Raw genomic sequence first — 56825 nt, forward strand, 5'->3', positions numbered from 1 at the left:
CGGGAATAGCTCAGTTGGTAGAGCACGACCTTGCCAAGGTCGGGGTCGCGAGTTCGAGTCTCGTTTCCCGCTCCAAATTCTTCTCTCAATAAAATATCCACAGCGACGCGATGCGTTATTGCTGGTTTTTGTTGTCTCTGACAAACTCTTGTAAACAGAGTTATCCACAGCCTCATGTCGTAATCTTAATTTCAAAGAAACTTCGCACGGTGAATAGTATTTTTTTAACTTATTGATATATAGGTTGAAAATTAAGATCTCGTTTTGTCGAGTCGATCACTTGACGATTTTATTCGCCTTGAATTGCAATGCGTTTTTATTTTTATTCACAAGCTGTGGATGAATCAGGCGTCACGCGGTAACCCTTTTTCAATCACCCGAACCAGACGCTGTTTTTTCGGTAGTTGTACCTCTACGACGCACGCATTTCGCCTCTCGATTTGCTGCGCAATCGCCCACGCTATGTGCTCATCAAGAAGTGGGTGCTCACCTTTACGACTTTCCAGCGCTGTCAAAATCGTTTTATCCCAGGGGGCATTGCCTAATGCCACGGCGATATTACGCAGCCAACGCAGGTGACCTATACGGCGAATCGCCGAACCTTCCGTGACTTTTAAAAACTTCTCTTCACTCCAGGCGAATAACTCAATGAGTTCCGGTGCGTGTAGTGGTTTGCGCGGGCTGAAATCGTCTTCTTTAGTGAGTTGCGAATAGCGATTCCACGGGCAGATAAGCTGGCAGTCATCGCAACCGTAAATACGGTTTCCCATCAATGGACGCAGCTCTTCCGGGATCGCCCCTTCCAGTTCAATGGTGAGATAAGAGATACAGCGGCGAGCATCGACGGTATATGGCTCGACGATGGCGCCGGTCGGGCAAATCGTCATACAGGCCACGCATTTACCGCATCCTTCCTCGACCGGTTGATCCACGGGTAGCGGAATATCGACCAGTAATTCACCTAAAAAGAAGAACGAACCGGCCTCGCGATTGAGGATAAGTGAGTGCTTACCTGTCCAGCCAAGACCTGCTTTTTCAGCTAACGGGCGCTCGAGAATAGGCGCAGAATCGACAAACGGTCTAAAATTCAGCGAAACACAATGTTGCTGAATCATCTCGCCCAGCTTTTTGAGTCGGTTGCGCAGAAGTTTGTGATAGTCACGGCCCAACGCATAACGACTTACATAGCCGAGTTTGGGGTTTTTCAGCGTGCTGGCAAATGCAGCGTTAGCAGGAAGGTAATTCATCCGCACGCTGATGACGCGCAGCGTACCGGGCAATAACTCATGGGGGCGGGCGCGCAGCATACCGTGACGCGCCATCCAGTCCATTTCGCCGTGGTATTGTTTGTCCAGCCATGCTTGCAGTTTGGGCTCGGACGCGCTGAGATCGGTATCGGTAATACCTACCTGCTGAAAGCCCAGTTCCAGCCCCCACTGTTTAATTTTTTGCGCTAACTGATTGAGATCGAGGGGCTCTGACATGACGGACCATACAATGAAGAAAAACCCCGTAAGTATACCACACACCGTCTGGCACGCCGACGATATCCGCCGCGGCGAACGCGAGGCGGCAGATGCGCTGGGGCTTACACTCTATGAACTGATGCTTCGCGCTGGTGAAGCCGCATTTCAGGTGTGTCGTTCGGCTTATCCTGATGCCCGCCACTGGCTGGTGCTGTGCGGTCATGGCAATAACGGCGGCGATGGTTATGTGATTGCGCGGCTGGCAAAAGCGGTCGGCATTGAGGTCACGCTGCTGGCCCAGGAAAGTGACAAACCGTTACCGGAAGAGGCCGCGCTGGCACACGATGCATGGTTAAACGCGGGAGGCGAGATCCATGCTTCAAATATTGTCTGGCCCGAGTCAGTAGATCTGATTGTTGATGCGCTGCTCGGTACCGGATTGCAGCACGCGCCCCGCGAATCCATTAGCCAGTTAATCGACCACGCTAATACTCACCCTGCGCCGATTGTGGCGGTTGATATCCCTTCCGGCCTGCTGGCTGAAACTGGCGCTACGCCAGGCGCGGTAATCAACGCCGATCACACCATCACTTTTATTGCGCTGAAACCTGGCTTGCTCACCGGGAAAGCCCGGGATGTTACCGGAAAACTGCATTTTGACTCGCTGGGGCTGGACAGTTGGTTGGCAGGTCAGGAGACGAAAATTCAGCGGTTTTCGGCAGAACAACTTTCTCACTGGCTGAAACCGCGTCGCCCGACTTCGCATAAAGGCGATCACGGGCGGCTGGTGATTATTGGTGGCGATCACGGCACGGCGGGGGCTATTCGTATGACGGGGGAAGCGGCACTGCGTGCTGGTGCTGGTTTAGTCCGAGTACTGACCCGCAGTGAGAACATTGCGCCGCTGCTGACTGCACGACCGGAATTGATGGTGCATGAACTGACTATGGACTCTCTTACCGAAAGCCTGGAATGGGCCGATGTGGTGGTGATTGGTCCCGGTCTGGGCCAGCAAGAGTGGGGGAAAAAAGCCCTGCAAAAAGTTGAGAATTTTCGCAAACCGATGTTGTGGGATGCCGATGCATTGAACCTGCTGGCAATCAATCCCGATAAGCGTCACAATCGCGTGATCACGCCGCATCCTGGTGAGGCCGCACGGTTGTTAGGCTGTTCCGTCGCTGAAATTGAAAGTGACCGCTTACATTGCGCCCAACGTCTGGTACAACGTTATGGCGGCGTAGCGGTGCTGAAAGGTGCCGGAACCGTGGTCGCCGCCCATCCTGACGCTTTAGGCATTATTGATGCCGGAAATGCAGGCATGGCGAGCGGCGGCATGGGCGATGTGCTCTCTGGTATTATTGGCGCATTGCTTGGGCAAAAACTGTCGCCGTATGATGCAGCGTGCGCGGGCTGTGTCGCACACGGTACGGCAGCTGACGTACTGGCGGCGCGTTTTGGAACGCGCGGAATGCTGGCGACCGATCTCTTTTCCACGCTACAGCGTATTGTTAACCCGGAAGTGACTGATAAAAACCATGATGAATCGAGTAATTCCGCTCCCTGATGAGCAGGCAACATTAGACCTGGGCGAGCGGGTAGCGAAAGCCTGCGATGGTGCAACCGTAATCTATCTGTATGGCGATTTAGGCGCAGGTAAAACCACCTTTAGCCGGGGCTTTTTACAGGCTCTGGGTCATCAGGGTAATGTCAAAAGCCCCACTTATACGCTGGTCGAACCCTATACGCTCGACAACTTAATGGTGTATCACTTTGATTTATACCGCCTTGCCGATCCCGAGGAGCTGGAGTTTATGGGGATCCGCGATTATTTTGCCAACGATGCCATCTGCCTGGTGGAGTGGCCACAACAAGGTACAGGTGTTCTTCCTGACCCGGATGTCGAAATACACATTGATTATCAGGCACAAGGCCGTGAGGCGCGCGTGAGTGCGGTTTCCTCTGCGGGTGAATTGTTGCTGGCGCGTTTAGCCGGTTAACCTTTGAAAGGTGGCGGGATGATGTATCGCATCAGAAATTGGTTGGTAGCGACGTTGCTGCTGCTGTGCGCGCAGGCTGGCGCCGCTACGCTCTCTGATATTCAGGTTTCTAACGGTAATCAACAGGCGCGAATAACATTGAGTTTTACTGGCGATCCTGATTACGCGTTTAGCCATCAAAACAAACGCACCGTGGCGCTCGATATCAAACAAACGGGCGTGATTCAGGGGCTACCGTTGTTGTTCAGCGGTAATAATCTGGTGAAGGCGATTCGCTCTGGAACGCCTAAAGATGCACAAACGCTACGGCTAGTGGTCGATCTCACCGAAAACGGTAAAACCGAAGCGGTGAAGCGGCAGAATGGTAGCAATTACACTGTCGTCTTTACGATTAACGCCGATGTGCCGCCACCGCCTCCGCCGCCGCCTGTGGTTGCGAAACGCGTTGAAACGCCTGCGGTTGTCGCACCGCGCGTCAGCGAACCGGCGCGCAATCCGTTTAAAACGGAAAGTAACCGCACTACGGGTGTTATCAGCAGTAATACGGTAACGCGTCCGGCAGCGCGCGCGACGGCTAACACTGGCGATAAAATTATCATCGCTATTGATGCAGGACACGGTGGTCAGGACCCTGGCGCTATCGGCCCCGGTGGTACGCGGGAGAAAAATGTCACCATCGCCATCGCACGTAAATTGCGTACTTTGCTCAATGACGATCCAATGTTTAAAGGCGTTTTAACCCGTGACGGGGATTACTTTATCTCGGTGATGGGGCGCAGCGATGTGGCACGTAAGCAAAACGCTAATTTCCTCGTGTCGATTCACGCTGATGCCGCACCGAACCGCAGTGCGACTGGCGCTTCCGTATGGGTGCTCTCTAACCGTCGCGCCAACAGCGAAATGGCCAGTTGGCTGGAGCAGCACGAGAAACAGTCGGAGCTGCTGGGCGGAGCGGGCGATGTGCTGGCGAACAGTCAGTCTGACCCGTATTTAAGCCAGGCGGTGCTGGATTTACAGTTCGGTCATTCCCAGCGGGTAGGGTATGATGTAGCGACCAGTATGATCAGTCAGTTGCAACGCATTGGCGAAATACATAAACGTCGACCAGAACATGCCAGCCTTGGCGTTCTGCGTTCGCCGGATATCCCATCAGTACTGGTCGAAACCGGTTTTATCAGCAACAACAGCGAAGAACGTTTGCTGGCGAGCGACGATTACCAACAACAGCTGGCAGAAGCCATTTACAAAGGCCTGCGCAATTATTTCCTTGCGCATCCGATGCAATCTGCGCCGCAGGGGGCAACGGCACAAACGGCCAGCACGGTGACGACGCCAGATCGCACGCTGCCAAACTAAGGATGATTGATGCCAATTCAGGTCTTACCGCCACAACTGGCGAACCAGATTGCCGCAGGTGAGGTGGTCGAGCGACCTGCGTCGGTAGTCAAAGAACTGGTAGAAAACAGCCTCGATGCGGGTGCGACGCGTATTGATATTGATATCGAACGCGGTGGGGCGAAACTTATCCGCATTCGTGATAACGGCTGCGGTATCAAAAAAGATGAACTGGCGCTGGCGCTGGCGCGTCATGCTACCAGTAAGATCGCCTCTCTGGACGATCTCGAAGCTATTATCAGCCTGGGGTTCCGCGGTGAGGCGCTGGCGAGTATCAGTTCAGTTTCCCGTCTGACGCTCACTTCGCGCACCGCAGAGCAGCAGGAGGCATGGCAAGCGTATGCCGAAGGGCGCGATATGGACGTGACGGTTAAACCGGCGGCGCATCCGGTGGGAACGACGCTGGAAGTGCTGGATCTGTTCTACAATACCCCGGCGCGGCGCAAATTCCTGCGTACCGAGAAAACCGAATTTAACCATATTGATGAAATCATCCGCCGCATTGCGCTGGCGCGTTTCGACGTCACTATCAATCTGTCGCATAACGGCAAAATAGTTCGCCAGTACCGCGCAGTGCCGGAAGGCGGGCAAAAAGAACGGCGCTTAGGCGCGATTTGCGGCACCGCTTTTCTCGAACAAGCGCTGGCGATTGAATGGCAACACGGCGATCTCACGCTGCGCGGCTGGGTGGCAGATCCGAATCACACCACGCCCGCACTGGCAGAAATTCAGTATTGCTACGTGAATGGTCGCATGATGCGCGATCGCCTGATCAATCATGCGATCCGTCAGGCCTGTGAAGACAAACTGGGGGCCGATCAGCAACCGGCATTTGTGTTGTATCTGGAGATCGACCCACATCAAGTGGACGTCAACGTGCACCCCGCCAAACACGAAGTGCGTTTCCATCAGTCGCGTCTGGTGCACGACTTTATCTATCAGGGCGTGCTGAGTGTGCTACAACAACAGCTGGAAACGCCGCTGCCACTGGACGATGAACCTCAACCTGCACCGCGCACCATTCCGGAGAACCGCGTGGCCGCCGGGCGTAATCATTTTGCTGAACCGGCAGTTCGCGAACCGGTAGCCCCCCGCTACTCTCCTGCGCCCGCCTCTGGTGGTCGTCCAGCAGCTTCCTGGCCGAATGCGCAGCCAGGCTACCAGAAACAGCAAGGTGAAGTGTATCGCCAGCTTTTGCAAACGCCTGCGCCGATGCAAAAACCAAAAGCACCTGAACCGCAGGAGCCAGCGCTTGCGGCGAACAGTCAGAGTTTTGGTCGGGTACTGACTATCATCCATTCCGACTATGCGTTGCTGGAGCGCGACGGCAACATTTCACTTTTAGCCCTGCCAGTGGCAGAACGTTGGCTGCGTCAGGCGCAGTTGACGCCGGGTGAAACGCCAGTTTGCGCTCAGCCGTTGCTTATTCCGTTGCGGCTAAAAGTTTCTGGCGAAGAAAAATCGGCATTAGAAAAAGCGCAGTCTGCCCTGGCGGAATTGGGTATTGATTTCCAGTCCGATGCACAGTATGTGACCATCAGGGCCGTGCCTTTACCCTTACGCCAACAAAATTTACAAATCTTGATTCCTGAACTGATAGGCTACCTGGCGAAGCAGTCCGTATTCGAACCTGGCAATATTGCGCAGTGGATTGCACGAAATCTGATGAGCGAACATGCGCAGTGGTCAATGGCACAGGCCATCACCCTGCTGGCGGACGTGGAACGGTTATGTCCGCAACTTGTGAAAACGCCGCCGGGTGGTCTGTTACAATCTGTTGATTTACATCCGGCGATAAAAGCCCTGAAAGATGAGTGATATCAGTAAGGCGAGCCTGCCTAAGGCGATTTTTTTGATGGGGCCGACGGCCTCCGGTAAAACGGCGTTAGCCATTGAGCTGCGTAAAATTTTACCAGTAGAGTTGATAAGCGTTGATTCTGCCCTTATTTACAAAGGGATGGATATCGGGACGGCGAAGCCGAACGCTGAAGAGTTACTCGCCGCGCCGCACCGATTGCTGGATATTCGCGATCCGTCGCAGGCTTATTCGGCCGCTGATTTTCGCCGCGATGCGCTGGCGGAAATGGCCGATATCACCGCGGCGGGGCGGATCCCACTATTAGTGGGCGGTACGATGTTGTATTTCAAGGCATTGCTGGAAGGGTTGTCGCCACTACCGTCGGCAGACCCCGAAGTGCGGGCCAGAATTGAGCAACAGGCGGCAGAGCAAGGTTGGGAGTCATTGCATCGTCAACTGCAGGAGATCGATCCGGTTGCGGCAGCAAGGATTCATCCAAATGATCCACAAAGGCTTTCCCGGGCACTGGAAGTTTTTTTCATTTCGGGTAAAACTTTAACGGAACTGACGCAAACGTCAGGAGACGCTCTACCGTATCAGGTGCATCAGTTCGCCATCGCCCCGGCGAGCCGTGAACTGCTCCATCAACGAATTGAGCAGCGTTTTCATCAGATGTTGGCTTCAGGTTTTGAAGCAGAAGTCCGGGCGCTTTTTGCCCGAGGAGATTTGCATACGGACTTGCCTTCCATTCGTTGCGTGGGTTATCGCCAGATGTGGTCTTACCTTGAAGGCGAAATCTCATACGATGAAATGGTTTATCGAGGTGTTTGCGCCACGAGACAGTTGGCGAAGCGGCAGATAACCTGGCTGCGTGGTTGGGAAGGGGTTCACTGGCTTGACAGTGAAAAACCAGAACAGGCGCGTGACGAAGTATTACAGGTTGTTGGTGCTATCGCAGGCTGAATGTGTACAATTGAGACGTATCGTGCGCAATTTTTTCAGAATCGAAAGGTTCAAAGTACAAATAAGCATATAAGGAAAAGAGAGAATGGCTAAGGGGCAATCTTTACAAGATCCGTTCCTGAACGCACTGCGTCGGGAACGTGTTCCAGTTTCTATTTATTTGGTGAATGGTATTAAGCTGCAAGGACAAATCGAGTCTTTTGATCAGTTCGTGATCCTGTTGAAAAACACGGTCAGCCAGATGGTTTACAAGCACGCGATTTCTACTGTTGTCCCGTCTCGCCCGGTTTCTCATCACAGTAACAACGCCGGTGGCGGTACCAGCAGTAACTACCATCATGGTAGCAGCGCGCAGAATACTTCCGCGCAACAGGACAGCGAAGAAACCGAATAAGGTTTCATGCTGTTTTTTTTACACGGGGAGCCAGCGATCCTGCGTTCCCCGCTGATCTATTTAGAGGGTTATACGCTTGTTTGACCGTTATGATGCTGGTGAGCAGGCGGTACTGGTACACATCTATTTTACGCAAGACAAAGATATGGAAGACCTCCAGGAGTTTGAATCTCTGGTCTCTTCCGCCGGTGTCGAAGCATTGCAGGTGATTACCGGTAGCCGTAAAGCGCCGCACCCAAAGTATTTTGTAGGTGAAGGTAAAGCAGTTGAAATTGCGGAAGCTGTCAAAGCGACGGGTGCTTCGGTCGTTCTTTTTGACCATGCCCTGAGCCCGGCGCAAGAGCGTAACCTGGAGCGTTTGTGCGAGTGTCGTGTTATCGACCGCACCGGCCTTATTTTAGATATTTTCGCCCAGCGTGCGCGTACCCATGAGGGTAAGTTGCAGGTTGAGCTGGCGCAGTTGCGCCATCTGGCTACGCGCCTGGTGCGTGGCTGGACCCACCTTGAAAGACAGAAAGGCGGGATCGGTTTGCGTGGTCCGGGTGAAACCCAGCTCGAAACCGACCGTCGTTTGTTGCGTAATCGCATCGTGCAGATACAGTCGCGCCTGGAAAGAGTTGAAAAACAGCGTGAGCAGGGGCGGCAATCGCGTATCAAAGCCGACGTTCCTACTGTTTCGCTGGTGGGATATACCAACGCCGGTAAATCTACCCTTTTCAATCGCATCACCGAAGCGCGGGTCTATGCGGCAGACCAGTTGTTTGCCACCCTCGACCCGACGTTGCGGCGTATTGACGTCGCGGATGTCGGTGAAACCGTGTTGGCAGATACCGTAGGGTTTATTCGCCACCTGCCGCACGATCTGGTGGCGGCATTTAAAGCCACGTTACAAGAGACGCGGCAAGCCACATTGCTGCTGCACGTCATTGACGCGGCAGATGTGCGAGTACAAGAAAACATCGAAGCGGTGAATACGGTTCTTGAAGAGATCGATGCTCACGAGATCCCAACCCTGCTGGTGATGAACAAGATCGATATGCTGGAAGATTTTGAACCGCGTATTGATCGGGACGAAGAGAACAAACCGATCCGTGTCTGGCTTTCTGCGCAGACCGGAGCGGGGATACCACAGCTTTTTCAGGCTTTGACGGAGCGGCTTTCCGGCGAGGTGGCGCAGCATACATTGCGTCTGCCGCCGCAGGAAGGGCGTCTGAGAAGTCGTTTTTATCAGCTTCAGGCAATAGAAAAAGAGTGGATGGAGGAGGACGGCAGCGTAAGTCTGCAAGTTCGTATGCCGATCGTTGACTGGCGTCGCCTCTGCAAACAAGAACCGGCGTTGATCGATTACTTGATCTAACGGCGTAGCGTCTGAAGCGTGGAGTCATATCCTCTGGCGTCGAAAGACAACAGGGATCACCGCATAACAAATATGGAGCACAAACATGGCGTGGAATCAGCCCGGTAATAACGGACAAGACCGCGACCCGTGGGGAAGCAGCAAACCTGGCGGCAACTCTGAGGGAAATGGAAACAAAGGCGGTCGCGATCAAGGGCCACCTGATTTAGATGATATCTTCCGCAAACTGAGCAAAAAGCTCGGTGGTCTGGGCGGCGGTAAAGGCACCGGATCTGGCGGTGGTAATTCATCGCAAGGCCCGCGCCCGCAGCTTGGCGGTCGTGTCGTTACCATCGCAGCGGCAGCGATTGTCATTATTTGGGCGGCCAGTGGTTTCTACACCATTAAAGAAGCCGAACGCGGCGTGGTAACACGCTTTGGTAAATTCAGCCATCTGGTTGAGCCGGGTCTGAACTGGAAACCGACGTTTATCGACGAAGTCAAACCGGTGAACGTGGAAGCCGTGCGTGAACTGGCTGCTTCCGGTGTGATGCTGACGTCGGACGAAAACGTGGTGCGCGTTGAGATGAACGTACAGTACCGCGTCACCAATCCGGAAAAATATCTATATAGCGTGACCAGCCCGGATGACAGCCTGCGTCAGGCTACCGACAGCGCCCTGCGTGGGGTTATCGGTAAATACACCATGGACCGCATTCTGACGGAAGGTCGTACCGTGATTCGTAGCGATACTCAGCGCGAACTGGAAGAGACGATTCGTCCGTATGACATGGGTATCACTCTGCTGGACGTCAACTTCCAGGCAGCTCGTCCGCCGGAAGAAGTAAAAGCGGCGTTTGACGATGCGATTGCCGCGCGTGAAAACGAACAGCAATACATTCGTGAAGCAGAAGCGTATACCAACGAAGTTCAGCCGCGTGCGAACGGTCAGGCGCAACGTATCCTCGAAGAGGCGCGTGCGTACAAGGCTCAGACTATCCTGGAAGCCCAGGGTGAAGTGGCACGCTTTGCTAAACTTCTGCCGGAATATAAAGCTGCGCCGGAAATTACCCGCGAGCGTCTGTATATCGAGACGATGGAAAAAGTGTTGGGCAACACCCGCAAAGTGCTGGTTAACGATAAAGGTGGCAACCTGATGGTTCTGCCGTTAGACCAGATGCTGAAAGGTGGCAATGCCCCTGCGGCGAAGAGCGATAACGGTGCCAGCAATTTGCTGCGTCTGCCGCCAGCCTCTTCCTCCACAACCAGTGGAGCAAGCAACACGTCGTCCACCAGTCAGGGCGATATTATGGACCAACGCCGCGCTAACGCGCAGCGTAACGACTACCAGCGTCAGGGGGAATAACGATGCGTAAGTCAGTTATCGCGATTATCATCATCGTGCTGGTAGTGCTTTACATGTCTGTCTTTGTCGTCAAAGAAGGTGAGCGCGGTATTACGCTGCGTTTTGGTAAGGTACTGCGTGACGATGACAACAAACCTCTGGTTTATGAGCCGGGTCTGCATTTCAAGATACCGTTCATTGAAACGGTGAAAATGCTCGACGCACGTATTCAGACCATGGACAACCAGGCCGACCGCTTTGTGACCAAAGAGAAGAAAGACCTGATCGTCGACTCTTACATCAAATGGCGCATCAGTGATTTCAGCCGTTACTACCTGGCAACGGGCGGTGGCGACATTTCGCAAGCGGAAGTGCTGTTGAAACGTAAGTTCTCTGACCGTCTGCGTTCTGAAATTGGTCGCCTGGACGTGAAAGACATCGTCACCGATTCCCGTGGTCGTCTGACCCTCGAAGTACGTGATGCGCTGAACTCCGGTTCTGCGGGTACAGAAGATGAAGTTACTACCCCGGCGGCAGATAACGCCATTGCCGAAGCGGCAGAGCGCGTAACGGCTGAGACGAAGGGTAAAGTACCGGTCATCAACCCGAACAGTATGGCGGCGCTGGGTATTGAAGTTGTCGATGTGCGTATCAAGCAGATCAACCTGCCGACCGAAGTGTCTGAAGCGATCTACAACCGTATGCGCGCCGAGCGTGAAGCGGTAGCACGTCGTCACCGTTCACAAGGTCAGGAAGAAGCGGAAAAACTGCGCGCGACTGCCGACTATGAAGTGACCAGAACGCTGGCAGAAGCTGAGCGTCAGGGCCGCATCATGCGTGGTGAAGGCGATGCAGAAGCAGCTAAACTGTTTGCTGATGCATTCAGTAAAGATCCGGACTTCTACGCATTCATCCGTAGCCTGCGTGCTTATGAGAACAGCTTCTCCGGCAATCAGGACGTGATGGTCATGAGCCCGGACAGCGATTTCTTCCGCTACATGAAGACGCCGACTTCCGCAACGCGTTAATATAACGACTGCGGTACAGGTCTATAAAGCCACCGCATCCTCAGGGATGTCGGTGGTTTTCTTTTTCTATAAGGATAATGAATGAATTCGACAATCTGGCTGGCGCTTGCCCTGGTTTTGGTGCTGGAAGGTTTAGGGCCGATGCTTTACCCGAAGGCATGGAAGAAGATGATCGCTGCGATGACCAATTTGCCCGATAATATTTTACGTCGTTTTGGCGGTGGACTTGTGGTTGCGGGCGTTGTGGTCTACTACATGTTGAGGAAAACGATTGGCTGAACAAAAAACAGACTGATCGAGGTCATTTTTGAGTGCAAAAAGTGCTGTAACTCTGAAAAAGCGATGGTAGAATCCATTTTTAAGCAAACGGTGATTTTGAAAAATGGGTAACAACGTCGTCGTACTGGGCACCCAATGGGGTGACGAAGGTAAAGGTAAGATCGTCGATCTTCTGACTGAACGGGCTAAATATGTTGTACGCTACCAGGGCGGTCACAACGCAGGCCATACTCTCGTAATCAACGGTGAAAAAACCGTTCTCCATCTTATTCCATCAGGTATTCTCCGCGAGAATGTAACCAGCATCATCGGTAACGGTGTTGTGCTGTCTCCGGCCGCGCTGATGAAAGAGATGAAAGAACTGGAAGACCGTGGCATCCCCGTTCGTGAGCGTCTGCTGCTGTCTGAAGCATGTCCGCTGATCCTTGATTATCACGTTGCGCTGGATAACGCGCGTGAGAAAGCGCGCGGCGCGAAAGCGATCGGCACCACGGGTCGTGGTATCGGGCCTGCTTATGAAGATAAAGTGGCACGTCGTGGTCTGCGTGTTGGCGACCTTTTCGACAAAGAAACCTTCGCTGAAAAACTGAAAGAAGTGATGGAATATCACAACTTCCAGTTGGTTAACTACTACAAAGCTGAAGCGGTTGATTACCAGAAAGTTCTGGATGATACGATGGCTGTTGCCGACATCCTGACTTCTATGGTGGTTGACGTTTCTGACCTGCTCGACCAGGCGCGTCAGCGTGGCGATTTCGTCATGTTCGAAGGTGCGCAGGGTACGCTGCTGGATATCGACCACGGTACTTATCCGTACGTAACTTCTTCCAACACCACTGCAGGTGGCGTGGCGACCGGTTCCGGCCTGGGCCCGCGTTATGTTGATTACGTTCTGGGTATCCTCAAAGCTTACTCCACTCGTGTAGGTGCAGGTCCGTTCCCGACCGAACTGTTTGATGAAACTGGTGAGTTCCTCTGCAAGCAGGGTAACGAATTCGGCGCAACTACGGGTCGTCGTCGTCGTACCGGCTGGCTGGACACCGTTGCCGTTCGTCGTGCGGTACAGCTGAACTCCCTGTCTGGCTTCTGCCTGACCAAACTGGACGTTCTGGATGGCCTGAAAGAGGTGAAACTCTGCGTGGCTTACCGTATGCCGGATGGTCGCGAAGTGACTACCACTCCGCTGGCAGCAGACGACTGGAAAGGTGTAGAGCCGATTTACGAAACCATGCCGGGCTGGTCTGAATCCACCTTCGGCGTGAAAGATCGTAGCGGTCTGCCGCAGGCGGCACTGAACTACATCAAGCGTATTGAAGAACTGACCGGTGTGCCGATCGATATCATCTCTACCGGCCCGGATCGTACTGAAACCATGATTCTGCGCGACCCGTTCGACGCGTAATTCTGGTACGCCTGGCAGATATTTTGCCTGCCGGGCTAACAGTGTGATACATTGCTGTGTCGGGTAAGCCATTACGCTATCCGACACAGTGTTAAATCCTCGCTTTTTTCCTTCCCCGAACTGAAATAAATTAGCGACACAGCTTGTGGCTGGTTTATCATCAATATAAATGTATTTTTTCCCGCTTTCCCTTTTGAGGTTGATGTGCAGTTAACGAGTTTCACTGATTACGGATTACGTGCGCTGATCTACATGGCGTCATTGCCAGAAGGGCGGATGACCAGTATTTCTGAAGTGACTGACGTCTACGGCGTCTCCCGTAATCATATGGTCAAAATAATCAATCAACTTAGTCGTGCCGGCTACGTGACTGCTGTTCGTGGAAAAAATGGCGGCATTCGCCTGGGGAAACCGGCGAGTGCGATACGTATTGGTGATGTGGTGCGCGAGCTGGAACCTTTATCGCTGGTGAATTGCAGCAGTGAGTTTTGCCACATTACACCTGCCTGTCGGTTGAAACAGGCACTTTCTAAGGCCGTGCAAAGTTTTCTTATGGAACTGGATAACTACACGCTTGCCGATTTGGTTGAAGAGAATCAACCGCTTTATAAATTATTGCTGGTGGAGTGACGAAAATCTTCATCAGAGATGACAACGGAGGAACCGAGATGTCACAAGATCCTTTCCAGGAACGCGAAGCTGAAAAATACGCGAATCCCATCCCTAGTCGGGAATTTATCCTCGAACATTTAACCAAACGTGAAAAACCGGCCAGCCGTGATGAGCTGGCGGTAGAACTGCACATTGAAGGCGAAGAGCAGCTTGAAGGCCTGCGTCGCCGCCTGCGCGCGATGGAGCGCGATGGTCAACTGGTCTTCACTCGCCGTCAGTGCTATGCGCTGCCGGAACGCCTCGACCTGGTGAAAGGTACCGTTATTGGCCACCGTGATGGCTACGGCTTTCTGCGGGTTGAAGGACGTAAAGATGATTTGTATCTCTCCAGCGAGCAGATGAAAACATGCATTCATGGCGATCAGGTGCTGGCACAGCCGCTGGGCGCTGACCGTAAAGGCCGCCGTGAAGCGCGTATTGTCCGCGTACTGGTACCAAAAACCAGCCAGATTGTTGGTCGCTACTTTACCGAAGCGGGTGTCGGCTTTGTGGTTCCTGACGACAGCCGTCTGAGCTTCGATATTTTAATCCCGCCCGATCAGATCATGGGCGCGCGGATGGGCTTTGTGGTGGTGGTTGAACTGACCCAACGCCCGACTCGCCGTACCAAAGCAGTGGGTAAAATCGTCGAAGTGCTGGGCGATAATATGGGCACCGGCATGGCGGTTGATATCGCCCTGCGTACCCATGAAATTCCGTACATCTGGCCGCAGGCTGTTGAGCAACAGGTTGCCGGGCTGAAAGAAGAAGTACCGGAAGAGGCGAAAGCTGGCCGTGTCGATCTGCGCGATTTACCGCTGGTCACCATTGATGGCGAAGACGCCCGTGACTTTGACGATGCAGTTTACTGCGAGAAAAAACGCGGCGGCGGCTGGCGTTTGTGGGTCGCAATTGCCGATGTCAGCTACTATGTGCGTCCGCCAACACCGCTGGACAGAGAAGCGCGTAACCGTGGTACGTCGGTGTACTTCCCTTCGCAGGTTATCCCGATGCTGCCGGAAGTGCTCTCTAACGGCCTGTGCTCGCTCAACCCGCAGGTAGACCGCTTGTGTATGGTTTGCGAGATGACCATTTCGTCGAAAGGCCGCCTGACGGGCTACAAATTCTACGAAGCGGTGATGAGCTCTCACGCGCGTCTGACCTACACCAAAGTCTGGCATATTCTGCAGGGCGATCAGGATCTGCGCGAGCAGTACTCCCCGCTGGTTAAGCATCTCGAAGAGCTGCATAACCTCTATAAAGTGCTGGATAAAGCCCGTGAAGAACGCGGCGGGATCTCGTTTGAGAGCGAAGAAGCGAAGTTCATTTTCAACGCTGAACGCCGTATTGAGCGTATCGAACAGACCCAGCGTAACGACGCACACAAGTTAATTGAAGAGTGCATGATTCTGGCGAATATCTCGGCGGCGCGTTTCGTTGAGAAGGCCAAAGAACCGGCACTGTTCCGTATTCACGACAAGCCGAGCACTGAAGCAATAACCTCTTTCCGTTCAGTGCTGGCGGAGCTGGGGCTGGAATTGCCGGGTGGTAACAAGCCGGAACCGCGTGACTACGCGGAGCTGCTGGAATCGGTTGCTGACCGTCCTGACGCAGAAATGCTGCAAACCATGCTGTTGCGCTCGATGAAACAAGCGATTTACGATCCGGAAAACCGTGGTCACTTCGGTCTGGCATTGCAGTCCTATGCGCACTTTACTTCGCCGATTCGTCGTTATCCTGACCTGACGCTCCACCGCGCCATTAAGTATCTGCTGGCGAAAGAGCAGGGGCATCAGGGGAATACCACTGAAACCGGCGGCTACCATTATTCGATGGAAGAGATGCTGCAACTGGGTCAGCACTGTTCGATGGCGGAACGTCGTGCCGACGAAGCAACGCGCGATGTGGCTGACTGGCTGAAGTGTGACTTCATGCTCGACCAGGTAGGTAACGTCTTTAAAGGCGTAATTTCCAGCGTTACCGGCTTTGGCTTCTTTGTTCGCCTGGATGACTTGTTCATCGATGGTCTGGTCCACGTCTCTTCGCTGGACAATGACTACTATCGCTTTGACCAGGTAGGACAACGCCTGATGGGTGAATCCAGCGGCCAGACTTATCGCTTGGGCGATCGCGTGGAAGTTCGCGTCGAAGCGGTTAATATGGACGAGCGCAAAATCGACTTTAGCCTGATCTCCAGCGAACGCGCACCGCGCAACGTCGGTAAAACCGCGCGCGAGAAAGCGAAAAAAGGCGATGCAGGCAAAAAAGGCGGCAAGCGTCGTCAGGTTGGTAAAAAGATAAACTTTGAGCCAGACAGCGCTTTCCGCGGCGAGAAAAAAACGAAGCCGAAAGCGGCGAAGAAAGACGCGAGAAAAGCGAAAAAGCCATCGGCGAAAACGCAGAAAATAGCCGCAGCGACCAAAGCGAAGCGTGCGGCGAAGAAAAAAGTGGCAGAGTGATCATTACCCTCTTCAAACAGAAGAGGGTCAGATTGCTGACAAAATGCGCTTTGTTCATGCCGGATGCGGCGTGAACGCCTTATCCGGCCTACATAATCACGCAAATTCAATACATTGCAGGGATCATGTAGGCCTGATAAGCGTAGCGCATCAGGCAAAACGTAAACAACGAGTACATTAATGAGTGAAATGATTTACGGCATCCACGCAGTGCAGGCCCTGCTGGAGCGCGCCCCTGAACGTTTTCAGGAAGTCTTTATTTTAAAAGGCCGTGAAGATAAACGTCTGTTGCCGCTGATTCACGCCCTTGAGTCCCAAGGCGTGGTTATCCAGCTGGCAAACCGCCAATATCTCGACGAGAAAAGCGACGGTGCCGTGCATCAGGGCATTATCGCCCGTGTGAAGCCAGGACGTCAGTATCAGGAAAACGATCTGCCGGATCTGCTCGCTTCGCTCGATCAGCCGTTCCTGCTGATCCTCGACGGTGTAACCGATCCGCATAACCTGGGTGCATGTCTGCGTAGCGCGGACGCCGCAGGTGTTCATGCGGTGATTGTGCCGAAAGATCGCTCCGCACAGCTCAACGCCACGGCGAAAAAAGTAGCCTGCGGCGCGGCAGAAAGCGTTCCGCTGATTCGGGTGACTAACCTTGCGCGCACCATGCGTATGTTGCAGGAAGAGAATATCTGGATCGTCGGTACGGCAGGTGAGGCGGATCATACGCTCTATCAGAGCAAAATGACCGGACGGCTGGCACTGGTGATGGGCGCAGAAGGTGAAGGCATGCGTCGCCTGACCCGTGAACATTGCGATGAGTTGATCAGCATCCCAATGGCAGGAAGTGTTTCTTCGCTGAACGTTTCTGTGGCGACAGGCATTTGCTTATTTGAAGCGGTACGCCAGCGTAGCTAATTTCTCGGAATTATGAAAAGCCATCCAGATTTGGATGGTTTTTTTTTGTCTATAGCTGGTAAGATAATTACGTACTACAAATATTCATTTTATTAATATTTAAACTTAATTTATATGGAATAATATATGACATGGAATCCGTTGGCGCTGGCGACGGCGCTGCAAACTGTACCTGAACAAAATATTGATGTAACAAATGGCGAGAACGCATTAATTATTAAAATGAATGATTATGGCGATTTGCAAATCAATATTCTTTTTACTTCCCGCCAAATGATCATCGAAACCTTTATTTGCCCGGTAAGTAGTATCAACAATCCAGATGAATTTCATACCTTCTTATTAAGAAATCAGAAGATGATGCCGTTGTCATCGGTAGGGATCTCCAGCGTGCAACAGGAAGAGTATTACATTGTTTTCGGGGCGTTATCGCTTAAATCTTCTCTTGAAGATATCCTGCTGGAAATAACCACGCTGGTAGATAACGCTTTGGATCTTGCTGAAATTACAGAAGAATATTCACACTAATTACAAGGACAGGTATTTATGGGAATTTTAAAAACTTTATTTACGCTGGGTAAATCGGTGATCTCGCAAGCGGAAGAATCCATTGAAGAAGCACAGGGTGTGCGCATGCTGGAACAGCATATTCGTGACGCTAAAGCTGAACTCGATAAAGCCGGAAAATCTCGCGTTGATCTGCTGGCGCGGGTGAAATTAAGTCACGATAAGCTGAAAGATTTACGTGAGCGCAAAGCCAGTCTGGAAGCTCGTGCGCTGGAAGCGTTAAGCAAGAACGTTAATCCGTCGTTGATTAACGAAGTTGCTGAAGAAATCGCGCGCCTTGAGAATCTTATTACCGCTGAAGAGCAAGTGTTGTCGAATCTGGAGGTCTCTCGCGATGGTGTGGAAAAAGCGGTTACAGCGACAGCACAGCGTATCGCTCAATTTGAGCAACAAATGGAAGTCGTTAAAGCTACTGAAGCCATGCAGCGTGCACAACAGGCCGTAACGACCTCTACTGTTGGCGCATCTTCCAGCGTTTCGACAGCGGCAGAATCCTTAAAGCGTCTGCAAACGCGTCAGGCCGAACGTCAAGCTCGCCTGGATGCTGCCGCACAGCTGGAAAAAGTGGCAGATGGTCGCGATCTTGATGAAAAACTGGCGGAAGCCGGAATTGGCGGTAGCAACAAAAGTAGCGCCCAGGATGTATTAGCAAGACTGCAACGCCAACAGGGCGAGTAATGTTCTTCTCATGGATCATTAAAACCTGCCGACGTCACCTTTCCAGGCTTACCTGGCCGGCATTGACTGGATTATTTACAGGACAGTATCTGTTTTGTTATCTGGTGTTAACTGCGTTGCATGAAGAGGCGTTGGTAGGTCAACTGAGTAATTTTATTTATTACTGCTCGGTTGTGGGATCAACGCTGGGGTTTGGTGATATCACACCCCAAACGGTGGGGGGACGTCTGTTCACAGCGCTCTGGCAGATTCCTGTGAGTGTTGGTTTATTTGGCGCTTTAATGGGAAAAGTCATTGCATTAGTGCAAGACATATTGGCGAAAGGAATGACGGGAATGGGCGACTACAGCAATTTGCGCAACCATATGCTGGTCATTGGATGGCGCGGGCATCAGACTGAAAAGATGATTTCATTATTGTTGTTTGATTCCCGAAGAGCATTTGGCCGGGTACTTTTGTGTGAGCGGGATGATATTCAACATCCGATGCCTGGAAATAATTGGGTCGATTTCATTCGTATTAGTAATTTTAATGATCCGCATGAACATACCCGCATGGGACTGGCAAATTGCCAAAGTGTCATCATCTTTTCGCAAACAGATGAGCAGACGTTCACGACCGCACTATCCCTGGCGGATTTTATTCCTGAAAGATGCCATATCGTCGCTTATCTGGAAGATGAACGCTACGCTCGTTTATTAGAGGTTCATTGTCAACGTATTGAAATAGTGCGAAATATTTCAGCAGAACAACTTTCCCGTTCAATACAAGATCCCGGTTCATCTCAATCAGTGGCATCGATTATGAATCCAATGCTGGGGGATACGGGGTTTGTTTTACCGATTCCTGAACGGGTTACCTCAATGCGTTATGGCGCATTGATGCATTATATGAAACTTCATCATGATGCCACCGTCCTGGGAATAAGCAGTTGCAAAAATGGTAGGGGAATGGAACTGAATCCAGTCATTGCAACGGAAGTTAAAGGCGGTATGTGGCTGCATCTTATTGGCAATAACCGTATTTTGGCTGAAGAAGTGGCATGGCAGGACATTGAGGGAAGCATATGACAAGTTTTTTCAAGCGTCTGTTTGGTAAGGATGATAAACCTGCAATCGCACGTGGCCCACTGGGACTTCATCTCAATAGCGGCTTTACGCTCGACACGTTAGCGTTTCGTTTGCTGGAAGATGAATTGCTGATTGCGCTGCCGGGTGAAGAATTTACGGTAGCCGCTGTCAGCCACATCGATCTGGGCGGCGGTAGTCAGATTTTCCGCTACTACACTTCGGGCGATGAATTTCTGCAAATCAATACCACCGGCGGCGAAGATATTGATGACATTGATGATATCAAGCTCTTTGTCTATGAAGAGAGCTACGGTATCAGTAAAGAGAGCCACTGGCGCGAGGCGATCAATGCCAAAGCGATGGGGGCAATGACTTTAAACTGGCAGGAAAAACGCTGGCAGCGATTTTTTAACAGCGAAGAACCGGGGAATATCGAACCCGTCTATATGCTGGAAAAAGTTGAAAATCAAAACCACGCCAAATGGGAAGTGCATAATTTTACCATGGGCTATGAACGGCAGGTGACCGAAGATACCTGTGAATATTTGCTGTTAAATGGTGAGGAATCTTTTAACGATCTCGGCGAGCCGGAGTGGTTATTTTCGCGCGCACTGGGTGTTGATATCCCACTGACATCACTTCATATTATTGGTTAATTACAAGGACGTTTACGATGCATATACTGGATTCACTTCTTGCCTTTAGCGCCTATTTTTTTATTGGCGTGGCTATGGTGATTATTTTTCTGTTTATCTACTCCAAAATTACACCACACAACGAATGGCAGTTAATTAAAAACAATAATACCGCGGCGGCACTGGCGTTCAGTGGTACATTGTTGGGTTACGTGATCCCATTATCTAGTGCGGCAATCAATGCGGTGAGTATTCCGGATTATTTTGCCTGGGGCGGGATCGCACTGGTGATTCAGTTACTCGTTTTTGCTGGCGTCAGACTTTATATGCCCGCATTAAGCGAAAAAATTATTAATCACAATACCGCAGCAGGAATGTTTATGGGAACCGCCGCGCTGGCTGGCGGTATTTTTAACGCAGCTTGTATGACATGGTAATGGACGATCATGGCCAGAAAACGCAAATCAAGAAATAACAGTAAAATTGGTCACGGAGCGATCAGTCGCATTGGAAGACCTAATAATCCTTTTGAGCCGCGACGCAATCGCTACGCACAAAAATACTTAACGTTGGCGCTAATGGGCGGTGCAGCTTTTTTTGTATTGAAAGGTTGTGGCGATAGTGGTGATGTCGATAACGACGGTGACGGAACGTTTTACTCGACAGTGCAGGATTGTATTGATGACGGTAATAATTCAGATATCTGTGCTCATGGCTGGAACAATGCCAAAGCGGCATTTTATGCCGATGTTCCGAAGAATATGACTCAGCAGAATTGTCAGTCTAAGTACGAAAATTGCTACTACGACAATGTTGAACAGAGTTGGATCCCGGTCATTTCTGGATTTTTATTAAGCCGGGTTATTCGTAAAGATCGCGATGAGCCGTTCGTTTATAACAGCGGTGGATCCTCATTTGCTTCCCGCCCCGTCTGGCGCAATACTTCCGGTGATTACTCCTGGCGCTCCGGTTCTGGCAAAAAAGAGTCTTACTCCTCGGGCGGCTTTACCACCAGAAAAGCGTCAACTGTTTCTCGCGGCGGCTATGGTCGTTCTTCCAGCGCCCGTGGGCATTGGGGAGGCTAATCATGCTGAGACACAACGTTCCTGTACGGCGGGATCTGGACCAGATCGCCGCTGACAACGGTTTCGACTTTCATATCATCGACAATGAAATCTATTGGGATGAGAGTCGGGCTTACCGCTTTACCCTGCGCCAGATTGAAGAGCAGATCGAAAAACCAACTGCGGAACTGCATCAGATGTGCCTTGAGGTGGTGGATCGCGCGGTTAAAGACGAAGAGATCCTGAAGCAACTGGCGATCCCGCCGTTGTACTGGGATGTGATCGCCGAAAGCTGGCGCGCACGCGATCCTTCGCTGTATGGACGGATGGATTTTGCCTGGTGTGGCAATGCGCCGGTGAAGCTGCTGGAGTACAACGCCGATACGCCAACCTCGTTGTATGAATCGGCTTATTTCCAGTGGCTGTGGCTGGAAGATGCCCGGCGCAGCGGCATTATTCCGCGTGATGCCGATCAGTACAATGCCATTCAGGAACGCCTGATTTCGCGTTTTAGCGAGCTTTACAGTCGGGAACCGTTTTATTTCTGCTGTTGTCAGGATACCGACGAAGACAGGAGTACTGTGCTGTACTTGCAGGACTGCGCTCAGCAGGCTGGGCAGGAGTCACGGTTTATCTACATTGAAGATCTCGGTTTGGGCGTCGGCGGTGTACTGACCGATCTTGATGATAATGTCATCCAGCGTGCATTTAAGCTGTATCCGCTGGAATGGATGATGCGTGACGATAACGGTCCGCTGCTGCGCAAGCGCCGCGAGCAATGGGTGGAGCCGTTATGGAAAAGTATCTTGAGCAACAAAGGGTTAATGCCGCTGCTTTGGCGCTTCTTTCCTGGTCATCCTAACCTACTTGCATCCTGGTTTGATGGCGAAAAACCGCAGATTGCCGCTGGCGAAAGCTATGTGCGTAAACCGATCTACTCACGTGAGGGCGGTAACGTCACCATTTTCGATGGTCAGAATAACGTCGTTGACCACGCTGAGGGTGATTATGCCGATGAACCGATGATCTACCAGGCATTTCAACCTCTGCCACGATTTGGCGATAGCTACACACTCATTGGTAGCTGGATTGTCGATGATGAAGCGTGCGGAATGGGGATCCGTGAAGATAACACGCTGATCACCAAAGACACCTCACGTTTCGTTCCGCATTATATTGCTGGCTAAGAATGTTTTAGCAATCTCTTTCTGTCAGGAATCCGTGGCAGTGACCATACTAAGGGTGACTGCCATTGATGGAGGGAGACACAGTGCACTGGCAAACTCACACCGTTTTTAATCAACCTATACCATTAAATAACAGCAACTTATACCTGTCTGATGGCGCGCTCTGCGAAGCGGTAACGCGTGAAGGTGCTGGCTGGGATAGCGATTTTCTCGCCAGTATTGGTCAGCAGTTAGGAACGGCTGAATCCCTTGAACTGGGGCGACTGGCGAATGTGAATCCGCCCGAATTATTGCGCTACGATGCGCAAGGACGCCGTCTGGACGATGTGCGTTTTCACCCCGCCTGGCACCTGCTGATGCAGGCGTTATGTACCAATCGGGTACACAATCTGGCCTGGGAAGAAGACGCTCGCTCCGGCGCATTTGTGGCGCGAGCGGCGCGTTTTATGTTGCACGCACAGGTTGAGGCAGGGTCGTTATGTCCGATAACCATGACCTTTGCCGCCACGCCATTGCTGTTACAGATGTTACCCGCACCGTTTCAGGACTGGACCACGCCGCTGTTGAGCGATCGCTACGATTCCCACTTATTGCCAGGTGGGCAAAAACGCGGTTTGTTGATTGGCATGGGCATGACGGAAAAGCAGGGCGGTTCCGATGTGATGAGCAACACTACCCGCGCAGAGCGTCTGGACGATGGCTCTTATCGGCTGGTGGGGCATAAATGGTTTTTCTCGGTGCCGCAAAGCGATGCGCATCTGGTGCTGGCGCAGACTACGGGCGGTTTGTCCTGCTTTTTTGTGCCGCGCTTTTTGCCTGACGGGCAACGCAACGCGATTCGCCTCGAGCGGCTGAAAGATAAGCTGGGTAATCGCTCTAACGCCAGCTGCGAAGTGGAGTTTCAGGATGCCATTGGCTGGTTGTTGGGGCAGGAAGGGGAAGGAGTTCGTCTGATCCTGAAAATGGGTGGGATGACGCGTTTTGATTGCGCCCTGGGTAGCCATGCCATGATGCGCCGTGCATTTTCGCTGGCGATTTATCATGCCCATCAACGCCATGTTTTTGGTAATCCATTGATCCAACAGCCTCTGATGCGTCATGTCTTAAGCCGCATGGCTCTCCAGCTTGAAGGGCAAACGGCGTTGCTGTTTCGTCTTGCGCGAGCGTGGGATCGGCGTGCCGATGCCAAAGAAGCCTTGTGGGCGCGTTTATTTACGCCTGCGGCGAAATTTGTTATCTGCAAACGTGGTATGCCGTTTGTGGCCGAAGCGATGGAGGTGCTGGGCGGTATTGGTTATTGCGAGGAGAGCGAGCTGCCGAGGCTTTACAGGGAAATGCCGGTGAACAGCATCTGGGAAGGTTCTGGCAATATTATGTGCCTGGATGTATTGCGCGTTCTTAATAAGCAGGCGGGTGTATACGACTTACTGTCGGAAGCGTTTATGGAAGTGAAAGGGCAGGATCGCTATTTTGATCGCGCGGTTCGTCGTTTGCAGCAGCAACTGCGTAAGCCAGCTGAAGAAATGGGGCGAGAGATTACTCGTCAGCTATTCCTGCTGGGTTGCGGCGCGCAAATGTTGAAATATGCCTCTCCGCCAATGGCGCAGGCGTGGTGTCAGATGATGTTTGATACGCGCGGCGGCGTGCGGTTGTCAGAGCAGATCCAGAATGATTTATTGCTGCGGGCGACGGGGGGAGTATGTTTATAAACGAGTCAGCCAGATGTGATGCTAGCGCGTCTTATAATGGCAACAGCAGTATTACGTGTTATCAACTAACACAATGAAATTTCAAGAACTGTTGGCCGGATAAGGCACAGGTGCCGCATCCGGCATTGTTCATTTGCTGCGGATGACACTCAAGCATACAGTATCGCCTGTACACGCCAGTTATCAGGCTGCTGGTCTTCGTACATGGTAATAATGCGGTACCATGATGCACCTTGTTCATCGGCCTTTAACGCCACGATACGTTCCACGTCCTGCGGATCCCCTGAAATATTGCTAACCGAGATCTGACCTATTTCATTCAGGCCCGTCACGCAGTCAGCACTGGCGAATTCTGCAGACTGTGCCGTGGTGCTCGCAGGATAAGTCACTAATTGCAGCGAGGGTGAGGCAAGTAATTGTTTCATCGTCAGCTCCATTTTTCGTTTCCCCACATGTTGCAGGGCATTCCATCGCGGTAATAAACGCCCGAGCTTCCAGCTGGTAATTTATTGTGCACAGGTAAACGCATAGGGACGCAAAGCAATGTAAAGCTGGCTGTATAAGTTGTCTGATTTATTTACGGTATAAAATAGCTTGTGAATACCACTGTCCTGTCACGATGGTTTCGTCCACCATGACGACAACGTAATAATCAGCTTTTGCAGCGACAGCTTTCGCTCTGATTTCTGCTAATGCGTCATCCGGAGAACCCCGAACCATCGTGCTTACGCTACCTATTCGCTGTAACCCTTGCGTCTGGTCGCGGCGAATCTCTTGCGGATGGTCCGTTACTGGCGGTGCTGGCTGTGGCGTACCTTGCAGTGCGCTACAGGCACTTAACATCAACACCAATAATAAACTGGCAAACCGGTAAATAACGCTATTACGTTTCCTGCTAACCATAGTGTAGTGCCTTATTAATTTAACTTTGGGGGAATGTTCCCGAATTGTTACCTGGTACGCGATTTTCGAATGAAAACGTGATGAAAGCGTAACCCACATCTCAACATTATGAACTAATACCGCCAGCAGAAACTTGTGCTAAGGATTTCTTCATGTCATACCAGACAAAAAGGAGAGACAGATGATTGAAATAGACTCGCGCGTGCTGGCAGATATTCCCGTTCTTCATGCTTATCCTGTCGGGCAAAAAGATACCCCGTTACCGTGCGTGATTTTTTATCACGGCTTTACTTCGTCCAGTCTGGTGTATAGCTATTTTGCCGTTGCGCTGGCGCAGGCTGGTTTGCGGGTGATCATGCCGGATGCGCCCGATCACGGTAGCCGTTTTAGGGGCGACGCAGCGCGGCGGTTAAATCAATTTTGGCAAATTTTGCTACAAAGTATGCAGGAATTCACTACCTTACGTGCGGCAATAGCCGAAGAAAACTGGCTGCTTGCTGACCGTCTGGCAGTCGGTGGCGCGTCGATGGGCGCGATGACGGCACTGGGAATTACCGCTCGCCACCCCACGGTGAAATGTACCGCCAGCATGATGGGATCGGGCTATTTTACATCGCTCGCCCGTTCACTGTTTCCACCGCTGATACCTGAAACGGCAGCACAGCAGAATGAATTCAATAACATTGTCGCGCCGCTGGCAGAGTGGGAAGCGACAAACCACCTGGAACAACTTGGTGACAGACCTCTACTGCTGTGGCATGGCCTTGACGATGACGTCGTGCCTGCCGACGAATCACTACGTTTGCAGCAGGCCTTAAGCGAGACGGGACGGGATAAACTGCTAACCTGTTCATGGCAGCCAGGCGTGCGTCACCGCATTACGCCTGAGGCATTAGATGCTGCCGTGACATTTTTCCAGCAGCATCTTTAAACACGCAGAATGCTGACCCCTTGCGCTTCCAGTTGTTGCAGGATTTCCGGGTTAGCATTTTTGCCGGTGATCAGCATATCGATTTGATCTGCACGACTAAAGAGCATCCCCGCACGTTCGCCGATCTTACTGCTATCAACCAGTACCACCAGTTTCCCTACCACGCTCAACATCTTCTGCTCTGCCATTGCCGTCAGCATATCGGTTTTATACAACCCTTCTGCAGTCAGTCCTTTGCCGCTGGTAAACATCCAGTGCCCGGCATAGAGACTGTTTTCGCTGCCCTGTGGACTTAAGGTGATGGACTGGCTTTTGTTGTATTGGCCGCCCATGATAATCACGCTGTCATGCTCCTGATCGATCAGGTAATTCGCCAGCGGTAGATAATTAGTAATGATTTGCACTGGCTTGCCACACATTTCCCGCCCAAGCAGAAACGCGGTGGAACCGCAGTTGATGACGACGCTTTCGCCGGGATTCACCAGCTGCGAGGCTGCTTTAGCGATACGTACTTTTTCATCATGGTTCTGCGCCTGATGCAGATTCATCGGCGTCCAGCGTGGGCGCTGCTGGGTAATGGCTTCTGCGCCATTGCGCACTTTTTTCAGTTTGCCGCTTTCGTCAAGTTTATTGATATCGCGTCGAGCGGTAGCAGGCGAAATTCCCAGACGCTCAACGACTTTCTCAACGGTCACAAAGCCCAATTGTGCGAGCATTTCCAGGAGAATTTGATGTCTTTGTGCTTCAGTCATGAGCTATTCCGATAAAATTTGATTTTTTTAGATGATATTTGAAATAGCCAGGAAATACTACGCCGGATAGCGCGAACTTCTCCACGCCATCCGGTATAAACGACAGATTACAGGAACGACTTGAACGGCAGATCCGGTTCAATGGTGAAGCAATCGTCAAAACCGCGTGGATAGTGGTACTCGAAGTTGTCTTTATCCAGCGGCCAGGTAAATTTGCCACCGACCTGCCAGATAAACGGCTTGAAGCCATACTTCAGGCGATCTTTTTTCATCTCCCACAGTACGCGGATCTCTTGCGGATCGGCCTGGAAGTTTGACCAGATATCATGGTGGAACGGGATAACCACTTTTGTATTCAGCGCTTCTGCCATACGCAGGATATCAGCACTGGTCATTTTGTCGGTGATACCACGTGGGTTTTCACCGTATGAACCTAATGCCACGTCGATCTGATGCTCGTTACCGTGCTTCGCATAGTAGTTAGAGTAGTGGGAATCGCCACTGTGATACAGGGTACCGCCCGGCGTTTTGAACAGGTAGTTTACCGCGCGATCGTCCATGCCGTCTGGCAGTACGCCAGCCGCTTTTTGATCGGCAGGCAAAGTGATCAGTGCAGTACGGTCAAACGCGTCAAGGGCATGAATTTCAATGTCTTTCACTTTAACGACATCGCCCGGTTTGACCACGATGCAACGTTCTTTCGGCACACCCCAGCCAATCCACAAATCCACGCAGGTTTTCGGCCCGATAAACGGTACGTCATCAGCGCAGTTTTGCATCACGGCGGCGGCCACGTTGACGTCGATGTGATCGTTATGATCGTGAGTAGCCAGTACGGCGTCGATCTGGCGAATCGCAAACGGATCAAGAACAAATGGGGTGGTACGCAGGTTCGGTTGCAGTTTTTTCACGCCAGCCATGCGCTGCATCTGGTGACCCTGTTTCATTAGTGGGTTACCGTGACTTTGTTTGCCAGTACCACACCAGAAATCGACGCAAACGTTGGTGCCACCTTCAGATTTCAGCCAGATCCCGGTGCAGCCTAGCCACCACATCGCGAATGTGCCAGGAGCTACCTGTTCTTGTTCAATTTCTTCATTCAACCAGCTACCCCACTCCGGGAAAGTGCTCAGGATCCAGGATTCACGGGTGATACTTTTCACTTTACTCATCGCCATTTACCTTCATGATAGTTCAATTTGAATCAATATTTGATTGGTTTTGATTAATCCTGACACTATTTTTTCAGGAAGGCAATGACCATTTTTTGACTTTTTGCCTGATGAGTAGTTGTTGATTTTAAGGCATTAAAGATAAAAAGGATTGTGATATTTAATTAACTACATGAATTTTAATTAATAAGTTTTGCATTGTGTGAATTCCACGCTTTCTATGTGGAATTATTTGCGTGTCGCGTCACATTTAATCATAAATAATCTTGTTGTGATTACTTTTGAAAATTAGAGTGAGTGCACAACATTCCGGGTGTGCGGAATACCCGGTTACCTCTTCTTCAGGAGATCGTTATGGAGATCCTCTACAACATCTTTACCGTGTTTTTTAACCAGGTCATGACTAATGCCCCGTTACTGCTGGGTATTGTGACCTGTCTGGGCTACATCCTGCTGCGCAAAAGTGTCAGCGTGATTATCAAAGGTACGATTAAAACCATTATTGGTTTCATGTTGTTGCAGGCCGGGTCCGGCATCCTGACCAGCACCTTCAAACCGGTGGTGGCGAAAATGTCGGAGGTTTATGGCATCAATGGTGCGATTTCCGATACTTACGCTTCCATGATGGCTACCATCGAACGTATGGGCGATGCCTATAGCTGGGTGGGTTACGCGGTGTTGCTGGCTCTGGCGCTGAACATCTGTTACGTGCTGCTGCGTCGCATTACCGGTATTCGTACCATCATGCTGACGGGTCATATCATGTTCCAGCAGGCGGGGCTGATTGCCGTTACGCTGTTTATCTTTGGTTACTCCATGTGGACCACCATTATCTGCACCGCGATTCTGGTTTCGCTCTACTGGGGTATTACCTCCAACATGATGTATAAGCCGACTCAGGAAGTGACGGACGGCTGTGGTTTCTCCATCGGTCACCAGCAGCAGTTTGCATCATGGATTGCTTATAAAGTTGCGCCTTTCCTCGGCAAAAAAGAGGAGAGCGTTGAAGACCTCAAACTGCCTGGCTGGCTGAACATTTTCCACGACAACATCGTCTCCACGGCGATTGTCATGACCATCTTCTTTGGTGCCATTCTGCTCTCCTTCGGTATCGACACCGTGCAGGCGATGGCAGGTAAAGTGAACTGGACGGTGTACATCCTGCAAACCGGTTTCTCCTTTGCGGTGGCGATCTTCATCATCACTCAGGGCGTGCGCATGTTTGTGGCGGAACTCTCTGAAGCGTTTAACGGTATCTCCCAGCGCCTGATCCCCGGTGCGGTTCTGGCGATTGACTGTGCGGCCATCTATAGCTTCGCGCCGAACGCTGTGGTCTGGGGCTTTATGTGGGGCACTATTGGTCAACTGATTGCAGTTGGCATCCTGGTCGCCTGCGGCTCTTCCATTCTGATTATCCCTGGCTTTATCCCGATGTTCTTCTCTAACGCCACTATTGGCGTGTTTGCTAACCACTTCGGTGGCTGGCGCGCGGCGCTGAAGATTTGTCTGGTGATGGGGATGATTGAAATCTTTGGTTGCGTCTGGGCGGTGAAACTCACCGGTATGAGCGCCTGGATGGGCATGGCGGACTGGTCGATTCTGGCACCACCGATGATGCAGGGCTTCTTCTCCATCGGCATCGCCTTTATGGCCGTCATCATTGTCATTGCACTGGCTTATATGTTCTTCGCTGGCCGCGCACTGCGCGCAGAAGAAGATGCAGAAAAACAACTGGCAGAACAGTCTGCTTAATAAGGAGTTTTGATTATGACCGTACGTATTCTGGCTGTGTGTGGTAACGGACAAGGCAGTTCCATGATCATGAAAATGAAAGTGGACCAGTTTTTAACCCAGTCGAACATCGACCACACGGTAAACAGCTGCGCGGTTGGTGAATACAAAAGCGAGTTGAGCGGCGCGGATATCATCATCGCTTCTACGCACATCGCGGGCGAGATCACCGTGACCGGCAACAAATATGTCGTTGGCGTGCGCAACATGCTCTCTCCTGCTGACTTTGGCCCGAAACTGCTGGAAGTGATCAAAGAACATTTCCCGCAGGACGTGAAGTAAGGGCGCGCTATGAAATTACGTGATTCGCTGGCGGAGAATAAATCTATCCGTCTGCAGGCTGAAGCTGAGACATGGCAGGACGCAGTGAAAATCGGCGTTGACCTGCTGGTGGCGGCGGATGTTGTCGAGCCGCGTTACTACCAGGCGATTCTGGATGCGGTTGAACAGCACGGTCCGTACTTTGTGCTCGCACCGGGCCTGGCAATGCCGCATGGTCGCCCGGAAGAGGGCGTTAAGAAAACCGGTTTTGCACTGGTGACGCTGAAAAAGCCGCTGGAGTTCAACCACGAAGATAACGACCCGGTGGATATCCTCATCACGATGGCGGCGGTCGATGCCAACACGCATCAGGAAGTGGGCATCATGCAGATCGTCAACCTGTTTGAAGATGAAGAGAATTTCGACCGTTTACGCGCCTGCCGTACCGAGCAGGAAGTCCTGGATCTCATTGACCGCACCAACGCGGCTGCTTAAGAAGGAATTGAAAATGTCATTACCGATGTTGCAAGTCGCGCTGGACAACCAGACTATGGCTAGCGCCTACGAAACTACTCGCCTGATTGCCGAAGAAGTCGACATTATCGAAGTGGGCACCATTCTGTGCGTGGGCGAAGGCGTGCGTGCGGTTCGCGATCTGAAAGCGCTTTATCCGCACAAAATCGTGCTGGCAGACGCCAAAATCGCCGATGCGGGCAAAATCCTTTCTCGTATGTGCTTCGAAGCCAACGCTGACTGGGTGACCGTGATTTGTTGTGCAGATATCAACACCGCCAAAGGCGCGCTGGACGTGGCAAAAGAGTTTAATGGCGACGTGCAGATCGAACTGACCGGTTACTGGACCTGGGAACAGGCGCAGCAGTGGCGCGACGCAGGTATCCAGCAGGTGGTTTATCACCGCAGCCGTGACGCGCAGGCCGCAGGCGTGGCGTGGGGCGAAGCGGATATCACCGCGATCAAACGTCTTTCCGATATGGGCTTCAAAGTCACCGTCACCGGTGGCCTGGCGCTGGAAGACCTGCCGCTGTTCAAAGGCATTCCGATTCATGTGTTTATCGCTGGGCGTAGTATCCGTGATGCAGCCTCTCCGGTTGAAGCCGCGCGTCAGTTCAAACGTTCCATCGCCGAACTGTGGGGCTAAGGAGCGGATATGTTGTCCAAACAAATCCCGCTTGGCATCTACGAAAAAGCGCTTCCCGCCGGGGAGTGCTGGCTGGAACGGCTGCAACTGGCAAAAACGTTAGGCTTCGATTTTGTCGAGATGTCGGTAGATGAAACGGACGATCGCCTCTCGCGCCTTGACTGGAGCCGCGAGCAGCGTCTGGCGCTGGTGAACGCGATTGTTGAAACCGGCGTGCGCGTACCATCCATGTGCCTTTCTGCTCATCGTCGTTTCCCGCTGGGCAGCGAAGATGACGCAGTGCGGGCGCAGGGGCTGGAGATTATGCGCAAAGCTATCCAGTTCGCCCAGGATGTCGGTATTCGCGTGATCCAACTGGCGGGCTACGACGTTTACTATCAGGAAGCCAATAACGAAACGCGTCGTCGTTTCCGTGACGGCCTGAAAGAGAGCGTTGAGATGGCGAGCCGCGCGCAGGTGACGCTGGCAATGGAGATCATGGATTACCCGTTGATGAACTCCATCAGCAAGGCGCTGGGTTACGCGCACTATCTTAACAACCCGTGGTTCCAGCTCTACCCGGATATCGGCAACTTGTCGGCGTGGGACAACGACGTGCAGATGGAGTTGCAGGCCGGAATCGGGCATATCGTCGCGGTGCATGTGAAAGACACCAAACCAGGCGTCTTCAAAAACGTGCCGTTTGGCGAGGGTGTGGTGGATTTCGAACGTTGCTTTGAAACGCTCAAACAGAGTGGCTATTGCGGGCCGTACCTGATTGAGATGTGGAGCGAAACGGCGGAAGACCCGGCGGCAGAAGTGGCGAAAGCGCGTGATTGGGTGAAAGCGCGCATGGCTAAAGCAGGCATGGTGGAGGCGGCATAATGCAAAAGCTGAAACAGCAGGTATTTGAAGCCAACATGGATCTGCCGCGTTACGGGCTGGTGACCTTTACCTGGGGTAACGTCAGCGCCATTGACCGCGAACGCGGGCTGGTGGTGATCAAGCCCAGCGGTGTCGCCTACGAAACCATGAAAGCAGACGATATGGTGGTGGTTGATATTAGCGGCAAGGTGGTGGAAGGGGAGTATCGTCCGTCTTCCGACACTGCGACGCATCTTGAACTCTACCGCCGTTATCCGTCGCTTGGCGGCATTGTCCATACCCACTCCACGCATGCCACCGCATGGGCGCAGGCGGGGCTGGCGATCCCGGCATTAGGCACCACGCACGCTGACTACTTCTTTGGCGATATCCCGTGTACGCGTGGGTTAAGTGAAGAAGAAGTGCAGGGGGAATACGAGCTAAACACTGGCAAAGTGATTATCGAAACGCTGGGTGACGCCGAGCCGCTGCATACGCCGGGAATTGTGGTGTATCAGCACGGGCCATTCGCCTGGGGGCAAGATGCTCACGATGCGGTGCATAACGCGGTGGTGATGGAAGAAGTGGCGAAAATGGCGTGGATTGCCCGCGGCATTAACCCACAACTGAATCACATCGACAGCTATCTCATGAATAAACATTTCATGCGGAAGCACGGTCCTAACGCCTATTACGGGCAGAAGTAAAACACGCGCTGCGGAAATTTCCTTCTTCGGGAGATAACTGGTCTAAGTCCGCAGCCGTTTTTCAAAAAAAGCCCCCTGAGAAGGGGGCAAAGCAAACTATGGCAATGTTTCGTTGGTTATACCTGGTGCTAGCGATAAATATCCGCGCTGGCGTGCATGTTGCCGTTACTCCCCGGTTCCCGCATCAGAATCACGTGGTAGTACGTTGCGCCCTGCGCATTTGTCTCTTCATTTAATGCCTGACGCGCTTCGCTTTCAGTGGCGAAATTATGATTGATATAAATCACGCCTAAGCTTTGCACATCGTCCATATTTCTGGCCTGGTGGTTATTAATTTCAATGGCTGCCCATGTATTTGCACTTAGCAAAAGCACAGCCAGAAGGGCTAAAACACGACTGAACATAGATACCTCCTCAACGGCTGACTTTGTGTGCTCTCCTCTGTGATGCTCTTCTGATTTAATTTTAATCAATGATAAAGAAGTGGATGGTGACCATTTCTGATGCAGTTGTTCAAAAAAACACCATGATGAAGTGTGATGAACTTCAAATCAGCGTGTTAGTACGATTTGGTGAAAGATGAGATTTATTTGTCGGCTGGCCTTGAGTTTAGCGGGGTATGTCAGTACTATAACGCGTCATTTTTCAGCCGACCTTTAACACGTTCCTTGCCTCCCCGGGATTCGGCTGACCCAGACAGGAGGCTGAATAATCCGTAAGGAGCAATTCGATGCGTCATTACGAAATCGTTTTTATGGTCCATCCTGACCAGAGCGAACAGGTTCCGGGCATGATCGAGCGCTACACTGCTGCCATCACTGGTGCAGAAGGCAAGATCCACCGTCTGGAAGACTGGGGCCGCCGTCAGCTGGCTTACCCGATCAACAAACTGCACAAAGCACACTACGTTCTGATGAACGTTGAAGCTCCGCAGGAAGTGATCGATGAGCTGGAAACTACCTTCCGCTTCAACGATGCCGTTATCCGCAGCATGGTTATGCGTACCAAGCACGCTGTTACCGAAGCATCTCCGATGGTTAAAGCGAAAGACGAGCGCCGTGAGCGTCGCGATGATTTCGCAAACGAAACCGCTGATGATGCTGAAGCTGGGGATTCTGAAGAGTAATTTCTGATGACCAACCGTCTGGTGTTGTCCGGCACCGTGTGCAGGACTCCCCTTCGAAAGGTCAGTCCATCAGGAATTCCTCACTGCCAGTTCGTGCTTGAGCATCGTTCTGTGCAGGAGGAAGCCGGCTTTCACCGGCAGGCGTGGTGTCAAATGCCCGTTATTGTTAGCGGACACGAAAACCAGGCCATTACTCACAGTATAACGGTCGGCAGTCGCATAACCGTTCAGGGGTTCATTTCATGCCACAAGGCAAAGAACGGTCTGAGCAAAATGGTTTTGCATGCCGAGCAGATTGAATTGATAGATTCTGGAGACTAGCCATATGGCACGTTATTTCCGTCGTCGCAAGTTCTGCCGTTTCACCGCGGAAGGCGTTCAAGAGATCGACTATAAAGATATCGCTACGCTGAAAAACTACATCACCGAAAGCGGTAAGATTGTCCCAAGCCGTATCACCGGTACCCGTGCAAAATACCAGCGTCAGCTGGCTCGCGCTATCAAACGCGCTCGCTACCTGTCCCTGCTGCCGTACACTGATCGCCATCAGTAATCGGTCACGGTCCATTAATACGACTTTGAGAGGATAAGGTAATGCAAGTTATTCTGCTTGATAAAGTAGCAAACCTGGGTAGCCTGGGTGATCAGGTAAACGTTAAAGCGGGCTATGCTCGTAACTTCCTGGTACCGCAGGGTAAAGCTGTTCCAGCTACCAAGAAAAACATTGAATTCTTCGAAGCACGTCGCGCTGAACTGGAAGCTAAACTGGCTGAAGTTCTGGCAGCTGCTAATGCTCGCGCTGAGAAAATCAATGCACTGGAAACTGTTACCATCGCGTCTAAAGCTGGCGACGAAGGTAAACTGTTCGGTTCCATCGGTACTCGCGACATCGCTGACGCTGTAACTGCAGCTGGCGTTGAAGTGGCTAAGAGCGAAGTTCGTCTGCCGAACGGCGTTCTGCGTACCACTGGCGAACACGAAGTGAGCTTCCAGGTTCACAGCGAAGTATTCGCGAAAGTGATCGTAAACGTAGTAGCTGAATAATTCGTTATTCAACGAGACGTAAAAACGCCGACCATTGGTCGGCGTTTTGCTTTCTATTTTTCGTCAGGCATTAATTTCGCAAGTAGATCCATTCACCATTCTCTTGTGTCCATAAGTCAGGATGGTTTGCTGGCGTTAGATGCATACGATCACTCCTTATGTCTCGGTCCTGCGGCACTCGCTCGAAACCTAAACCCGAGTAGATTGCGGCTGAATTTGATAAGGAACGTAGACCAATTTTCAAATCATGGGGTAAATCAGAATACGCGTTTAGCAATGCAGCAATGATGAATCCGAGGGCATTAGAAACGCCTGTAACAGTGCGAAGTTGGTCGATATAAAGATCGATTGTTGGTAGTTCAGATGACCAGCAATTAGGCATTTGGGCAGGAAGGGTTACAACGTATCCTATCGTTTGGCCGGTATAGTCTGGAGTACCATAACCAGGTCCCAAAACCACTTCGTGTATTGTGTATTTACTGTTGGGTTCGAAGGATTCGACATCTTGCAATAAATATTTCAGTTCTGCGGTTAACCGTGCACCCGCGTAAGCTTTATTGTATTTCTGGGCGTGAATATTATCTAATGTAGCTTCATGGTTCCATCCAAAAGAATTATCACCATTCATTGTTATTCCATCGTAAGTATTACACCTCGTCGCTAGCTTATTGAATGCTTGCCAGTCTGAGAGATCTAGTTTGTGGATCTCAACAGTACGTCTGCCATCGCAATTATGATCTCTTCCACGATTTGACAGTAATGTAGCGCGTGCGTATTGATGAAATTTTAGTTTTGCTGGTTTGTCGGTGGACGAAAAACGAGGTAAATATGCGGGGAATGAATAAATAGTTGTTGGTAATGTCATTTTATTGTTGCCTGTTTAATATTTTTACAAATATCGCAGTTGAATGTTCAAAGAAAAAGAATTGATATTAATAAAAATAAGTTTGTTTTCTGAAGTGGAGAAAATAGCGGATGGTGAAAGATATTAATATCAAAAATCGCTCATCACGGATATAACGATGCACCAGGGAGGGGGGAGATGACTGACAACGCGTTGGTAAGCGAGGTTCGATAACTCAAGCTTCTTTAAAAACGCCATAACCTCAATTATAGCGTTTTTATTTAAAATAATTAGTGGGTAGCTAACTGTACTTGTGGTTCTTCATCTTTAACTTTGATAAGCGTCCACAACGCAATAGCACCAATAATGTCAAAGAAAGCCAGGGCAATAAAGAACGGCGCGAAGCCGATAATGTGAACGAATGCCCCGATGAACAGGTTGAAAATCAACTGACCGCTCCACGCACAGGCTCCTGCCATACCCACTGCGGTAGCTACTTCGTCTTTTTTGAATAGGTCACCGCCCAGAGTTGCTGCAACAGTAGAAAGACATTGATGCGAGAATGCGCCAATGCTAATCAGTAATACGGCGATGTAGGGATTTTCGACAATACTCACCAGGCCAATCGTCATCATAATGACGGCTGCAATAGTGAAGGTAATTCTTCGTGAGTTAATTAAACTCACGCCGCGATCGTGGAAGAACTTCGCGACAAAACCACTGGCTAAACAGCCGAGATCGCCCAGCAGGAAAGGCAGCCAGACGAACATGGCAATTTCTTTCAGGCTAAAATGCAGCGTTTCGACGAAGAAAATCGGTACCCAGAAGTTAATGGTTCCCCATGCCGGGTCAGCGAGAAAACGCGCGATGCCAATCCCCCAGAAATTACGTTGGCTGAGGATATGCTTGATTGACGTTTTTTCTTTCTTATCTGTTTTAAGATGCTGTTCTTGCCCAGACTCAATATAGTGGCGCTCTTCATCAGAAAGGCGTTTAGCATCTTTTGGATCTTTATAACAAAAGAACCAAAATAAAGCCGCGAGTAAAGCAAGGCTACCTGAGACAATAAACGCAAATTGCCAGCTATGAAACATAATGCACCAGGCAATCAACGGTGGAGCAAGCATCGCGCCGAGTGAGGTGCCCATATTGAAAACACCTGTCGCCACGCCACGCTCTTTTGCCGGGAACCATGTTGATGCGGTTTTTACACCCGCAGGAATTGCCGATGCTTCGCTGAAACCCATCAGGGCGCGCATAAATGCCAGACCTGACCATGTTCCTGTCAAGGCATGCCCCATTGTCGCCAGGCCCCAGATTGCGGCACATATCGCAAAACTTAACTTCAGACCCACGGTATCAATAAAGAAGCCCATTACCGGTTGCCCCAATGTATAGGCCAACTGGAATGCACTGACAATCCATGAATATTGTTCTTTGGTTATTCCGGTTGTCTCCATAATCGTTGGAGCCGCAATACCTAACGCCGTTCTGTCCAGATAATTGATTACAGTGATAAAGCATACGAGGGCAATCATATGCCATCGATAATTCTTTATTTTATTCATTTTTAAACCTTTTAATTATATTAATAAACCCTGGTTGTTGGTATTTCCATGTAATAGGCAATAAAAATCAGGTACAGAGTAAATATTGAAAATTACTGTGTGTAAATGTCTCCCTTTAAAAAGTCTGGCCAGTTTTTTTCAAAGTAAATACCGTTAATACACGGTTGCATACGTAAAGACTTTACTTCGGTAATAAAAGAACCTTGCGAATATTGAATTGTTAATTTGTGATTTTTGTCTTCAGCGAGTTCAGAGCGAAAACGCCATTCTTCTTTTGCGCCGCGACGAGTTTGTGGTAGGCATTTGCCTTGTGGATCAATAACCATACGCGCCCCACGGCTACCACCACCAGCATCAATATAATGCGTCAATTGCGTTAATACGGCGGTAGACGTCAGTGCCATATGCCGCCACATAAACAGCTCGGCAACTTCGCCCACATGTTTGATTGCCAATCCATGCTGTTGGACAAATTCACTCAATAGCAGGGCATCACGAGTGGCACGTCGAACTTTATCGGCATGGCAAATAAATCCCGCATAGTCAGACATTCGTGCCTGAATTTTTTCTCTCACAATCGACAACGGCATCCCGGTCCCGTTATCGTGCGCCTGAGTAATGATCTCTCTTATAGAAGCCAGTGCCGGAGCTACCAGCTGTGCTATATCTCCATCAATATTACGTTTTTGCGTGCAACCAATAAAACGTGCCAGACGAACAGCAAAAACCTGCCCGGCATTCAATGCCGCACCACCAGGGCGAGTGACGCCGTGTGTGCCAGCAACTTCCCCCACGGCGAAACAGCCGGGCAGGGAGGTTTGCCCCCAGATATCCACTTCAATGCCGCCATTCATATGCTGATTATTCATGGCAAACTGCAATGGCTGCGTGGTGAGATCGTAACCGTGCATCTTATACAGCGAGATAGACAGCGGATTCATTCGTTGCAGTCGTTCGATGGGCGATGGTGCCAGAGCGTCGTTATTTTCCAGATACGCGCGAACGTCGTCGTCCAGTCGATCTAATGAGAACGGCAGGTCACCCGGCACAGATTCAGGATTGCGATTGAAATCCATAAATACCTGACGCCCTGATTGCTGCTCTTGCGCCACCGCCATATCTAACAAACTGGAGCCAAAATCCATTACCCGCGTGGCGTGGAATGGCCACTGATAGCCTTTACGGAAGATGTTTGAAGCCAGTTCCTGGGTCGTTCGATAGTAATCCGCGAGGAAGTTATACTCGTTGCCCCCGGCATCTACGGAATAGATATATGGGATCACCTGTACATAGGTGCCGGACAAATTCCACGGAAAGGTGCTGCGCGGCGTGCCTATACCAAACTGGCTTTCGGTCAGATTGGTTAGCGTCAAACCTTCTTCCAGTGCCAGTCCCAGCGAGCCGAAGCATTTATGTGGATAAACACTGTCGCGATAAAGCTCGCCCGGTCCGCCCGTTGCCAGTACCACATTGGGCGCCGTCACAATTGCCAGCCCCCAAGGGTTATGGGCGCGATGACCGGTCGCGAGGATTGCTCCCGCCACGCGGTCTTCGCCGTTTTCGCCACGCTGATGCAGCAGTTTAATCACTGTTGCACTGGTCAACACTGGAATGGCGAGGCGCTGTACTTCTTCCAGCAGCACTTTCACCATTAACCTTGAGGTACGCGGCCCACACGAGGTTGCTCGCCCGGATTCGTCATGGTCGGTTTGATAACGAAGAATTGCGCCATAGCGATCTTCCGGTAATTCCAGACCAAGATATTGCAACCCGCCAAGAGTGTGCAGAGAACCTACCGCTTCGACATAAGCGGTGTCGTGATCCATCGCCCCACCGCTCGCCAGTGCTTCCGCCAGTTTGGCGAAGTTATCGCCGTTGCCCGCGGTAGCGGCGGTAAACAGCGTCTGTTTATCGGAACCAGAACATGCCGATGTCCCCATATATAACCCGGCGGTGGCGATCAGCACATTTTGCTGGCGGCGCTTAAGTTCAACCGCTGCGCGCAGCCCTGCCGCGCCGCTACCAACGACTAGCGCATCAACTTGCCAGATCGGGTAATCGACATCTTCAACCGTGACAATTGACGCTGGCTCTGCTGACACAAAACCCTTCGGGAAAGTGACGTGCGTCAGCGCATCAAGGAGGGTGTCATCAAGCTGACTCATGCATCCTCCATCGGCGTAAACAGGCTACTTTCCATCAGGCGTGGCTGATTGATAATTGGACGGAAAGCCATATATGGCAGAATGTCGCGCTCAATCTCCACACCTGGTGCGATTTCAATTAATTCAACGCCTTCTGCTGTTAATTGGAATACTGCACGTTCAGTGATATACAACACTTCCTGACCGCTTTGCTGTGCGTAGGCGGCGCTAAAAGTGATTTTTTCCACTTGGGTAACCAGTTTAGGGATTTGACCTGACTGGGCGATATGCAAGCCATCTGGTGTTACATCAATCTTGCTACCTTTGGTGTCGAACGTGCCGCAGAACACCACTTTACGGGCGTTTTGCGCAATTTCGAGAAATCCGCCGGGGCCAATGAGATTGCCATTGAGATGGGAGACGTTGACGTTACCGTACTGATCCATCTCTCCCATGCCGAGGAAGGTGATATCGATCCCTCCGCCACTGTAGAATTCGAATTGATCGAGTGATGGAATAATGGCATCGGCGTTACGGGCGCAGCCGAACAGAGCATCATCCAGCATCATACCGTTATGCACGCCTTGCTCGACGCTCAGCCATAAACTTTGATAAGGCACGCCTTCGCGCAGTGCAACCCCAGGAATGCCGCCGGGAATGCCAAAGCCAAAGTTGGTTGAAGCGCCAGCCACCAGTTCGCGTGCTGCCCGACGGGCAATCAGGCGGCGCACCGGATGACTAACCAGTTCAATAGCGTCGTTAGAACTCAAACGGCGATGCTGACCGCTGATGGTCAGGTCGTAACCGCCAAGATAGGTTTGCGGTTGTTCGCGGTGTTCAACGATTCCATCAACCAGAATGCCCGGTAATTTGACCCGGCGTGGTTCAATGGCACCAGCTTCCAGCACATCGCGCACCTGTACGAATACTTTGCCGCCGCTGTTGTGTGCTGCCAGCGCCATGGAATAGCTATCCATATCAATCGCCTCTTCTTCAAGGCTGACGTTGCCACGCGGATCGGCATAAGTGCCACGCAAAATCGCGTAGTCCACTTTGAAGGGGCGATAACGAAGTTTGGTTTCACCGTCGATTTCAATCAGTTCTACCAGATCCTCAGTGCTGCTAGCGTTCGACTTACCGCCGCCGTTGCGCGGATCAACAAACGATCCCAGCCCAACGTGGGTAAAAAGCCCTGGACGTCCGGCACCGATCTCCCGCAGCAGTGCCTGAATTACGCCACCAGGGAAGCAGTAGGCTTCAATAGCATTGTTTTTTACCAGATCCTGCATCTTGGGCGACCAGGTAAAATGTCCGGCAATGATGCGTTTGAGCATCTCTGCATGAGCGAAGCGGTTAGTGCCTTTGCAGTCGCGATCGCCAATGCCCAGTGAGTGGATTAATGTCAGATCGCGCGGGTGTCCGGTTTGCAGGAAACGCGCTTCAATAGCAGCCAGAATATGGTCCGCTTCCACCATGCCGCCGCCATTACCGCTAATGGCAATGGTTGCGCCGTCCTGAATTTGCGCCGCCAGGGTCTCGGCGGTTGTTATCTTACGCATACAATTTCCTTATTGATTATGGAAGCTCACGCTGGCTTTTTCGGCAAATGCGCGCGTCGCCTGCTGGCAATCCTGAGTGGCGGACATTAATCCAGCCAGTAACTGGTGCGGGTAATCGGCGTGTTTATTTTCCAGCGCCAGAATCAGTTGCTTAATATGTGCCAGCGCCACCGGACCGCATTTTTCCAGCTGCGCTAACTGATTCGCCATCCAGCTTTCCACCTGTTCTTTTTCTACCACTTCATCAATTAAATTCGCCGCCTGAGCTTCCTGCGCCGTCAGGCGTTTACCCAGCATCAGTATCTGGCGACCGACCACCGGACCGACCTGATTAAGCACGCGTTCAATGCCCATCCAGCCAGGCACCATGCCGAGCATTACTTCCGGATTAGAGAATTTCGCACTGGGGCGGGCAATACGAATATCGCAGCACAAGGCAAGTTCAATACCACCGCCGATGGTATGACCGTTGAGATTCGCAACCGTTAATTGGGGTAAGTTGCGCAGGCGATTAAAAACGTCATTGCCGCGTTTAATCCATTTTCTGCCCATATCTAATGGCGAATAGGCCGACCACGATTTAATATCGCCGCCCGCACAAAAGAATTTATCGCCGGTTGCCGTTAATTCGACTAATCGTAATGTGGTGTCGTTTTCAATTTCATTTAAATAATGGTCGAGAGATTCGATCATTTCTTCATTAATAGCATGACATTTATCTTCACGGTTCAATGTCAGGCGGCAGGAAGCCGCCGCTCTGCTGAACAGAACGGGTTGGTCACTCATGATCATTCCTTAGCAATAATGTGCGATGCGATCGACGCTAATATCCAGCGTGCTGTTAATATCTTTTTGCCACCAGTACGGCGAGAATATTTCCAGTTCAATTGCGCCATTAAATCCGGCATTTTCAACCAGCCGACGAATTGACGGAATATTGATGACGCCATCTCCCGGCATTCCCCGGTCATTGACCAGATCGGTGGTTGGTACTAACCAGTCGGAAACATGAAACGCGATGATGCGCTTTCCGGCACGCAGGATCTGACTGGCGAGATCCGGGTCCCACCAGACGTGATAAACATCCACCGCCACGCCGAGGCCAAACTCCCCATCGGGATCGAGTTCATCACACCAGTCCAGTGCCTGGCGTAGCGTGCACAGGCAAGAACGATCAGCGGCGGTCATTGGGTGCAGCGGCTCCAGCGCAATTGGCACGCCGATATCTTTCGAATGTGGCAGCAACTGGCGAATCCCTTGTTTTACTTGTTCCCGCGCTTCGTACAGATCTTTTGTTCCCATTGGCAGACCGCCAACCACCTGCATATAACAGGCGGCGTTCAGTACAGCGGCGTCGTCCAGCGCCCGGCGGTTATCGTCAATCGCCAGTTTGCGTTCCGCCAGCGTCGGCGCGGTGTAGTAAGTGCTACGGCACAAACCGGAAACGCTCATGTTACTGGCAGCAAGCTGGCGGGCGATTTGCTGGAGATCTTCGCCCTGCAACTCTCTGCGCCAGGGGGCAATCGCGCCAATACCGCGTGCGGCGCAGGCATCAATAATGGCAGGTAGCGGGGTTTTATAGCCCAGTGTCGCGGTATTGATACTGAATAAATCCGGGCGTTGTAACAGATCTCTCATGATTCAGCCTCAGAAGCGCGGCATACTTAAGCCGCCGTCGATGGCGACCGCCTGACCGCAGGTGTAAATCAGTTTACCTTCCGCCATCGCGCGGACAGTGGAAGCAATATCAGCCGGATAACCCCAACGTCCCCACGGCACCAGACCTTTGGCAATCAGTTCGTCGTAATAAGCTGTTGCCGGAATAGTCATATCAGTTTTAATTAGGCCAGGGCGCACTTCATAAACGCCAATTTGTTCATTGCAAAGGCGAGCGGCAAACAGACGAGCTGCGGCGGAGACGGCAGTTTTGGCAATGGTATATTCGCCGCGATTCATCGCCAGCATGATGGCGTTTATGGAACTGACAAAAATAATCGAGCGGTGCGGCAGTTCTGCTTCCGGTTTCGGCTGTGCCAGTAATCGCTTACTGAATGCCTGAGCAAGGAAGAACGGCGCACGGGTGTTAATGGCAATGTTTTGGTCGAAGCTGTCTGGTTCGAGGTCGAGGAGGTCACCGCGTTTTTTCACTGAAATCCCGGCGTTGTTGAGTAGACAGTCCAGACGTCCCCACTGGTTTTGCGCCGCGTCGAGCATCTCTTCATGAAGGGAGAGATCGCCAACATCAGCAGGGAAGCAAATCACTTCCACGCCTTCCGCCAGACATTCTTGTTGTGTGGCATGTAATTTTTCTACGCTGTCGGCATCCGGACGATCATTAATCAGCAGATTAAATCCGCCACGCGCAAGTTCCAGTGCACAGCCCTTTCCAATACCACGTGCGGCTCCAGTGATGACAGCAACGGGACGTGTTGACTTCATACAATAACCCTCTTTTTGAATATTATTTCCTTAAGTGACGATTAGCTTGCAATGTGTGGCAAGAAAGATCAACCATCTAGTTGGTTGATATGCGATAATGATCACAGAGCATTTGATAACCCGATGAAATTGCGAGTTTTTAGCCATTTTAGTGGAGCTTCTAACAAATCGGGTTAAGATAGTCATCACGAAGAAGACGTGGGGAAGCAGAATGTATCTTGATACCAGCAACGTACAAAGCCTGAAGGAAAAGCTGTTGTTATGTGCGGTTAATGAATTTGCCGAATATGGTTACGAAGGGGCCAGAGTCGATAATATCGTCAAGGCCGCGGAGTGCAGTAAACAGACGGTTTATCATCACTTTGGTAATAAAGAAAATTTATTTATCGAAGTGCTGGAATATACCTGGAATGATATTCGGCAAAAAGAAAAATCCCTTGATTTCTCAGGTCTTCCGCCACAAAAAGCCATTGAGAAAATTATCGATTTCACCTGGGATTATTACATTGCTAACCCCTGGTTTTTAAAAATTGTGCATAGTGAAAACCAGAGTAAAGGGGTGCATTATGCAAAATCACAGCGCCTTTTAGAAATTAACCACGCACACTTACAGTTAATGGAGTCATTATTAGCTGAAGGCAAACGGCGCAATATTTTTAAGCCAGATATCGACCCGTTGCAGGTGAATATTAATATTGCTGCTCTTGGAGGATATTATTTGATCAACCAACATACGCTTGGCCTGGTTTATCACATCAGTATGGTTTCACCGCAGGCACTGGAAGCCAGGCGTAAGGTCATCAAAGAGACGATCCTTAGCTGGCTTCTGGTTGACCCTTCATCTACCGCGCGCGAATAAAACTGCCATCCGGCTGGCGGGTAAACAGAACCTGTTGATTATTTCCCGTATCAATGGTTAAGCCCGTCACCACGCCGCTGGCGTTCTGGCGGATTTTCACCATCTGCCCATTTTGCAAATTACTCAGTGGCTTATCCGCGCCTTCTACCTGCGCCATTGCATAGACATCGGTAGCGGGCAGTCCGTGGTCGCGGAACAGCTGCGCCATTGTTTTACCGGGTTCGACACGATAAGAGCGCCATTGATTGTCAATTCCGCTATCTGGCTGGAAAGGTTGCACTTGCGAGGTTTGCGGCTGCTCTTCCGGTTGGCCTTCCTGTATCGGTTCTGGAGCGACCGGAGCCACCTGATCAGGATCATTTTGTGGTGTGACTAATTGCGCCCGCAGCTGTTCTTCTGTCGGCGGTTGTGATTGCGACTGAATATCTAACTGTGCTTCACGCGTCACCACCGGCGCGTTTGGCGTATCATCCGACGGGAGTAGAAATCCGACCACCAATACAATAGCGGCAATAATGATCCCCCGACGATGCATCGGCGGTAGCGGGTCCATGAAGCGAAAATTGTCCGGCGCGTGCCAGACTTTCTCCAGGGTTGGTTTTAGTTCAAAGCGCCCGGGCATGGTTTCCTCCTGCTCCGCGTCTTGTTCCTCAATCATAGCCTATGAATAAGCTAACGCTATGATGTCCGTGGTAAACCCGCCTTTATTATATTCATACGGGATATTGCTATTGTTTCTTTTTCCCCGGGATTTGTCATCATTCCCGCGACAAAGTTTTACCCAAAGAAGTGTGGCTGATATGCTGCCCGCTACTTTATACCCTAAGAAAGGAAATACGATGACCACCCCAACTTTTGACACCATCGAAGCGCAAGCAAGCTACGGCATTGGTTTGCAGGTAGGGCAACAACTGAGTGAATCTGGCCTGGAAGGGCTGCTGCCAGAAGCACTGGTTGCAGGCATTGCCGATGCGCTGGAAGGCAAACATCCGGCTGTTCCGGTTGATGTGGTGCACCGCGCGCTGCGTGAAATCCACGAACGCGCCGATGCCGTTCGTCGTCAGCGTTTCCAGGCGATGGCTGCTGAAGGTGTGAAATACCTGGAAGAAAACGCCAAAAAAGAAGGTGTGAATAGCACCGAATCTGGCCTGCAATTCCGCGTGATCAACCAGGGTGCAGGCGCAATTCCGGCACGTACCGACCGCGTTCGTGTTCATTACACCGGAAAACTGATCGACGGCACCGTGTTTGACAGCTCCGTCGCTCGCGGCGAGCCAGCTGAATTCCCGGTTAACGGCGTGATCCCTGGCTGGATTGAAGCACTGACTCTGATGCCGGTAGGTTCTAAATGGGAACTGACTATCCCGCAGGAACTGGCATATGGCGAGCGTGGCGCAGGCGCGTCCATCCCTCCGTTCAGCACCCTGGTGTTTGAAGTCGAACTGCTGGAAATCCTCTAAGCAGCGCATTCTGTTCCCCTCGAGCCAGAGGGGAGCAGGCATTCAGCAATAAACCCTTCAGTTTGCCAAATGGCGCTATTTTGTGTTGCAAAGACCACGTAAGCGTGTATTTTTGTGAGCTGTTTCGCGTTATCACCGTGATATGACACTCACTTTAAACATAAAATTAACATTAGATCTAAATCTTAGTATTCATCCCGCGTATTGTTACCTAATATCGATGAGTCCCGATACAGATTCGTCGTATCATAGACTGACTAAAGGCCGCAGAGCCTGAACAACACAGACAGGTACAGGAAGAAAAAAACATGGTAGATCAGGTAAAAGTCGTTGCCGATGATCAGGCTCCGGCTGAACAGTCGCTACGGCGCAATCTCACAAACCGACATATTCAGCTTATTGCCATTGGTGGGGCCATTGGTACGGGGTTGTTTATGGGGTCCGGTAAAACAATCAGCCTTGCCGGACCGTCGATCATCTTCGTTTATATGATCATCGGTTTTATGCTCTTTTTCGTGATGCGGGCAATGGGGGAATTGCTGCTTTCGAATCTGGAATACAAATCTTTTAGTGACTTCGCTTCCGATTTACTGGGGCCATGGGCGGGATATTTCACTGGCTGGACCTACTGGTTCTGCTGGGTGGTTACCGGTATGGCGGACGTGGTGGCCATCACTGCCTATGCTCAGTTCTGGTTCCCCGATCTCTCCGACTGGGTCGCCTCGCTGGCGGTGATAGTGCTGCTGCTGACGCTTAACCTCGCCACCGTGAAAATGTTCGGTGAGATGGAGTTCTGGTTTGCGATGATCAAAATTGTCGCCATCGTGTCACTGATTGTCGTCGGCCTGGTCATGGTGGCGATGCACTTCCAGTCACCGACCGGTGTGGAAGCGTCGTTTGCGCATTTGTGGAATGACGGCGGCTGGTTCCCGAAAGGTTTAAGTGGCTTCTTTGCCGGATTCCAGATAGCGGTTTTCGCTTTCGTGGGGATTGAGCTGGTCGGTACAACCGCTGCGGAAACGAAAGATCCGGAGAAATCACTGCCACGCGCGATTAACTCCATTCCGATCCGTATCATTATGTTCTACGTCTTCGCGCTGATTGTGATTATGTCCGTGACGCCGTGGAGTTCAGTAGTCCCGGAGAAAAGCCCGTTTGTTGAATTGTTTGTGTTGGTGGGTTTGCCTGCGGCTGCCAGCGTAATCAACTTTGTGGTGCTGACCTCTGCGGCGTCTTCCGCTAACAGCGGCGTCTTCTCTACCAGCCGTATGCTGTTTGGTCTGGCCCAGGAAGGTGTTGCGCCGAAAGCGTTCGCTAAACTTTCTAAGCGCGCCGTGCCCGCGAAAGGGCTGACCTTCTCTTGTATCTGTCTGCTCGGCGGCGTGGTGATGTTGTATGTGAATCCAAGTGTAATTGGCGCGTTCACGATGATCACGACTGTTTCCGCGATTCTGTTTATGTTCGTCTGGACGATTATCCTTTGCTCATACCTGGTGTATCGCAAACAGCGACCTCATCTGCATGAGAAGTCGATCTACAAGATGCCGCTCGGCAAGCTGATGTGCTGGGTATGTATGGCGTTCTTTGTGTTCGTGGTCGTGTTGCTGACACTGGAAGATGACACTCGCCAGGCGCTGCTGGTTACCCCGCTGTGGTTTATCGCGCTGGGGTTGGGCTGGTTGTTTATTGGTAAGAAGCGGACTGCTGAACTGCGGAAGTAACGGCTTTATCATGCTGGATGGCGCAATGCCATCCAGCTTTTAGATCACTCACCCGCCAGCGCGCGCGGGAACAGCACATTGTTTTCCAGACTGATGTGCTCCATCAGGTCATCAATCAGTTCATTAATACCGTTATACATCGCTTTCCAGGTGGTGCAGGCTTCCGGCGGCGGTGTGACGTTATTGGTAGTGTGTTTGATTACTTCCAGCAGTTCACCCGCTTCATCGTGCTCGCTTTCCATTACGCTAATTGGCCCCATCGCCTGGCTACCCATGCCTTGTTTGATCATCGGGAAGAGGATCTGCTCTTCTTTCATCATGTGGCTGGAAAGCTCTTCATGCAGCATGGTCAGGTATTTTGTCAGCCCTTTTGGCACGCTCGGTTTGTCGGCGTGAACGCGTTCGACTTTAGTCGCTTGCAGAATCAGTTCCGGCAGTTGTTCACGGTGACGATCGTGGTAGCGCACGATGATATGGTCGATGATTTCCGCCAGTGGGGCGCTACGCCAGTCTTTCTCAATCGGTTGTTCAGCAAGCTTTGCCAGTTCGGCTTCAATGACGTCAACATCCAGTTCTTTACGTGCCGCCGCACGCGCCAGCGTTTGCTTACCGCCGCAGCAGTAATCCATATCATATTTACGAAACAGAGCCGAAGCGCGAGGAATAGAGAGCGCCAGTTCACCTAAAGGTTGGTCGCGATAAGCCATAGCTGATACCTCATTCTTAATAAGATAAGATGTATTTTAAATGCATCTTTAAGGTGAATGCTATAACCCTTACGTAGCAGAGGCTTATTTAACTCACTGCCAGCGTGTCAACTTTCAGAGACAGGTTCAATTAAGGGTTTTTCCGGTTTTGCTCTGACCGCAATGACCACGCCAACCACTAACAGCGCGATACCGCTCAGCGTCATCAGCGGCGGCATTTGCTGGCGTAACAAAAAGGTGTACAGCAAACCTGCCAGCGTTTCGAAGACAATCAGCGGCCCAAGAATCACCGTCGGTAATCGCTGGCTGGCGACGTTCCAGCAGAGTGCGCCAACCCATGAGCAAAGCACGGCTATCGCAATCATCAGACTAATAAACACCAGCGGACGGGGGCCAAAAGGTAGGGAGAAGCCCGGCGTTTGCGTATTCAGCCAGTAACAGGCGACGAGATAACCGATGAGAGAAACCGGCAGCGTGACCAGCGCCTGCGCCGTCGCCCACATCATCGGATGTTTGTCTGGGTTTTCCCGCAGCCAGCGGGCGTTGCGCAGGGCATACCATGCCCAGCAGACCACGGAAACTAACGCCAGCACGATGCCAGAGGTATAACGTGCCCAGTCAAAATCGGGGAGTCCGTGGTTTAACTCAGCAATATTCACACACGCCAGGCCGATGCCAATACAAACCAGTGCCGGGGCGAGTTTTCCCCACGCGAGTTTGCCGTCGCGCTGGCTATAAAGCAGATTGGCAAAAACGGGAATCACCACCGGCAGGGTGCCAATAATCATCGTGGAAACAGGCGCGCCAGTACGTTGAATGGCACTGGCAAGGCAGAAGTAATAGATGAGGTTGCCCATCATGGTGAGCATCAAGGCGGTAAGCCAGTCGCGACGCGCCAACTGACGCAGACGCACGCGTCCCAGCCAGGCAATGGGCAGCGCAATTAACCCTAACGCCAGATAACGGCCCATCGACTGCAACATCGCCGGGTATTCCGGCACGATCAACGGCCCGACAAATATAAGCCCCCACATCAACCCTGCTAACAGGGCGTACAGCACGCCGCTAATCATTACTGGCATCCATTGATCTGTCAGAAGAAATATTCAGGGAACAACCGTAGTCGTTCCCCGCATCCCGTCATTATCAGAGAGGATACGGGAGGATGCCACTTTAATTAACTAGTTATTAACATTAAAAAGATGGCTTACGCTCTCGGCTAATGTTGTCGTTGGGCGGCCAATCAATTTGCTAAGCGTTTTGCTGTCATCAAACAGGCCGCCTTTCGATGCGCCAACGTCAGAATCTGCCAGCATATCCGCCAGCCCGTCAGGCAGACCGACGCTTTTCAGCGCCGCGGCGAAATCAGCTTCGCTCAGGTTTTGATAGGTAACCTGTTTGCCGCTCTGTTTGGTGAGTTCCGCCGCTAACTGTGTCAGTGTCCAGGCGCTATCACCTGCCAGTTCATAAACCTTGCCTTCGTGACCTGCTTCGCTAATTACGCGCGCCGCAGCTACCGCATAATCAGCTCGCGTAGCTGAGGCAATTTTGCCATCGCCCGCGGCACCGATAAATACGCCGTGCTCCAGTGCTGCCGGGGCGCTGGCGAGATAGTTTTCGGTGTACCAGCCGTTGCGCAGCAAGGTGTAAGCGATGCCAGAAACAGCCAGCATTTTCTCCGTCTCGATGTGCTCATCGGCGAGGCCGAGCGGGGAGGTATCAGCATGTAGCAGGCTGGTATAAGCGATAAATTTCACGCCCGCCGCCTTAGCGGCATTAATAACATTTCGATGCTGCGGGGCACGTTGCCCCACTTCGCTGGAAGAGATCAGCAGCAGTTTTTCCACTCCCTGAAGCGCAGATGTCAGTGCGGCTTCATCGCCGTAGTCAGCCTGACGTACAGTAATGCCTTGCGCGCTCAATGCCTGCGCTTTTGCCGGGTTACGTGCGATAGCCACTATTTGGCTGGCAGGAACGGTTTTCAGTAAGGAGTTAATAACATGGTGACCAAGTTGGCCGGTTGCGCCGGTAATTGCGATCATGGGAAGCCTCCATCGGTTTGTCTTGTGTTTAAATACGCTACCACCTAAACTTACTTTTAGTAAGTACGTACAAAAAGGTAAGTATGAATGAGCCAGGCTAGCCTGTCGCAACAACTGAAAGAGGGTAACCTCTTCGCCGAACAGTGCCCGTCGCGCGAGGTGTTGAAACACGTCACCAGCCGTTGGGGGGTATTGATTCTGGTCGCGCTTCGCGAAGGTACGCACCGTTTTAGCGACCTGCGCCGCAAGATGGGTGGGGTGAGTGAAAAGATGCTTGCGCAGTCGTTACAGGCGCTAGAGCAGGATGGTTTTCTTAACCGTATCGCGTATCCGGTGGTGCCGCCGCATGTGGAATATAGCCTCACGCCGCTGGGCGAGCAGGTGAGCGAAAAGGTTGCTGCACTGGCGGACTGGATTGAGTTGAATTTGCCTGAGGTGTTGGCAGTGCGGGATGAACGTGTGGCATAACAGCCGGATGCGCTGCGCTTATCCGGCCTACGGTTCATGACTTGCAGGGCGGATAAGATGCGACAGCATCGCATCCGCCAATAAATGCCGGATGCGGTTGATGATTTGTATGCCGAAAAAGAAGTGTTTTACTTACTCAAATCCACCTGATAAATCGCAAAGCCGATATCATCGGTCGCGACTTTCTTCATCGGATACTGCCCTTTCTCTTTAATAAACTCTGCGGCTTTATCTGACGGAGAGGTTTCGAAACGGATATCCAGTTTCTTATCGCCGGGAATCGGTGCTAAACGCCAGTTGTTATCTGCCGCCGGGTGAATTTCCCCCGCACGCTTCGACTCATCTGCAATCCACGCTGCCAGCACCGAGCGGTTCTCATCCGGTGAAGCAAAAGCGATATGGCTATCGCCCGTACCTGCAAATTTGCCGCCGTAAGCGCGATAGTTATTGGTGGCAACGAGGAACATCGCGTTCGGATCAATCGGCTTGCCGTTAAAGGTCAGGTTCTTAATCCTTTCCGCATTGGCATTAACCACCTGGCACTCGCCGTCATAGCGGGCGGGCTGAGTAACATCAATCTGATAATTCACACCATCAATGACGTCAAAGTTATAGGTGCGAAAACCATCCCAGTTGATCAGTGACTGTGGTTTCGTGCTGTTAGGATCAATCTGGTTAAACTGTCCGGCGGAGCACTCCAGCCACTCTTTCACCTCTTTACCGCTGGCTTTCACCACAATCAGCGTATTGGGATAGAGGTAAAGATCGGCGGCGTTACGGAAGGTTAATTGACCTTTTTCCACCTCCACATAGCTTGCCGGATCATTTTTGCGACCACCGACTTTAAACGGTGCGGCAGCTGAAAGCACCGGCAGTTTTGCCAGATCCGGATCGCCCTGAATGTAGTGTTCGACATACGCTTTTTGTGCATTATTCACCACCTGCACGGTCGGATCGTCCTGCACCAGCGCCAAATAGCTATACATATTGTCGGCAGATTTACCGATTGGTTTGCTGACAAACTGGCGTGTGGCCTCGTGATCGGCCTTAAGTGTTTCTACCAGCTTGCTGTCTTCCGCCGCGAGGGATTTTTTATTGGCGATATCGTAAATTGGTCGTGCTTCCGCTTTCGCCTGCGTCACCTGCCATTTTCCGCTGTCATTATTGAGTTGCAGATCGACCACGCCGAGATGATCGCCCCACATGCCCGGCATTACCGCCGGAACACCGTTCAGCGTGCCTTTGGCAATATCAGCCCCTTTGATATTCGCAAAATCTTTACTCGGGAAGACGGCGTGAGCATGGCCAAACATAATGGCGTCAACGCCCGGAATTTCACTGAGATAATAAACTGAGTTTTCTGCCATCACTTTATACGGATCGGCAGAGAGACCAGAATGCGCCAAAACGACAACGAGATCGGCACCTTTCTCGCGCATTTCAGGTACGTACTTGCGCACAGTTTCCGTTATATCGTTAACGGTGACTTTGCCAGATAAATTAGCTTTATCCCATCCCATAATCTGCGGCGGTACGACGCCAATATAGCCAATCTTCAGCGTCTGTTTTTTTCCGTCTTTATCGATCACTTCGGTGTCTTTAATCAAATACGGTGTAAACATGGGCTGTTTGGTTTTAGCGTCAATGACGTTGGCGTTTACATAAGGGAATTTCGCTCCTGCCAGTGCATTTTTCAGGTAATCCAGACCGTAGTTAAACTCGTGGTTGCCAAGCGTGCCGACGGTATAGTCCAGCGTATTTAATGCTTTATAGACAGGGTGAATATCTCCGGCTTTTAAGCCTTTCGCCGACATGTAATCGGCCAGCGGACTCCCCTGAATCAAATCGCCATTATCGACCAGTACGCTGTTTTTCACTTCATTGCGGGCATCGTTAATCAGGCTTGCCGTACGTACCAGTCCGAATTTTTCCGTGGCAGTGTCTTTGTAATAATCGAAATCCATCATGTTGCTATGCAAATCAGTGGTTTCCATGATACGCAGATCGACCGTCGCTGCATTCACACTGGCGGCAATCAGCGTGGCCAGGAGCGTTGCGCTAAACTTAATCATCAGGGACATCCTTTTATCATCGGGAATTCGAAAGAAAAGGGAGAATAAACCTCTTACTTTTAGAACAGTGAAGAATGCCACAATTTAACGCTTTGAAAATGATGACACTATCACAGTTGGCGCATTCTTTAACGATAGGGTATAAGTAAAACAACAAGTTAACACCGCTCACAGAGACGAGGTGGAGAAATGTTAGATCAAGTATGCCAGCTTGCACGGAATGCAGGCGATGCCATTATGCAGGTCTACGACGGGACGAAACCGATGGACGTCGTCAGCAAAGCGGACAATTCTCCGGTAACGGCAGCGGATATTGCCGCACACACCGTTATCATGGACGGTTTACGTACGCTGACACCGGATATTCCGGTCCTTTCTGAAGAAGATCCTCCCGGTTGGGAAGTCCGTCAACACTGGCAGCGTTACTGGCTGGTAGACCCGCTGGATGGTACTAAAGAGTTTATTAAACGTAATGGTGAATTCACCGTTAATATTGCGCTCATCGACCACGGCAAACCGATTTTAGGTGTGGTGTATGCGCCGGTAATGAACGTAATGTACAGCGCGGCAGACGGCAAAGCCTGGAAAGAAGAGTGCGGTGTACGCAAGCAGATTCAGGTCCGCGATGCGCGCCCGCCGCTGGTGGTGATCAGCCGTTCCCATGCGGATGCGGAGCTGAAAGAGTATCTGCAACAGCTTGGCGAACATCAAACCACGTCTATCGGCTCTTCGCTGAAATTCTGCCTGGTGGCGGAAGGGCAGGCGCAGCTTTACCCGCGTTTCGGGCCAACCAATATTTGGGACACCGCCGCCGGTCACGCAGTTGCGGCAGCGGCCGGAGCGCACGTTCACGACTGGCAGGGTAAACCGCTGGATTATACCCCGCGCGAGTCGTTCCTGAATCCTGGGTTCAGAGTCTCTATTTATTAAATATATATGGCAGAAACAGTGTATTTCCTGATTCTGCCATCCTGATTTGTTTCCAACCTAAAAAGTTATAGATATAAAGGGATTGTATTTAAAGTGTAAATATTCTAACGCTAATGAGTTATATCTTAATAATGAGCATTTTTTGATAGTTTACTTCTTTAACAAGATATTTAATGGCGACATAGAATAACCAAATATAATAAGGTTGTCATATGTTACCCAAGATTAGACACAATAGTTTTTTTGGTGCAGTGGAGTTATTTGTAAAGTCATCGCATACAAAAATACATTCAAATAATTTCTTTAATAATATTCAGCATGCATTTAAGAAAAGGGATTGGATTTCGAATTATGATAGTCTGTTAATTTTAAGGGAGTTCTTTCTTAGAGCAACACAGATCGATAAAAATAGTTATCAGGTGCTTTCATTAAAAGATGAAACCGTTCACTCCATGGATAATTTTCTTATCAGTTTCCGCCTTAAAGATAACGGTGCCGAATATACAATGACATTGCGAGGCACTGGATTTGAATACGAAGAAATTCCTATAACAATAAATGAGTATAACTCATTTATAGACTTTAAAAACCGTGAATTTCCACTAGCACAAAATAGAAGATTGTATGCCTATGATATTTTGCAGAAAAAACAGTCTGACATACCTGAAAGGATTAACGGTTATTTTCGGAAGGCGGCGGGTAACTTATCTTACGATTCTGCTTATTTGGAGAATGTAGTAAGCAAATTAAAACGGGGTAAATTTGAACTTGAAGGGCCAGAAGGTAGCATTAAAGAATGTGAAGGATGGTATTTTTGCGAGAAAATAAATAATGGAAATTATGCCATGGTCATAGAATCTTTGGGCTTTGCTCTTAAAATCTATGGAGGGGATGAGGAACTTCGAACTGGCTCTTATATTTTTTTGCAGGGTGAAGATTACTCTCTTATTTATAATTTTCTGGTTAATGCAGGTTACCAACAAGTGGAAATAACCGAGCAAGTGGAAGCGATTGTAAGTGCAAATCTGGCCGCAAACGGTAATTATACCGCAGAAAAGATTCACAAGAAATATAAATCTACCATTGAAGCGTTTAAAAAAGAGGTAAAACCGTTAAACGAGAATAAGGGTTATTGATACTAGTATGAGTTCGGCGTAAAAACTCAGAGACTTAATTCCCCTATCCCATATATCTCGAAAGGGGAAATTTATTTTTCCAGAATTTATGTTATTAACATTATTTGAGCAACTTTTGCAGCAGGTCCATCACTTGCTGCACCTCTTCCTGAGTGAGCGCACCGTCTTTGGCCCATTGCACTCGACCGTCTTTGTCCAGCACCGCTACAGCGGAACTTTCTTCATCCAGCTGCCAGGCACCGCGCGCGATGCCATTGCTATCGACAATAAACTGCGACCAGGGATAAAGCTTTTTATTACTCTCCAGACTGCTGCGCACAAACATGCCAGAACCCGGAATCGCGTCGTCGGTGTTCACAATGGTGGTGGTCTGGTAACGATCGTGCGGTAACTTTGCTGATTTAATCGCTTCAATCAGCGTCGCGTTTTTCTCTTTTGCAGAGGTGCGACCAGCAATATGTTGCAGTACTCGCACTTTTCCCACTAACTGCGCGCTGTTCCAGGTTTTGTAGCTAAACTGATCTTTATCAAGCACCAACTCGCCCCGATCGGTAATGCCTATCGGTGGCACTCGTTGACCGGTTTCAAACTGATGTGCGGAAGCCATCATCGGCAACAGCAGGCAGGTGAGTGCCAGAATCTTACGTAGGGTCATGGTGTATCCTTCTTATGATATGCAGGTGATCCGACCACTTGGGGTCTGACTTTTAATCATATGTGCTATTTATCGAATTTCCCGCAAGTGTGATGCCAGTTTGCGGTCAAGCGCACAAATCATATGAAAAATGAATGCTTATACTGAAGACCGCGCTTCGGTAAAAAGATAATTCTGAATAATTGTAACCTTTAGGTAAAAAAAGTTATACGCGGTGGAAACATTACCCGGATAGTCTATAGTCACTAAGCATTAAAATTTGCGCCTCATAATAGTTGGGCCGATTGTGGCACCGCAAAGGCGTAATACTCAGCAGGAGATAACAATGAAAATTTTCCAACGGTACAACCCACTGCAGGTGGCGAAGTACGTAAAGATCCTGTTCCGTGGACGGTTATACATCAAGGACGTTGGCGCTTTTGAATTTGATAAGGGTAAGATTCTTATCCCAAAAGTGAAGGATAAGCTGCATTTGTCAGTGATGTCCGAAGTTAACCGTCAGGTTATGCGTCTGCAAACAGAGATGGCTTAACCAAAGTGCTATGCAGTAAATAAGACGGCTCCTGATTCAGGAGCCGTTGATGTTTCTTGGGGTTACGCGACGTTTTCTTCTTTATCTTTAACGTCAGGCAGTTTGGGCGAAAGGGCGGTGGCCTTGCTGTCGATCCGCGTTACCAGCAACTGGTCGATGCGGTAGTTATCGATATCCACCACTTCAAATTTGTAGCCGGCGAATTTCACCGAGTCGGTGCGTTTCGGGATTTTACGCAGCATAAACATCATAAAGCCGCCGATGGTTTCGTAGTTGCCTGACTGCGGGAACTCATCAATATCCAGCACACGCATTACGTCGTCAATCGGGGTGCCGCCATCAATCAACCATGAGTTCTCATCACGGGCGACAATCTGCTCTTCCAGTCCCTGACCGACCAGATCGCCCATTAGTGTGGTCATTACGTCGTTGAGGGTGATGATCCCCACGACCAGCGCGTACTCGTTCATGATCACCGCGAAGTCTTCACCCGCAGTTTTAAAACTTTCCAATGCCTCTGAAAGGGTTAATGTATCCGGCACAATCAGTGTGTTGCGAATTTGTACGCCGCTGTTCAGTGCCAGGCTTTGGTTAGCCAGCACGCGGTTCAGCAGGTCTTTAGAATCGACATAGCCGATGATGTGGTCAATATCTTCATTACAGAC

The 56825-nt window shown here is 50.9% G+C and carries 61 protein-coding genes (1 of these 61 running past the window's edge); 41 read left to right on the forward strand and 20 right to left on the reverse strand.

Annotation, left to right across the window (positions count from 1 at the left end):
- Window positions 1-308 precede the first annotated feature (308 nt).
- The gene (locus FQZ95_RS09820; protein ID WP_010723271.1) at window positions 309-362 is read left to right on the forward strand and encodes a hypothetical protein; all 54 of its coding nucleotides are present in this window, start codon (window positions 309-311) and stop codon (window positions 360-362) included.
- Here FQZ95_RS09820 and queG read toward each other — a convergent pair.
- The gene (gene queG, locus FQZ95_RS09825; protein WP_001294196.1) at window positions 345-1484 is read right to left on the reverse strand and encodes a tRNA epoxyqueuosine(34) reductase QueG; all 1140 of its coding nucleotides are present in this window, start codon (window positions 1482-1484) and stop codon (window positions 345-347) included. The genes FQZ95_RS09820 and queG overlap by 18 nt on opposite strands.
- On the opposite strand from queG, the gene nnr reads away from it, so the two are divergent.
- The 22 genes from nnr (at window position 1483) to FQZ95_RS09935 (ending at window position 24335) form a co-directional block, all read left to right on the forward strand.
- Window positions 1483-3030, forward strand: coding sequence for a bifunctional ADP-dependent NAD(P)H-hydrate dehydratase/NAD(P)H-hydrate epimerase (gene nnr, locus FQZ95_RS09830; RefSeq protein WP_160530141.1), 1548 nt, complete (start codon window positions 1483-1485; stop codon window positions 3028-3030). The genes queG and nnr overlap by 2 nt on opposite strands.
- Window positions 3002-3463, forward strand: coding sequence for a tRNA (adenosine(37)-N6)-threonylcarbamoyltransferase complex ATPase subunit type 1 TsaE (tsaE, locus tag FQZ95_RS09835; protein WP_000981977.1), 462 nt, complete (start codon window positions 3002-3004; stop codon window positions 3461-3463). Before nnr ends, tsaE begins: the two co-directional genes overlap by 29 nt.
- A gap of 18 nt (window positions 3464-3481) precedes the next feature.
- A complete protein-coding gene (gene amiB / locus FQZ95_RS09840; RefSeq protein WP_032185741.1) occupies window positions 3482-4819 on the forward strand; it encodes an N-acetylmuramoyl-L-alanine amidase AmiB in 1338 nt (445 codons plus the stop codon).
- A gap of 9 nt (window positions 4820-4828) precedes the next feature.
- Window positions 4829-6676 carry a DNA mismatch repair endonuclease MutL gene (mutL, locus tag FQZ95_RS09845; RefSeq protein ID WP_032185742.1) on the forward strand — a complete coding sequence of 616 codons (1848 nt, stop codon included), beginning with the start codon at window positions 4829-4831 and terminating at the stop codon, window positions 6674-6676.
- Window positions 6669-7619 (forward strand): tRNA (adenosine(37)-N6)-dimethylallyltransferase MiaA, encoded by a 951-nt coding sequence (gene miaA / locus FQZ95_RS09850; protein ID WP_001280339.1) that lies wholly within the window; start codon window positions 6669-6671, stop codon window positions 7617-7619. The genes mutL and miaA overlap by 8 nt, the downstream gene beginning before the upstream one ends.
- Before the next feature lie 85 nt (window positions 7620-7704).
- Entirely contained in the window at window positions 7705-8013 is a 309-nt protein-coding gene (gene hfq / locus FQZ95_RS09855) for an RNA chaperone Hfq (RefSeq protein WP_001051883.1), read from the forward strand.
- A 76-nt stretch (window positions 8014-8089) separates the two neighbouring features.
- Entirely contained in the window at window positions 8090-9370 is a 1281-nt protein-coding gene (gene hflX, locus FQZ95_RS09860; protein ID WP_000460360.1) for a ribosome rescue GTPase HflX, read from the forward strand.
- An 85-nt stretch (window positions 9371-9455) separates the two neighbouring features.
- A complete protein-coding gene (gene hflK, locus FQZ95_RS09865; protein ID WP_000312477.1) occupies window positions 9456-10715 on the forward strand; it encodes an FtsH protease activity modulator HflK in 1260 nt (419 codons plus the stop codon).
- Window positions 10716-10717: 2 nt separating this feature from the next.
- On the forward strand, window positions 10718-11722 hold the full coding sequence (gene hflC, locus FQZ95_RS09870; RefSeq protein ID WP_001232412.1) for a protease modulator HflC: 1005 nt from the start codon (window positions 10718-10720) through the stop codon (window positions 11720-11722).
- 81 nt (window positions 11723-11803) lie between these two features.
- The gene (locus tag FQZ95_RS09875) at window positions 11804-12001 is read left to right on the forward strand and encodes a DUF2065 domain-containing protein (protein ID WP_001089292.1); all 198 of its coding nucleotides are present in this window, start codon (window positions 11804-11806) and stop codon (window positions 11999-12001) included.
- 103 nt (window positions 12002-12104) lie between these two features.
- On the forward strand, window positions 12105-13403 hold the full coding sequence (gene purA, locus FQZ95_RS09880) for an adenylosuccinate synthase (protein ID WP_000527955.1): 1299 nt from the start codon (window positions 12105-12107) through the stop codon (window positions 13401-13403).
- A 204-nt stretch (window positions 13404-13607) separates the two neighbouring features.
- Window positions 13608-14033, forward strand: coding sequence for a nitric oxide-sensing transcriptional repressor NsrR (nsrR, locus tag FQZ95_RS09885; protein WP_001177637.1), 426 nt, complete (start codon window positions 13608-13610; stop codon window positions 14031-14033).
- A 38-nt stretch (window positions 14034-14071) separates the two neighbouring features.
- Window positions 14072-16513, forward strand: a complete 2442-nt coding sequence (gene rnr, locus FQZ95_RS09890; RefSeq protein ID WP_160530142.1) for a ribonuclease R — start codon at window positions 14072-14074, stop codon at window positions 16511-16513.
- Window positions 16514-16693: 180 nt separating this feature from the next.
- The gene (rlmB, locus tag FQZ95_RS09895; RefSeq protein ID WP_001293285.1) at window positions 16694-17425 is read left to right on the forward strand and encodes a 23S rRNA (guanosine(2251)-2'-O)-methyltransferase RlmB; all 732 of its coding nucleotides are present in this window, start codon (window positions 16694-16696) and stop codon (window positions 17423-17425) included.
- Between the two features lie 126 nt (window positions 17426-17551).
- Complete coding sequence (locus FQZ95_RS09900) at window positions 17552-17953, forward strand: YjfI family protein (RefSeq protein ID WP_032185744.1); 402 nt, start codon at window positions 17552-17554, stop codon at window positions 17951-17953.
- An 18-nt stretch (window positions 17954-17971) separates the two neighbouring features.
- A complete protein-coding gene (locus FQZ95_RS09905) occupies window positions 17972-18670 on the forward strand; it encodes a PspA/IM30 family protein (protein WP_160530143.1) in 699 nt (232 codons plus the stop codon).
- Window positions 18670-19740 (forward strand): potassium channel family protein, encoded by a 1071-nt coding sequence (locus FQZ95_RS09910; protein WP_000466338.1) that lies wholly within the window; start codon window positions 18670-18672, stop codon window positions 19738-19740. The genes FQZ95_RS09905 and FQZ95_RS09910 overlap by 1 nt, the downstream gene beginning before the upstream one ends.
- Entirely contained in the window at window positions 19737-20396 is a 660-nt protein-coding gene (locus tag FQZ95_RS09915) for a YjfK family protein (RefSeq protein WP_000200291.1), read from the forward strand. The genes FQZ95_RS09910 and FQZ95_RS09915 overlap by 4 nt, the downstream gene beginning before the upstream one ends.
- A gap of 17 nt (window positions 20397-20413) precedes the next feature.
- The gene (locus tag FQZ95_RS09920) at window positions 20414-20812 is read left to right on the forward strand and encodes a DUF350 domain-containing protein (RefSeq protein WP_000547753.1); all 399 of its coding nucleotides are present in this window, start codon (window positions 20414-20416) and stop codon (window positions 20810-20812) included.
- Window positions 20813-20821: 9 nt separating this feature from the next.
- Window positions 20822-21460, forward strand: coding sequence for a DUF1190 domain-containing protein (locus FQZ95_RS09925; RefSeq protein WP_000101673.1), 639 nt, complete (start codon window positions 20822-20824; stop codon window positions 21458-21460).
- Between the two features lie 2 nt (window positions 21461-21462).
- Window positions 21463-22626 carry a glutathionylspermidine synthase family protein gene (locus FQZ95_RS09930; RefSeq protein WP_024212007.1) on the forward strand — a complete coding sequence of 388 codons (1164 nt, stop codon included), beginning with the start codon at window positions 21463-21465 and terminating at the stop codon, window positions 22624-22626.
- Between the two features lie 83 nt (window positions 22627-22709).
- Complete coding sequence (locus tag FQZ95_RS09935) at window positions 22710-24335, forward strand: isovaleryl-CoA dehydrogenase (RefSeq protein WP_160530144.1); 1626 nt, start codon at window positions 22710-22712, stop codon at window positions 24333-24335.
- 149 nt (window positions 24336-24484) lie between these two features.
- Here FQZ95_RS09935 and yjfN read toward each other — a convergent pair whose 3' ends face one another.
- Both yjfN and bsmA read right to left on the reverse strand, forming a co-directional pair.
- Window positions 24485-24760, reverse strand: a complete 276-nt coding sequence (gene yjfN / locus FQZ95_RS09940; protein WP_024166233.1) for a DUF1471 family protease activator YjfN — start codon at window positions 24758-24760, stop codon at window positions 24485-24487.
- Window positions 24761-24908: 148 nt separating this feature from the next.
- On the reverse strand, window positions 24909-25238 hold the full coding sequence (gene bsmA, locus FQZ95_RS09945; protein WP_000254636.1) for a biofilm peroxide resistance protein BsmA: 330 nt from the start codon (window positions 25236-25238) through the stop codon (window positions 24909-24911).
- A 181-nt stretch (window positions 25239-25419) separates the two neighbouring features.
- Here bsmA and yjfP point away from each other — a divergent pair, with 181 nt between their 5' ends.
- Window positions 25420-26169, forward strand: coding sequence for an esterase (gene yjfP / locus FQZ95_RS09950; protein WP_032185754.1), 750 nt, complete (start codon window positions 25420-25422; stop codon window positions 26167-26169).
- On the opposite strand, the gene ulaR is transcribed toward yjfP, so the two are convergent.
- A complete protein-coding gene (gene ulaR, locus FQZ95_RS09955) occupies window positions 26166-26921 on the reverse strand; it encodes an HTH-type transcriptional regulator UlaR (protein ID WP_000133631.1) in 756 nt (251 codons plus the stop codon). The genes yjfP and ulaR overlap by 4 nt on opposite strands.
- A 107-nt stretch (window positions 26922-27028) precedes the next feature.
- A complete protein-coding gene (gene ulaG / locus FQZ95_RS09960; protein ID WP_001353507.1) occupies window positions 27029-28093 on the reverse strand; it encodes an L-ascorbate 6-phosphate lactonase in 1065 nt (354 codons plus the stop codon).
- Between the two features lie 354 nt (window positions 28094-28447).
- On the opposite strand from ulaG, the gene ulaA reads away from it, so the two are divergent.
- Genes ulaA through ulaF form a run of 6 tightly spaced genes read left to right on the forward strand, consistent with a single transcriptional unit; the run spans window position 28448 to window position 32854 of the window.
- Window positions 28448-29845 carry a PTS ascorbate transporter subunit IIC gene (ulaA, locus tag FQZ95_RS09965; RefSeq protein ID WP_000404886.1) on the forward strand — a complete coding sequence of 466 codons (1398 nt, stop codon included), beginning with the start codon at window positions 28448-28450 and terminating at the stop codon, window positions 29843-29845.
- 15 nt (window positions 29846-29860) lie between these two features.
- Window positions 29861-30166, forward strand: coding sequence for a PTS ascorbate transporter subunit IIB (gene ulaB, locus FQZ95_RS09970; protein ID WP_000218362.1), 306 nt, complete (start codon window positions 29861-29863; stop codon window positions 30164-30166).
- Window positions 30167-30175: 9 nt separating this feature from the next.
- Window positions 30176-30640 carry a PTS ascorbate transporter subunit IIA gene (gene ulaC, locus FQZ95_RS09975; protein WP_000776505.1) on the forward strand — a complete coding sequence of 155 codons (465 nt, stop codon included), beginning with the start codon at window positions 30176-30178 and terminating at the stop codon, window positions 30638-30640.
- Window positions 30641-30653: 13 nt separating this feature from the next.
- A complete protein-coding gene (ulaD, locus tag FQZ95_RS09980) occupies window positions 30654-31304 on the forward strand; it encodes a 3-keto-L-gulonate-6-phosphate decarboxylase UlaD (protein WP_000056740.1) in 651 nt (216 codons plus the stop codon).
- Window positions 31305-31313: 9 nt separating this feature from the next.
- Window positions 31314-32168: an L-ribulose-5-phosphate 3-epimerase UlaE gene (ulaE, locus tag FQZ95_RS09985; protein WP_000949498.1), complete on the forward strand. Its 855-nt coding sequence runs from the start codon at window positions 31314-31316 to the stop codon at window positions 32166-32168.
- Complete coding sequence (gene ulaF, locus FQZ95_RS09990) at window positions 32168-32854, forward strand: L-ribulose-5-phosphate 4-epimerase UlaF (RefSeq protein WP_088541521.1); 687 nt, start codon at window positions 32168-32170, stop codon at window positions 32852-32854. Before ulaE ends, ulaF begins: the two co-directional genes overlap by 1 nt.
- 128 nt (window positions 32855-32982) lie before the next feature.
- Here the strand turns inward: ulaF and yjfY are convergent, their stop codons facing one another.
- The gene (yjfY, locus tag FQZ95_RS09995; protein WP_000492917.1) at window positions 32983-33258 is read right to left on the reverse strand and encodes a DUF1471 family protein YjfY; all 276 of its coding nucleotides are present in this window, start codon (window positions 33256-33258) and stop codon (window positions 32983-32985) included.
- A 326-nt stretch (window positions 33259-33584) separates the two neighbouring features.
- Between yjfY and rpsF the strand changes: the two genes are divergently transcribed.
- The 4 genes from rpsF to rplI are packed head-to-tail and all read left to right on the forward strand — an operon-like array spanning window position 33585 to window position 35024.
- On the forward strand, window positions 33585-33980 hold the full coding sequence (gene rpsF, locus FQZ95_RS10000; protein ID WP_001216676.1) for a 30S ribosomal protein S6: 396 nt from the start codon (window positions 33585-33587) through the stop codon (window positions 33978-33980).
- Window positions 33981-33986: 6 nt separating this feature from the next.
- Window positions 33987-34301, forward strand: a complete 315-nt coding sequence (gene priB / locus FQZ95_RS10005) for a primosomal replication protein N (protein ID WP_001296681.1) — start codon at window positions 33987-33989, stop codon at window positions 34299-34301.
- A 4-nt stretch (window positions 34302-34305) separates the two neighbouring features.
- On the forward strand, window positions 34306-34533 hold the full coding sequence (rpsR, locus tag FQZ95_RS10010) for a 30S ribosomal protein S18 (RefSeq protein ID WP_000135199.1): 228 nt from the start codon (window positions 34306-34308) through the stop codon (window positions 34531-34533).
- 41 nt (window positions 34534-34574) lie between these two features.
- Entirely contained in the window at window positions 34575-35024 is a 450-nt protein-coding gene (gene rplI / locus FQZ95_RS10015) for a 50S ribosomal protein L9 (RefSeq protein WP_001196062.1), read from the forward strand.
- 70 nt (window positions 35025-35094) lie between these two features.
- On the opposite strand, the gene FQZ95_RS10020 is transcribed toward rplI, so the two are convergent.
- The 7 genes from FQZ95_RS10020 to FQZ95_RS10050 all read right to left on the reverse strand — a co-directional run bounded on the left by FQZ95_RS10020 (window position 35095) and on the right by FQZ95_RS10050 (window position 43578).
- On the reverse strand, window positions 35095-35889 hold the full coding sequence (locus tag FQZ95_RS10020) for a DUF2686 family protein (protein ID WP_088541520.1): 795 nt from the start codon (window positions 35887-35889) through the stop codon (window positions 35095-35097).
- Window positions 35890-36158: 269 nt separating this feature from the next.
- Complete coding sequence (locus tag FQZ95_RS10025; RefSeq protein ID WP_001033614.1) at window positions 36159-37436, reverse strand: MFS transporter; 1278 nt, start codon at window positions 37434-37436, stop codon at window positions 36159-36161.
- Between the two features lie 92 nt (window positions 37437-37528).
- Entirely contained in the window at window positions 37529-39601 is a 2073-nt protein-coding gene (locus FQZ95_RS10030) for an FAD-dependent oxidoreductase (protein ID WP_088541519.1), read from the reverse strand.
- Window positions 39598-41139 carry an acyl CoA:acetate/3-ketoacid CoA transferase gene (locus FQZ95_RS10035; protein ID WP_160530145.1) on the reverse strand — a complete coding sequence of 514 codons (1542 nt, stop codon included), beginning with the start codon at window positions 41137-41139 and terminating at the stop codon, window positions 39598-39600. The genes FQZ95_RS10030 and FQZ95_RS10035 overlap by 4 nt, the downstream gene beginning before the upstream one ends.
- A gap of 9 nt (window positions 41140-41148) precedes the next feature.
- The gene (locus tag FQZ95_RS10040; protein ID WP_160530146.1) at window positions 41149-41925 is read right to left on the reverse strand and encodes an enoyl-CoA hydratase/isomerase family protein; all 777 of its coding nucleotides are present in this window, start codon (window positions 41923-41925) and stop codon (window positions 41149-41151) included.
- A 9-nt stretch (window positions 41926-41934) separates the two neighbouring features.
- Window positions 41935-42777, reverse strand: a complete 843-nt coding sequence (locus FQZ95_RS10045; RefSeq protein WP_160530147.1) for a sugar phosphate isomerase/epimerase family protein — start codon at window positions 42775-42777, stop codon at window positions 41935-41937.
- Between the two features lie 9 nt (window positions 42778-42786).
- Window positions 42787-43578, reverse strand: coding sequence for a 3-ketoacyl-ACP reductase (locus FQZ95_RS10050; protein WP_000843394.1), 792 nt, complete (start codon window positions 43576-43578; stop codon window positions 42787-42789).
- 211 nt (window positions 43579-43789) lie between these two features.
- Between FQZ95_RS10050 and FQZ95_RS10055 the strand changes: the two genes are divergently transcribed.
- Window positions 43790-44437, forward strand: coding sequence for a TetR/AcrR family transcriptional regulator (locus FQZ95_RS10055; protein WP_001355101.1), 648 nt, complete (start codon window positions 43790-43792; stop codon window positions 44435-44437).
- On the opposite strand, the gene ytfB is transcribed toward FQZ95_RS10055, so the two are convergent.
- A complete protein-coding gene (gene ytfB, locus FQZ95_RS10060) occupies window positions 44421-45059 on the reverse strand; it encodes a cell division protein YtfB (protein ID WP_001119472.1) in 639 nt (212 codons plus the stop codon). The genes FQZ95_RS10055 and ytfB overlap by 17 nt on opposite strands.
- Window positions 45060-45276: 217 nt before the next feature.
- Here ytfB and fklB point away from each other — a divergent pair, with 217 nt between their 5' ends.
- Together fklB and cycA are read left to right on the forward strand one after the other, a co-directional pair.
- Entirely contained in the window at window positions 45277-45897 is a 621-nt protein-coding gene (gene fklB / locus FQZ95_RS10065) for an FKBP-type peptidyl-prolyl cis-trans isomerase (RefSeq protein ID WP_088541516.1), read from the forward strand.
- 308 nt (window positions 45898-46205) lie between these two features.
- Window positions 46206-47618, forward strand: coding sequence for a D-serine/D-alanine/glycine transporter (cycA, locus tag FQZ95_RS10070; RefSeq protein WP_000228347.1), 1413 nt, complete (start codon window positions 46206-46208; stop codon window positions 47616-47618).
- Window positions 47619-47662: 44 nt separating this feature from the next.
- Here cycA and ytfE read toward each other — a convergent pair whose 3' ends face one another.
- From ytfE to qorB, 3 genes are all read right to left on the reverse strand, one after another.
- The gene (ytfE, locus tag FQZ95_RS10075) at window positions 47663-48325 is read right to left on the reverse strand and encodes an iron-sulfur cluster repair protein YtfE (RefSeq protein WP_000331451.1); all 663 of its coding nucleotides are present in this window, start codon (window positions 48323-48325) and stop codon (window positions 47663-47665) included.
- A gap of 107 nt (window positions 48326-48432) precedes the next feature.
- Window positions 48433-49398, reverse strand: a complete 966-nt coding sequence (locus FQZ95_RS10080; protein ID WP_088541515.1) for a DMT family transporter — start codon at window positions 49396-49398, stop codon at window positions 48433-48435.
- A gap of 108 nt (window positions 49399-49506) precedes the next feature.
- Window positions 49507-50367: an NAD(P)H:quinone oxidoreductase gene (gene qorB, locus FQZ95_RS10085; protein WP_088541514.1), complete on the reverse strand. Its 861-nt coding sequence runs from the start codon at window positions 50365-50367 to the stop codon at window positions 49507-49509.
- Between the two features lie 87 nt (window positions 50368-50454).
- Between qorB and FQZ95_RS10090 the strand changes: the two genes are divergently transcribed.
- Window positions 50455-50835 (forward strand): winged helix-turn-helix transcriptional regulator, encoded by a 381-nt coding sequence (locus tag FQZ95_RS10090; RefSeq protein ID WP_088541513.1) that lies wholly within the window; start codon window positions 50455-50457, stop codon window positions 50833-50835.
- Between the two features lie 128 nt (window positions 50836-50963).
- Here the strand turns inward: FQZ95_RS10090 and cpdB are convergent, their stop codons facing one another.
- The gene (gene cpdB / locus FQZ95_RS10095; protein ID WP_088541512.1) at window positions 50964-52907 is read right to left on the reverse strand and encodes a 2',3'-cyclic-nucleotide 2'-phosphodiesterase; all 1944 of its coding nucleotides are present in this window, start codon (window positions 52905-52907) and stop codon (window positions 50964-50966) included.
- A gap of 189 nt (window positions 52908-53096) precedes the next feature.
- On the opposite strand from cpdB, the gene cysQ reads away from it, so the two are divergent.
- Window positions 53097-53837 carry a 3'(2'),5'-bisphosphate nucleotidase CysQ gene (gene cysQ / locus FQZ95_RS10100; protein ID WP_000886904.1) on the forward strand — a complete coding sequence of 247 codons (741 nt, stop codon included), beginning with the start codon at window positions 53097-53099 and terminating at the stop codon, window positions 53835-53837.
- 212 nt (window positions 53838-54049) lie between these two features.
- Window positions 54050-54973: a hypothetical protein gene (locus FQZ95_RS10105; RefSeq protein WP_088541511.1), complete on the forward strand. Its 924-nt coding sequence runs from the start codon at window positions 54050-54052 to the stop codon at window positions 54971-54973.
- 100 nt (window positions 54974-55073) lie between these two features.
- On the opposite strand, the gene FQZ95_RS10110 is transcribed toward FQZ95_RS10105, so the two are convergent.
- Window positions 55074-55628: a YtfJ family protein gene (locus FQZ95_RS10110; protein ID WP_032185766.1), complete on the reverse strand. Its 555-nt coding sequence runs from the start codon at window positions 55626-55628 to the stop codon at window positions 55074-55076.
- Window positions 55629-55953: 325 nt separating this feature from the next.
- On the opposite strand from FQZ95_RS10110, the gene FQZ95_RS10115 reads away from it, so the two are divergent.
- Window positions 55954-56160, forward strand: a complete 207-nt coding sequence (locus FQZ95_RS10115; RefSeq protein WP_000689228.1) for a DUF1107 domain-containing protein — start codon at window positions 55954-55956, stop codon at window positions 56158-56160.
- A 62-nt stretch (window positions 56161-56222) separates the two neighbouring features.
- Here FQZ95_RS10115 and FQZ95_RS10120 read toward each other — a convergent pair whose 3' ends face one another.
- Window positions 56223-56825 carry the 3' end of a hemolysin family protein gene (locus tag FQZ95_RS10120; RefSeq protein ID WP_000934983.1) on the reverse strand. Its footprint extends 741 nt past the window's final position, so the window shows 603 of its 1344 coding nt (coding positions 742-1344); its start codon lies off the right edge, out of view; its stop codon occupies window positions 56223-56225.

Source organism: Escherichia sp. HH41S (genome assembly GCF_009820115.1).
Lineage (GTDB): Bacteria > Pseudomonadota > Gammaproteobacteria > Enterobacterales > Enterobacteriaceae > Escherichia > Escherichia coli_F.

Coding starts and splice junctions, on each gene's coding strand:
- purA (WP_000527955.1), top strand. CDS start 12,105: ATGGGTAACAACGTCGTCGTACTGGGCACCCAATGGGGTGACGAAGGT.
- qorB (WP_088541514.1), bottom strand. CDS start 50,367: ATGATCGCAATTACCGGCGCAACCGGCCAACTTGGTCACCATGTTATT.
- FQZ95_RS10090 (WP_088541513.1), top strand. CDS start 50,455: ATGAGCCAGGCTAGCCTGTCGCAACAACTGAAAGAGGGTAACCTCTTC.
- FQZ95_RS10045 (WP_160530147.1), bottom strand. CDS start 42,777: ATGAGAGATCTGTTACAACGCCCGGATTTATTCAGTATCAATACCGCG.
- FQZ95_RS09900 (WP_032185744.1), top strand. CDS start 17,552: ATGACATGGAATCCGTTGGCGCTGGCGACGGCGCTGCAAACTGTACCT.
- FQZ95_RS09915 (WP_000200291.1), top strand. CDS start 19,737: ATGACAAGTTTTTTCAAGCGTCTGTTTGGTAAGGATGATAAACCTGCA.
- FQZ95_RS10115 (WP_000689228.1), top strand. CDS start 55,954: ATGAAAATTTTCCAACGGTACAACCCACTGCAGGTGGCGAAGTACGTA.
- fklB (WP_088541516.1), top strand. CDS start 45,277: ATGACCACCCCAACTTTTGACACCATCGAAGCGCAAGCAAGCTACGGC.
- queG (WP_001294196.1), bottom strand. CDS start 1,484: ATGTCAGAGCCCCTCGATCTCAATCAGTTAGCGCAAAAAATTAAACAG.
- FQZ95_RS09925 (WP_000101673.1), top strand. CDS start 20,822: ATGGCCAGAAAACGCAAATCAAGAAATAACAGTAAAATTGGTCACGGA.
- ulaR (WP_000133631.1), bottom strand. CDS start 26,921: ATGACTGAAGCACAAAGACATCAAATTCTCCTGGAAATGCTCGCACAA.
- FQZ95_RS09930 (WP_024212007.1), top strand. CDS start 21,463: ATGCTGAGACACAACGTTCCTGTACGGCGGGATCTGGACCAGATCGCC.
- ulaA (WP_000404886.1), top strand. CDS start 28,448: ATGGAGATCCTCTACAACATCTTTACCGTGTTTTTTAACCAGGTCATG.
- rlmB (WP_001293285.1), top strand. CDS start 16,694: ATGAGTGAAATGATTTACGGCATCCACGCAGTGCAGGCCCTGCTGGAG.
- ulaE (WP_000949498.1), top strand. CDS start 31,314: ATGTTGTCCAAACAAATCCCGCTTGGCATCTACGAAAAAGCGCTTCCC.
- rpsR (WP_000135199.1), top strand. CDS start 34,306: ATGGCACGTTATTTCCGTCGTCGCAAGTTCTGCCGTTTCACCGCGGAA.
- yjfN (WP_024166233.1), bottom strand. CDS start 24,760: ATGAAACAATTACTTGCCTCACCCTCGCTGCAATTAGTGACTTATCCT.
- hfq (WP_001051883.1), top strand. CDS start 7,705: ATGGCTAAGGGGCAATCTTTACAAGATCCGTTCCTGAACGCACTGCGT.
- ytfB (WP_001119472.1), bottom strand. CDS start 45,059: ATGCCCGGGCGCTTTGAACTAAAACCAACCCTGGAGAAAGTCTGGCAC.
- hflC (WP_001232412.1), top strand. CDS start 10,718: ATGCGTAAGTCAGTTATCGCGATTATCATCATCGTGCTGGTAGTGCTT.
- tsaE (WP_000981977.1), top strand. CDS start 3,002: ATGATGAATCGAGTAATTCCGCTCCCTGATGAGCAGGCAACATTAGAC.
- rnr (WP_160530142.1), top strand. CDS start 14,072: ATGTCACAAGATCCTTTCCAGGAACGCGAAGCTGAAAAATACGCGAAT.
- FQZ95_RS10055 (WP_001355101.1), top strand. CDS start 43,790: ATGTATCTTGATACCAGCAACGTACAAAGCCTGAAGGAAAAGCTGTTG.
- ulaB (WP_000218362.1), top strand. CDS start 29,861: ATGACCGTACGTATTCTGGCTGTGTGTGGTAACGGACAAGGCAGTTCC.
- cycA (WP_000228347.1), top strand. CDS start 46,206: ATGGTAGATCAGGTAAAAGTCGTTGCCGATGATCAGGCTCCGGCTGAA.
- FQZ95_RS10025 (WP_001033614.1), bottom strand. CDS start 37,436: ATGAATAAAATAAAGAATTATCGATGGCATATGATTGCCCTCGTATGC.
- ulaD (WP_000056740.1), top strand. CDS start 30,654: ATGTCATTACCGATGTTGCAAGTCGCGCTGGACAACCAGACTATGGCT.
- FQZ95_RS10020 (WP_088541520.1), bottom strand. CDS start 35,889: ATGACATTACCAACAACTATTTATTCATTCCCCGCATATTTACCTCGT.
- miaA (WP_001280339.1), top strand. CDS start 6,669: ATGAGTGATATCAGTAAGGCGAGCCTGCCTAAGGCGATTTTTTTGATG.
- mutL (WP_032185742.1), top strand. CDS start 4,829: ATGCCAATTCAGGTCTTACCGCCACAACTGGCGAACCAGATTGCCGCA.
- FQZ95_RS10050 (WP_000843394.1), bottom strand. CDS start 43,578: ATGAAGTCAACACGTCCCGTTGCTGTCATCACTGGAGCCGCACGTGGT.
- FQZ95_RS09920 (WP_000547753.1), top strand. CDS start 20,414: ATGCATATACTGGATTCACTTCTTGCCTTTAGCGCCTATTTTTTTATT.
- rpsF (WP_001216676.1), top strand. CDS start 33,585: ATGCGTCATTACGAAATCGTTTTTATGGTCCATCCTGACCAGAGCGAA.
- FQZ95_RS10040 (WP_160530146.1), bottom strand. CDS start 41,925: ATGAGTGACCAACCCGTTCTGTTCAGCAGAGCGGCGGCTTCCTGCCGC.
- FQZ95_RS10080 (WP_088541515.1), bottom strand. CDS start 49,398: ATGATTAGCGGCGTGCTGTACGCCCTGTTAGCAGGGTTGATGTGGGGG.
- FQZ95_RS10110 (WP_032185766.1), bottom strand. CDS start 55,628: ATGACCCTACGTAAGATTCTGGCACTCACCTGCCTGCTGTTGCCGATG.
- cpdB (WP_088541512.1), bottom strand. CDS start 52,907: ATGATTAAGTTTAGCGCAACGCTCCTGGCCACGCTGATTGCCGCCAGT.
- ulaF (WP_088541521.1), top strand. CDS start 32,168: ATGCAAAAGCTGAAACAGCAGGTATTTGAAGCCAACATGGATCTGCCG.
- ulaC (WP_000776505.1), top strand. CDS start 30,176: ATGAAATTACGTGATTCGCTGGCGGAGAATAAATCTATCCGTCTGCAG.
- FQZ95_RS09905 (WP_160530143.1), top strand. CDS start 17,972: ATGGGAATTTTAAAAACTTTATTTACGCTGGGTAAATCGGTGATCTCG.
- nnr (WP_160530141.1), top strand. CDS start 1,483: ATGACGGACCATACAATGAAGAAAAACCCCGTAAGTATACCACACACC.
- FQZ95_RS09875 (WP_001089292.1), top strand. CDS start 11,804: ATGAATTCGACAATCTGGCTGGCGCTTGCCCTGGTTTTGGTGCTGGAA.
- ulaG (WP_001353507.1), bottom strand. CDS start 28,093: ATGAGTAAAGTGAAAAGTATCACCCGTGAATCCTGGATCCTGAGCACT.
- ytfE (WP_000331451.1), bottom strand. CDS start 48,325: ATGGCTTATCGCGACCAACCTTTAGGTGAACTGGCGCTCTCTATTCCT.
- priB (WP_001296681.1), top strand. CDS start 33,987: ATGACCAACCGTCTGGTGTTGTCCGGCACCGTGTGCAGGACTCCCCTT.
- yjfP (WP_032185754.1), top strand. CDS start 25,420: ATGATTGAAATAGACTCGCGCGTGCTGGCAGATATTCCCGTTCTTCAT.
- FQZ95_RS10030 (WP_088541519.1), bottom strand. CDS start 39,601: ATGAGTCAGCTTGATGACACCCTCCTTGATGCGCTGACGCACGTCACT.
- hflK (WP_000312477.1), top strand. CDS start 9,456: ATGGCGTGGAATCAGCCCGGTAATAACGGACAAGACCGCGACCCGTGG.
- FQZ95_RS10035 (WP_160530145.1), bottom strand. CDS start 41,139: ATGCGTAAGATAACAACCGCCGAGACCCTGGCGGCGCAAATTCAGGAC.
- yjfY (WP_000492917.1), bottom strand. CDS start 33,258: ATGTTCAGTCGTGTTTTAGCCCTTCTGGCTGTGCTTTTGCTAAGTGCA.
- cysQ (WP_000886904.1), top strand. CDS start 53,097: ATGTTAGATCAAGTATGCCAGCTTGCACGGAATGCAGGCGATGCCATT.
- bsmA (WP_000254636.1), bottom strand. CDS start 25,238: ATGGTTAGCAGGAAACGTAATAGCGTTATTTACCGGTTTGCCAGTTTA.
- rplI (WP_001196062.1), top strand. CDS start 34,575: ATGCAAGTTATTCTGCTTGATAAAGTAGCAAACCTGGGTAGCCTGGGT.
- FQZ95_RS09910 (WP_000466338.1), top strand. CDS start 18,670: ATGTTCTTCTCATGGATCATTAAAACCTGCCGACGTCACCTTTCCAGG.
- amiB (WP_032185741.1), top strand. CDS start 3,482: ATGATGTATCGCATCAGAAATTGGTTGGTAGCGACGTTGCTGCTGCTG.
- FQZ95_RS10105 (WP_088541511.1), top strand. CDS start 54,050: ATGTTACCCAAGATTAGACACAATAGTTTTTTTGGTGCAGTGGAGTTA.